The sequence below is a fragment of the Hymenobacter bucti genome (genome assembly GCF_042681145.1).
GTDB lineage: Bacteria > Bacteroidota > Bacteroidia > Cytophagales > Hymenobacteraceae > Hymenobacter > Hymenobacter bucti.
Genome location: NZ_JBHUFD010000018.1, coordinates 963218 through 1020888, shown reverse-complemented (window position 1 = coordinate 1020888; position 57671 = coordinate 963218). Strand labels below are relative to the sequence as shown.

Below are 57671 nucleotides of genomic sequence, written 5' to 3'. Positions count from 1 at the left end.
CCCTTTCCACTTAATGGTTTCGATGCGCTCGCGGTAAAAACCAGACTTAGCCGCATCAATCTCATCGTATTTAAAGGCGTACCAGCCATCGGCATCGGGGAATTCGAATTGGTGCTTACCCTCAATTATCACCGGCATATTCTTCGTCTAAAGCCGCCTCAAAATCAAACGTTTGCGCCAGCTCAGCATCCAGCGCTGTGATGTGCTGTAATTGCATCAAATCATCCTGGCGCTCAACCCGCACGTCACCTTCTTCACCCTTGTACAGCCCAAAATAGCGCACCGGCTTCTTTTTTTGCTGCGCCAGAATATGCAGCTCGCGCATTAAGAATAAGCTATGTGTAGCCAGAATAATCTGAAAGCCCGCTTGCCCTAGGTCGGTTAATATCACCGCCATTTCCTTGAGCAGCGCCGGGTTCAGGTTAGCCTCCGGCTCATCCCAAAATAGGGTTGTTTCCGGCGTGAGGGTGCCGTTGGCGAGTAGCTTATAGAGCGTGGCAAATTTGCGCATTCCCTCTGCTACGAGGTTCATTTCCAAACGTGACTGTTCGGGTGTAGCGAGGTAAAAACGCCCGCCGTCTTCTTCGACTTTGCCGCCGATAAGTTTAACTAAATTTTCTACTACGTAGGCAGGTTCAGGATGCCTTAAAGATGGTCCCAGCAATAATCGTATCACATCGGGATATGTCCTGTCGATACGTATATCACCTTTTTGATAACGGTCATAAACTGCTGGTAGCCATCCCAGTGTCAGCACTTCTTTAGCTGGAATCAAGACGAAGCGTGGACTACCCATTGCTTGAGTCAATGGTACCCCTTCGCTATTCATAACGATACTGCCAGTTTGACCAGATATTATATCTTTTGATTTGATTTGAAATGAAGCTTTATCTGCGAAAGAATCAAAAGAAACATTAATATCAGCCTTTTTAGCTCCTCGCTTAACAATCGAATCTATGCCTTCGTAAAGTAGAAAAACGTCTTGTAGTGCTTGTCTAAGGCTAAGAATCCAAGCTGTTGTGTCTCTTAATTCAAAGTCTGGCATATTCGCTGCCGCAGCTGATTCAAGAAAGCTGCTTGCATCATTTTGAGCTATTTTCGCTGCATACCCCGCCTTCAGCACATGCGTTTTCCCCGTACCATTCGTGCCCACAAGCACGTTTAGCCCGTCGCCAAACTCAAATTCGGCATCGGCGAAGACGGTAAAATTGCGGAGGTGCAGGCGCTTTAGCATGTAACGAAGCTACGTAAAAAGCCCCGCGCACCTTTTGGTACGCGGGGCTTTTTTGCTACTTATTCGCGGACTCGCAGAGTCCACGCTACGGCCTAGCGGCGCTTGCGGGGCTTCTGCTCTTCTTCGTCCTCGTCGTCATCCTCGCCGAAGGTCGGCATGGTGAACATCGACGAGAGCAGGTCCTTGAACTGCGCGCCGGCGGTGAGGCGGTTGCGCGAGATGAGCGAGTGCTCGGCCAGGCCGTGCAGCAAGAACTCCATGAGGAAGTACGTGGTGTCAGCGTCCTCCTTGGGGTGTAGCTCCTTTACTATGTCGCGCAGGCCGGGCACCTTATCCAGGGCGGTGCGGTAGTCATTCACGTGGGCATCGTGCAGGATGTCCAGCGTGTTGCCGTTGCCGAACCACTCCTGTATTGCTTTGTAGGGCGAGGGGCGGTTTTTAAGCTTCTTCGACTTGTCGGGGTCGGGGAAATAGTTCAGGAACAGCGTGCGGATGGCTTTGCCCATGAGCTTTTCGGCCACGATACCCGCGCCTTCCTGCTCGCCTTCGTACACCAACTCGACCTTGCCCGTGATGGCGGGCACGGCCGAGATGAAGTCGGCCACGCGCACGTAGGTGTTCTTCTCACCGTTGATGAGCGCTCGGCGCTCGGCGCCGGCAACCACCTGCTCGTAAGCCGAGATGGTGAGGCGAGCCGACACGCCCGACTTGGCATCCACAAACTCGGAGGCGCGGGCCTCTACGGCCACCTGCTCCACGAGGTCGTGGATGATTTCGTTGGTCGTTACCATGCCCTTCTGCACCTCTTTAATGCGGGCTTCCTGCTTGGTAATGCGCTTACCGATTTCAATCGACTTGGGGTAGTGCGTGATAATCTGGGCGTCGATACGGTCCTTGAGGGGCGTCACGATGCTGCCGCGGTTGGTGTAGTCCTCGGGGTTGGCCGTGAACACGAACTGGATATCCAGGGGCAAGCGCACTTTAAAACCACGAATCTGGATGTCGCCTTCCTGCAGGATGTTAAACAGCGACACCTGAATGCGAGCCTGCAAGTCGGGCAGCTCGTTGATAACGAAAATGCCGCGGTGCGCCCTAGGTATCAGGCCGAAGTGAATTACGCGCTCATCGCTGTAGGGCAGCTTGAGCGTGGCGGCCTTGATGGGGTCGGCGTCGCCGATAAGGTCGGCCACCGTCACGTCGGGCGTAGCCAGCTTCTCGGTGTAGCGGTCGGCGCGGGGCCACCAGGCCACGGGCGTGTCGTCGTCTTTTTCGGCGATGAGGTTGCGGGCAAATACCGACAGCGGCTGCAACGGGTCGTCGTTGAGCTCCGAGCCTTCCACCACCGGCACGTGCTCATCAAGCAGGTTGATGAGCAGGCGCGCAATGCGGGTTTTGGCCTGCCCGCGCAAGCCTAGGAGGTTGATGTGATGCCCGGCCAGAATGGCGCGCTGCAACTCGGGAATTACGGTTTCGTCGTAGCCAAAGATGCCGGGGAAAACGTCTTCTTTATTACGAAGTTTCTGGATGAGGTTGTCCCGCAGTTCCTCTTTCACGGAGCGGGGCTTGTAGCCACTGGCGCGCAGTTGGCCCAGGGTGCGGATGGCGTCGTGTGTCATTACCCCTTAAACCCGCTAAGGGGGCTTGAGGTTCAGCCTAGCCGCCGCGGAATTAGCAGCGGCCTAGGTGCCCCGCCGGCGGCTATCGGCCTGGCAGCGGGGCGCCCGCTACGGCCTGGGTGGCCGGTAGCGCCTTACTGCGGCAGCGACAGCAGATAGCCAATTGTAAAATTGGCGTCCCAGTCGAACACAAACTGCTTGCAGCCAGTAGCTTCGACCAAGGAGCGGTAAATCACCAGCCCCGCCTTGGATTTGGCTTTGTCGAACTGGTAGGCATCGGGGGCATCGAGCACGGTGTAGCGCTCCTTGCCCTGGCGCACCTGCTTGGCCATTTCGTAGGGCACGCCGCCGATAATAAAGCAGGTTTGCCGCAGCTTAGCGGGCACCTGCTGGGCCTTGGCTTTCACCTCGCTGGCCACTACCGCCGGGTCGGCGCCGTACTCGAAGTATTTCGAGCCGAACGTGTTCACGGACTGGGCTTTGCCATCGACCAGCCACGAAATTTCGGTGCCGCCCGACCCAATATCCACCACGAAAGCCCGCTCGCTGAAGGGCGCCGGCAGGGCCACGCTTAGGCCCAGGGCCGCTTCTTTTTCGGGGGTCATGCGGTTTACCACGTAGCCCATCTGGGTTAGCTCTTTGGCAATGCGGTGAGCGGCGGCCATTTTCAGCGCCCCCGAGCTTACTACGAAGTGAATATCCTTGCCCGCCACGCCATAATCCAGCATATTGGCGATGTAGGCGCGCAGCCCCCGCCGGATTTCTTCATCAGAAACCAGATTTTCCATCAGCAGGCTGTTATCAAACTCTGCCTTTTGAAGCTCCCAGTTGCGCTCGGCGTCGGTGCGCACAATAAAGGAGTTGAAGCCGCTGGCCCCTAGCTCCACCACGCCCCGCATTTTGCCGCCCACGGGCTTGGGAGCGGGGTAGTTGAAAGCGGGCCGGCCATTAAGGGCGGCGGCGGCCGCAGTTGGTTTAGCTGCTTCTGGTTTCGCTACTTCTGCCTTCGGCGGCGCGTTGCGGGGCGCGGTCTCGGCCCAGGAGCTAACTGCCGAATCTGGGTTGCTGTCAAAAGAGAGCACTATAAAGTATAGTGCGCCTATCGCGACAAGCAAGATGCCTAAACGCGCGAGTAAGGATATGTTTCGCATAGGGGCGGGAGAAAGAAAGAGATTATTGCCTAAATATAAAGTTGTTATTTCAGTATATAATTGCATTGCTAGTAGTTTTCACAGGCGCCGACTATATTCTAGCCGGCCCACATCCGGTCTAATAGACTAGCGGGCAAGGATTAACAAGCACCGCCTGTTGTCTTAACAAAAGGAGGCCGCGCCAGCTAACGCAGCCTCCTTTTGCTAAGTCAACGGGCGGTGGCTTATCTGGCACGCGAAGCGCTGAGTAGCTACTCCCGCGGCCGATGTCAGCCACACCAAACAAATGCCAGCGAGTAGGGCTTGCGGGCAAGCCATTACGCTAGGGTGACGGCGGCAAGCAGCTCCTGCTGGCACACCGGGCAGCCTAGGGCCTCGGGCACTTGCAGCATGGCGGCCTGCACTAGCTGCACCGTCTCAGGCGCCAGCGTGGGTAGCAGCCGCAGGAGCCAGCTACCCCAGCACCACGAGCAAGTAGTGCACGGTGGCGGCACGTGAGGTAGTTATATTATATAACTGGCAATCGTTATGAGAGCCGAAAAGGGCAGCTTCCTAATTCAGAAAGCTGCCCTTTTTGGCTCGGCAAAGCCTGTAGCCCGTCTATTTATTAAGCTGCATCACAGCGACTTGCGCCGATTCTTCTTGTAGTCTTCGAATACCAGGTGCCCTAGGCCCTTCAGACCCGAATAATAAGCTTTGCCCTGATTAACTTCCGTGAACTCCTCCACGAACTTCTGCAAGTACGGGTCAGAGGTAATCATGAAAGTGGTAATCGGAATCTTGATGCGGCGGGCGGCGGCGGCCAGGTTCAGGGTCTTGTTGACCACCTTGCGGTCGAGCCCGAACGAGTTTTTGTAGTAGCCACCGGCCTCCTTCAGGCAAGTGGGCTTGCCGTCCGTTATCATAAATATCTGCTTGTTAGGCGTTTTGCGCTTGCGCAGCAGGTCCATGGCCAGCTCCAGGCCGGCCACGGTGTTGGTGTGGTAGGGGCCTACCTGCAGGTAAGGCAAGTCTTTCACCTCAATCTGCCAGGCGTCGTTGCCAAACACGATAACGTCGAGCGTATCCTTGGGGTACTTCTGCTTCACCAGCTCGGCCAGGGCCATGGCCACTTTTTTGGCGGGCGTGATGCGGTCTTCGCCGTAGAGTATCATCGAGTGCGAGATATCTATCATCAGCACCGTGCTGGTCTGCGACTTATGCTCGTTTTCGCGCACTTCGAGGTCGCCCTCGGTCAGCATAAAGCCGTCGCCTTCCATGCCGTGGTTGAGTTGGGCATTGCGGATGGACTCGGTCATCTGAATCTGCTCAAGCGAGTCGCCGAAGCGGAACTCGCGCAGGTCGGTGCTTTGCTCATCGCCCTGCCCGGTTTGGGGCGTGCGGTGGTTGCCGGTGCTGCTCTTCTTGAGCTTGCCAAAAATCTCTTCCAGCGCCGACTTCCGAATTTTCTGCTCGGTCTTAGGCGTGATTTTCAGCTCACCGCGCTCCTGCTCGTTTTCATCGATGTAGCCTTTTTTCTTCAGGTCCTCGATGAAGTTGCCCATGCCGTAGTTGTCGTCGGTGACGCCGTACTGCTTGTCGAGCTCGTTGAGCCACTGCAACGCCTCCCCCACATCACCGCTGGTGATGGTAATCAATTGCATAAACAGCTTGAGCAGCTGCTCAAAGCCTTTATCGCCCGAGTTTTCATCGGGCACAAAATCACGAAAGCGAACGCCGAGAGCCATAGAAGTGGTGGTAACGTATAGGCTACGAAAACAAGCGCCGCCGCGGCAATGTTCAATATGAAGCGCCCGGCGCCCGTTTAGGCTCGGCGCCGGCCCTTCTTTTTCCTATCATTCTCCGGCAAGCTTCGGCTTGCGTTCTGCCTATGAAAGCTATTTGGAACAACACCGTCGTGGCCGAGAGCGACGACACGGTGGTGGTCGAAAACAACCACTATTTTCCGGCTGACTCACTCAAAAAGGAGTTTTTCGAGGACAGCATTGCCCACACCAGCTGCCCCTGGAAAGGCCGCGCCAGCTACTATTCGCTGCGCGTAGCCGGCGACCTTAACAAAGACGCCGCCTGGTACTACCCCGAAACCAGCCCCGCCGCGCAGCACATCAAAGGCCGGGTGGCTTTTTGGAAGGGCGTGAAGATTGAGAAGTAACCCTGGATGCCCCCATTAAAAAAAGCGCCGGCTGCTTCGAGCAACCGGCGCTTTTTTTAATGGGGCCAAAACCCGCTACGAAATCCACTTAAACTGGTACTCCAGCTTGGGCACGGCCATGCGGTCGCTCACGCGGCGCAGGCGGTTGGGCAGGGCCATGAGATAGTCGCGCTCTTTTTCGGCGGCGGCAGTCAGGCCGGTGCGCTTAGAAATCTCCCACTCGTCGATGAGCGTATCCAGAATTTCGGTGTAGTCGTTGCTGGTGTACACGCCGAGGCGTTGGGCGGCGTCGGTGAAGTGGCCGAAGGTCTTACCCATGTCCACGCCCATCTCGCGCATGTAGTGGGCGGGCATCACAATCTTGTTGCGCATCATGTGCCCAAAGGCAATCATCATCTCGCTGGGGTCGAGTTCAAAAATCTTGGAGACAAAGGTTTTGTAGGCCTTGGCGTGGCGGTTTTCGTCGCCCGCTATCATGCCGCAGATTTTGGAAAGACCATCGTCGCCGACCTGGCGGGCAAGCTGACCCACGCGGCGGTGCGACACGTTGGTGGCCATTTCCTGGTAGCTGGTGTACACAAACGACTTGTAAGGGTCGTGAGCCATACCTAGGTCAAAACCGTCGTTGATGAGGTGCTGGGTCGAAATCTCAAACTCGCGCATGTTCACGCGGCCGCAGAGGTAGAGGTAGCGGTTGAGCAGGTCGCCGTGGCGGTTTTCCTCGGCCGTCCAGCCCCGTATCCACTTGGCCCAGCCGTTGTTATCATCGCGGTTCATGTTGTCAATCTCGTGAAACCACGCCTCGTAGTTGGGCAGGGCTTCCTCCGTGATGGTGTCGCCGATGAGTACGGCCAGCAGGTCGTAGGGCAGGGCACCGGCTTTTTCGCGCAGTTCCTTTACTTCGTCGAAGAAGGTATCGCGGCGCGAATCGGGCAAAAAGTCGGCGGGCTGCCAGCTATTTTCAACGGGTTTGAGAAACTCGTAGATATTGTCTTTCAGATAACCTTCGAGTTGCTCGAGCACTTCGCCGCGCGAAATCATAACGTTGTCAGGGAGCTTCATAAGAATAGGGGCACTGCACGTGAGTAGGCAGTGAATTAACGTGCGAAGGTCCGTTTTTAGTTGTAAATAATGGGTACAACATTAGGGCATTATACGTGCGCGCGCCCGAGGGCGCTACGGTGCCGTTTTACGCCCGCGTGCTACCTTGCTTTTCGTCAGCCCTTAACGCCTTTCTTCCTACCCACCCCCATGTCTAAAAAGTACCTGGCCTTGGCCCTGGCCGCGCTGGCCAGCTGCCAATCGCCCACCGCCTCCGAGTCCGAAACCACGGCCCAGGCACCCGCCGCCGCCCGCCCCTACCACGAGCAGCACCGGCCGCAATTCCACTTTTCGCCCAAAGAAAACTGGATGAACGACCCCAACGGCCTGGTGTACGAAAACGGCACCTACCACTTGTTTTTTCAGCAAAACCCCACCGCGCCGGTGGCCGGCAACATCCACTGGGGTCACGCCACTAGCCGCGACTTGGTGCACTGGCAGCAGCAGCCCACGGCCATCGCCCCGGACAGCCTAGGGCTAATTTTTTCGGGTAGCGCCGTGCTCGACGCCCAGAACACCAGCGGCCTGGGCCAGCCCGGCCGCCCCGCGCTGGTAGCCCTCTACACCAGCCACAGCGAGAAAAAGGAGAAGCTGGGCCGCCAGGATGTAGAAAACCAGAGCCTAGCCTATAGCCTCGACTACGGCCAGACCTGGACCAAATACGCCCAAAACCCGGTGCTTAAAAACCAGGGCAGCCGCGACTTCCGCGACCCGAAAGTGAGCTGGTACGCGCCCGGTAAAAAGTGGCTGATGGCGCTATCGGCCCACGACCACATCGAGTTTTATTCGTCTAAAAATCTACGGGCCTGGACCAAGGAAAGCGACTTTGGGCGTACCCTAGGGGCGCACGGCGGCGTGTGGGAGTGCCCCGACCTCATTCAGGTAAAAGATGCGCAAGGCCAGCCGCATGACGTGCTGATTGTTAATATGAACCCCGGCGGCCCCAACGGCGGCTCGGCCACGCAGTACTTCGTGGGCGCGTTTGATGGAAAATCCTTCCGGGCCACGCAGCCCGGCACGCGCTGGCTCGACTACGGCCCTGACAACTACGCCGGCGTGACGTGGGCCAACCTGCCCGCTGGTAGCCCTACCACCCTCATCGGCTGGATGAGCAACTGGGAGTACTGCCAGCAGGCGCCCACCAGCCCCTGGCGCAGCGCCATGACCGTGCCGCGCACGCTAGCCCTGCGCGGCGCACCGGGCCAGCTGCAGTTGGCCTCGCAGCCCATCGCGGGGCTGGGCAAGCTGTTCGAAAACCCCGTGACCCTGACCAACGTGGCCGTGAGCGGCAGCTACGACCTAGGCAAAAGCCTGAAGGACACCACCGGCCGCTACCAGCTAAAATTCACCGTGCCGCAGGCCCAAACGTGGGCGCTCGTGCTCAGCAATGCGGCGAAAGAACAGGTAATTATCGGCTACGACGCGGCGAAGAAGGCGTATTATCTCGACCGCAGCAAATCGGGCAACGTCACGTTTGCGCCGGCCGAGAAGGGCTTTGCTAAAGTGGCCCGCGCCCCGCGCACCGCCACCGGCCCCACCCAGGAAATCACGCTGCTGGTCGATGCCGCCTCCGCCGAGCTATTTGCCGACGGCGGGCTCACGTGCCTGACTGGCACGTTCTTCCCCAGCCGGCCACTCACGGGCTTAGCGCTGCAAGCCAGCGGCCTCACGGTGCCCAAAGTGGAGCTGGCCAGCGTGCGGTCCATTTGGGATAAATAGGCCGGTTTTGGAGTACTGTAGCGCGGACTTTTAGCCCGCGAGTGGTGGCTTACTACTCGCGGACTGAAAGTCCGCGCTACTTGCTCGACCGCATACCAACGCCAAGACTGCTTTAGCCCATCTCCCACACAACCAGCCGGGCGCAGCCGGGCCACAGCCGCTGCTGCCGCACCCGCCGGAAACCGCTGTCTGCCAGGGCCAGCTGCAAGGCCGGCCACTGCGTGCCCGTACTGGCGTAGCGCGCCAGGGCCGCGTGGGCCGCCGCCTCGGGGCACAGGTGCCGCAGCGTGGCCGGCAGCAGCCGCAGATACGTGAGCATGGCCGCCCGCAACCAAGGCTGGGTGGGCAGGTCAAACTCCAGCAGGGCCAGTTGGCCGCCGGGGCGCAGCAGGCGGGCGGCCTCGGCAGCCAGCGCGGGGTAGGCGGCCGGGGCTAATGTCTTGAGGCCGAAGGCACAAGTGACGACGGCGGCCGTGCCCGTGGGCAGGCCGGTGGCCAGCGCATCGGCCTGTAGCAGCGTGAGGCTGGGGGCGTACTGCCGGGCGGCGCGGGCCAGCATGGGGGCCGAAAAATCGACGGCCGTCAGGGTCAGCCGCGCCCCTAGGTGCCGGTGCAGCGGCTCCCACAGCTCGGCCCCGCCAGCCATCAAGTCCACCACCGACACGGGGCCGGCGGCGGGCCAGCGCAGGGCGGCTACCAGGCTGCGCCGCCAGCGCCCCAGCTGGCCGCCCGACAGCCATTCGGCCGCGCCGTAGGTGCCGGCCAGGCCGTCGAACATGGTCCGCACGTGGGCGGGGCGGTAGCGGGCGGCTACCGGCCGCACGGGTTCGAGGAGCTCAGTCATGGCGGGGTTCGGCTTGAGCTACGGCTTGGATTGCAGCTTCCTTTTCGGCTTCGGCTTTGAGGGTGGCCAACACACGCTGGTGCATGGCATCGAGCAGATAATCAGACCACAGCTGCCAGTAGGGCCGCGGCCCAATGCGGTGGCGATACACCGTACGGGCTTCGAGCAGGGTGCGCCCGCCCGGCAGCGGCCGCAGCCGGAAGGTGCCGCTATCGACCTGGAAATACCCGTGCAGGTGCGGCGCATGAATTTGCGGGTACGGGCTGAGCTCGTGCATCGGGGCGGGCATATCGGCCGGGGGCACGGCGAAGGTGAGCTGCTGCCCCGGCTGCCAGGCCACCACCGGCAGCCGCGCCAAGCCCTGCGAGTAGCGGCACACCAGCGTGCGGCGGCCAGTGGCCGCGTCGCGGGCCAGGGCCGTGCGCGTGGGGTACACCACCCCCGCCCGAAACCAGCCCGTAGCGGCCGGGTACTGCACGGGCCGCGTGAGCGCAGCCCACACCCGGGCGGGCGGCGCATTCACTTCGAGCCGCGTGGCAACGAGCCGAGGTACCACCGGCGCGGGGTAGCTTACTTCATATTGTTGTGCGGCGGGGTAGAGCACCAGTATGGTAAGAAACATGGGCAACGGGCGCGGCCGGCCGGTAACTCGCACCACCAGCGTACCTAGGGCCGCCCCGATGGCGGCCATCGCGAAGGCAACCGGCAGGGCCATCGCGATGCAGATAAAGCCTTCGAGCTTCAGGGTCAGCAGGCAGAGCAGCGAACAAGCCACCCCCAGCACCCCTACCCCGCCCCAGTAATCGACCAGGTGCTGCCCGCCGTGCCGCGCCGCGCCCACTCGTGCAGCAGCACGGCCACAAAGGCGCTAATGCCCGGCGACAAGCAAAACAGCGTGACGCCGTAGCTGCCGTAGCCCGTAATGGACAGGGCCATCAGGCCGGCGCCCAGCAAGCCGGTGCCGATAATGGCCGCTAGGGCGCACAGCCACGGCGAATCGCGCCAGCTAGCCGGTTGGGGCAGCTTAAAATCAGGGCGCACGGGGGCGGTCGCCGGCTGCGGGCCGGCGGAGTCTGGAAGGGGCTCCATAGGGAAAGGGTTGAGAGTGAGCTATAAAAACAGCTTCAGAAACTTGTCCATGAACCAGCTGCGCTCGGCCCGCATGAGGCGGGTGAGTAGCTTATCGGAAGTATCGGCGAGCTGCTGAATGTCGGTGAGCACGGTGTGGAAGGCCTGGTAATTGGCATCGGCGGGGTCGCCGGGCAGCTGGGCCAGCTGGTCGAGGGTACGCTTCATCTGGTCGAGCTCGCGGCGCTTGCGGGCAGCAATGATGCACCGCGTGACTTGCAGCATGTCCTTCTCGGCCACGAAGTACTCGCGGCGCTCGCCGGGGCGTAGCTCTTTGTAAATTAGGCCCCAGTCGATGAGCTCGCGCACCGTCATGCTGGCGTTGCCTCGCGAAATGGTGAGCTGCTCCATGATATCCTCGGTACTCAGGGCCTGCGAGCTCACCAGCAGCAGCGCGTGTACCTGAGCCAGGGTTTTACTCACACCCCAACTCGTGCCCGACACACCCCAGAGTTGAATAAACTGGGCTTTAGCCTCGGCGAGGGTTAGCGTGGGGGCGGGTTGGTCGGGGCTCATGAGAGACATAGTTTACTGAGACAAGTACAACTGAACTGCCCAAAATATGACAAATGCCAACGGCAGCAGCCAGAACATCTTTTTATACCAGATACGATTAGAAAATACGATTAAAGCGCTGCCGATGAGCAGTAGGACCAGACCAAGCAGTTGTAAGTAGGGTACTACGAAAACTAGTAAGCCTATCACCGTCACGACGGCACCAAGTTTGTGAAAAGTCAATGAATTATTCACTTGCAACATCTTGGCTTGTAGCGACTGGCTGCTTCCCCAGCAACTCCCCTACCGCCGCCACGCACCTAGGGTATTCAAACTGAAATCCCGCCGCTAGCAGCCGCTCGGGGTACACCTTGCGGCTTTTCAGAATCAGCTCGGTTTCAGTGCGCAGCGCGAAGGCCCCGATTTCGAGCAGCCACTTAGGCTGCGGCAGGTGCAGCGGCGGGCGCAGGTGCTGGGCCAACAGCGCGTTAAAATCGCGGTTTAGCAGCGGGTGCGGGGCGCAGAGGTTCACCGGGCCGCCTAGGTCGTCGGCTTGGGCCAGAAACGCCACGGCCCGGCAAAAGTCGCGCACGTGCAGCCAGCTAATCCACTGCTGGCCATCGCTCTGCGGTGTGCAGAGGCCGTAGCGCGCCAGCCGGGCCATGACGGGAAACGCGCCGCCATCGGCCCCCAGCACGATGGCTGTGCGCAGGGCCACGCGACGCACGGCAGCGGGCGCGGGCGCCGCCCAAAACGCCTCCTCCCAGGCCCGCCCCACTTCTTCCGAAAATGGGCCGCCGGGCGTTGGGCTGGCTTCCGTGTTGGCTGGCGCATCGCCCCGCGTATCGGGGTAAATGGTGGCCGTTGAAGAGTTTAGCCACACCTTAGGCGGCTGCACGCAAGCGGCTACGGCCGCGCCCAGCACGCGGGTACTCTCGACGCGGCTGGCTAAAATGGCGCGGCGGTTGGCGGCAGTGTAACGGCAATCGACGGTGCGGCCCGCCAGATTCACCAGCAGGTCGGCGCCCTCCAGCGCCTGCGCCCAGGGGCCGAGGCTGCAGCTATCCCAACGCACGTCGCCGGAGCCAGTACGGCTGATACTTACTACTTGGTAGCCAATGGCTCTAAAGTAGCTGGCTAGGTGCCGGCCCAGAAAACCGTTTCCACCAACGAGAACTAGCTTGGGCTGCGACATAGCTGGGGCGGGGGCTGGGCAGCTGGCTGCGTGCCAGCGCTTTCTCTTAGGTATAACAAATGTATCACAACTTTCAATAATTATTGAAAGTTGTGATACATTTTGATTTCTTAGCCCTTACAAAAAGGCCGTTATCCTTGTTTATCAAGCAAATAAAATTGCTGCCGCACCCGGCGCAGGGTTTCTTCGGCCGCTTCAGCGGCTGGGGTGGCGGGCAAGACCGACGTATCAAACGCCGCTTCTACCTGCGCTACCAACTGCTCGGCCTCAGCTACCAGCTCGGCGTATTCAAACTCACCGCGCCGGATTTGGAGCAGGAACTCGCGGTTGGGCCGGCGCACCTGGAGCTGGCCGGTAAGAGCGATTTCCTCGGCCATTTGCAGCAGCCGGAAGACGTGCAGCATGTTCTTAGCGTCGTAGTTTTTGCCGTGCTGCACGGTGTTGGCGTAGCGCTCCTTGTTGCGCTTCTCGACCCACTCCCAGTACTCTCTGAACACGCGGCAGTAGGAGCTGTAGCCGTTGCGGTTGAACGATAAATACGCCACCGGCTCCTCCCCTTTCGGCACGGCCGAGAGCTGCACGTCCTGGCTGGTGTCGGGGTCGCGCACGAGGCCGCGGTACCCTAGGGGGTGGCCGGGCGTGCGGTCGATGAAAAGGGCGTAGAGGTCGGTAAGGTGCGGCACGTTGGCTAGACCGCATTGGTTGGCGCTGAGGCTCTGGCGGGCCAACCACACGTCGGCCGACTGCGCGCCCGCGCCCACCGTCACGTAGCAGAAATCCAGCACCGACTTGCGGCCGGGCGGCTCGGGGTGGTTGATTTTCTTGTTCAGGCCCTTGGCCTTGCGAATTTGGGCCACCGCATACTCGGCAAAGCTTAGCTGGCAGAGCCGGGACAGGAAATCCTGAGGCCGAAACTGGTCGAACAGCGGGTGCTGATACACGATGCAGTCGGGCGGCGTGCCGAGCAACTCCAGCACGGTGGGGTTGTTTTTGAGCAGTAATTCCACGAAGCGGCGCAGCTCGTAGAACACCTCATCGTTGGTTGCATTGGCAACCTGCGGCACGTAGTCGAGGCCCAAAAACTGCTTTTCGGGCAGCACGAATACCCCTTTCAGGTCGGTATCGGAGTGCGGCAGATTGGTGCCGTAGGCGCGGCTGCCGCTGATGGCTTCGAAGATAATTAAGTTTTGCTGGCGCAGGTCGGTGATGGTCATAGAATGTAGGGTGCGGGGCTTGCCCCCGCCCAGCGTTGAGCGGCCTATGTTGGTAACGCCGAGCAGGGCAAGCTACTAACGTCACAAAGTTTTCTGAACAACGCCGGGCGGGGACAAGCCCCGCACCTTACGCTTCAGAATTCCTCCAAAGTAATGGTCGTGCTTTGCGGGTAGAAACCTGAGCCTGAAATGCCAGGCGCTCTTTATCGTTATGCTACACCGTTTTCTACTCGCGCTGCTGCTGGTGTTACCGGCCGCCCTGCACGCCCAAAGCCTGCGCTTTATCCTACGCGACTCGACCAGCCGCCAGCCACTCATCGGGGCGAGCGTGGGGGTGCCCGGCACCGGTATCGGCGGCACCACCGACGCCAGCGGCGCGGTGCAGCTAGCGCCCGCCCCGGCCGTGGGCACCCGCCTGCGGGTAGAGGCCCTAGGGTATAAACCCCGGACCCTGGCGGCCCCAGCTCTCGGTAACGCGCCCATTACCTTACTGCTGGCCCCGAGCGCCGCCGAAATCGACGAAGTGGTCGTGACCGCCACCCGCACCAACTCGCGCATCGAAGACCAGCCTGAGCGCGTGGAAGTACTGGGCGAGGAGGAGATGCAGGAGGAAAACGGCATCAAGCCCGGCAACATCGCCAGCCTGCTCGGCGACATTGCGGGCACCCAGATTCAGCCGACCTCGCCCACTACGGGCAACGCCGACTTGCGTATTCAGGGCTTGCAGGGGCAGTACTCTCAGATTTTGCGCGACGGGCTGCCGCTGTACGGCGGCTTCGCGGGCAGCTTCGGCATCTTGTCGGTACCACCGCTCGACCTGCGGCAGATTGAGCTGCTGAAGGGCTCCAACTCGACCCTCTTTGGCGGCGGGGCCATCGCGGGGTTGGTCAATCTGGTGAGCAAAACGCCCACGCTCGGCAAGTCGCAGTTCACGGCCACCCTCAACCAGACTACGCTGAATGAAACCAACCTCAACGGCTTTGCCGCGCAGCGTGGGCAGCGGTTTGGCTACTCCGTTTTTGCCGGCCTCACGCGGCAGCAGGATGTGGATGTGGACGGCGACACCTTCGTGGACGTGCCCCGCGTGCGCAGCCTCACGGTGCACCCTAGGCTATTTTATTACCCCAATGCCCACAGCCAGCTGGCGCTGGGCTACACCGGCACCTTCGAGAGCCGGCGCGGCGGCCAGCAAACGGCCCTGCGCAACAACGTGGAAACGCTGGGCGGGCCGGCCTATTTCGTCAACAACAGCAGCCAGCGCCACACCGTCGATGCCGTATACACCAACGACAGTGTGGGCACCGGCCGCCTCACCATCAAGGGCGCCATTACCAATTTTGGGCGCGACGTGCTGACCAACACGGTATCTTTCAAGGCCAACCAAACCACCTATTATACTGAGGCCAGCTATCTACACGACCTAGGCCGGAACAATACCATCGTAGCGGGCGTGAACCTGAATGGCGAGCTGCTGCGCAACGCCGACGGCCGCCCCACGCCACTGCTCAGCATCTACACCTATAATACAATCGGCGTTTTTGCTCAGGACAACTGGACGCCCACGCCGCGCTTCAACCTGCAAGCCGGCCTGCGTTACGACCACCATAATCAGTACGGAGGCTTCGTACTGCCGCGCTTGTCGGCGCTGTATAAAATCAACGACGAGTTCACCGCCCGCCTCAACGGCGGCCTAGGCTACCGCGTGCCCGTGCCCTACGTGAATGCCCTCGATGAGCGCGACTACCCGCAGGTGCAGCCGCTGCGCGGCCTCCAGGCCGAAACCTCGCAGGGCCTCAACGGCGACTTGAACTACTCGCATCGCTTCGGGCCAGAAGTGGTATTGAATCTCAACCAGTCGTTTTTCTACACGCGCCTCCAAAACCCGCTTATTCTGCCCGACGGCGGCATCGTGGGCGGTCCCGGCTCGGGCAGCTACCAGCCCGGCAGCGGCCCACTCACCTGGCAAAACGCCAGTGCGCCCGTTACTACCAAAGGCCTCGAAACCTACGTGCGCCTGCGCGCCCACGAAACAGAACTCTACCTAGGCTACGTCTTTACCTACGCTCGCCGCCTCTACGACCCCGTGAACCCCAACGTGGAGCTGGCCGCCCGGCACAAGTTTGCGACCGTACTGGTGCAGGAGTTCAGCGAGCACTTCGGGGCCGGTATCGAGGCTAGCTACACCGGCCAGCAGTACCTGAGCGACGGCACGACCACACCCGGCTACCCCATTGTGGCGACACTGCTGCGCTACCGCACCGGCCCCTGGACGGTGGTGCTCAACGCCGAAAATATCTTCGACTACCGCCAAACGCGCCGCGAGCGCGTGGTGCTACCCGCGGGCGGCAGCTTCGCCAGCCCCATTTTTCGCGAGCTGTGGGCGCCGGTGGAAGGGCGGGTCGTGAATTTGTCACTGAATTGGCGGTTTGGGCAGTAACGCGGCGCTGCCAGGCTGCCCCGCGGGGGCTAGCGCGCAGCTTGACCTACTTCAGTTGAGCTGCAGGGACCGCCGAAACGCCAGCGGCGAAAGGGTCGTTTTGGTTTTGAAAAACCGGTTGAAGGACTGCGGATGCTCGAAGCCGAGCGCGTAGGCTACTTCGCTCACCGAGAGGCTGGTAGTAGCAAGTTGTGCTTTGGCCTGCTCGATAAGCTTGTCGTGGATGTGCTGCTGGGCGCTTTGGCCGGTGAGCGTGCGCAGCATATCGCTCAGGTAGCTGGGCGATACGTGCAGTTGCTGCGCCAGGTAGTGCACCGTTGGGATGCCCTGCTCGGGCAGCCGCTCGGGCCGGAAGCCGTCGGCCAGCGTGGCTTCCAGGCGTTGCAGCAGGTCGCTGTGGACCGCTTTGCGGGTCAGAAACTGACGCTTGTAGAAGCGGTTGGCGTAGGTCAGCAGCAGGTCGAGCTGAGCAATCACCACATCCTGGCTGAACTCGTCGAGGCGACTGGCCAGCTCCGCCTCCATCGTCCGGAACAGCGTCAGCAGCACCTCGCGCTCCGGCTCCGACACGTGCAGCGCCTCATTGGCCGAGTAGGTGAAGAAGCCGTATTCCCGGATTTTTTTGGCCAGGGGGTAGCTCGCCAAAAAATCGGGATGAATAAGTAGGGTCATGTGGGCGCACGCGTCCTCCTCCTCGGGCTGCGGCGTGCCACCCAGCAGCTGGCCGGGAGCGGCAAACAGCAGGCCGCCGGCCTCAAAATCGTAATATCCCTGCCCGTACTTGAGCTTGCGGCTCAGCTTAGGCCAAAATGACACCTTATAAAAGCCCAGCACGTGGGGCTGGGCTGAGCCGCTACCCTGCCCGGGCGGGCGGGCATTACGCATCAGGCTGATGAGCGGGTGCAGGGGCCCCGGCAGGCCCAGGGCCCGGTGCGCCTCCGCTAGGGAGGCAAACCGCAGCGGCGCATTTTCGTGCTTTCTCATGTCTGCTTATATCATATAGCTTATACCATATCACGGGCAGCGGGCAGCCCTAGGGCGCCACCAGCTGCCCGCAGTGAGTTAGCTGACGGCGCCCTGGGCGGCGTTGGAAACGGTCTCCCAGGCCTCCCAGGTGGCTAGCCGCTCGGCATAAACCGCGCGCACCTGAGCCAGGTTGTGGCTGCCCAGAAACAATCGCAGCGGCGGCTGCGCGGCATCCACGACGGCGAAGAGGGCGGCGGGCGTGGCGGCGGGGTCGCCCCTTTCCATACTTCGCAGGTCCGCGAAGAAGTGATTCTTAAAATCGGTGTACACCTCCTGGCTGGCCGCGAAGCGCAACGACTCGGGGCTGCCAAACTCGGTGGCGTAGGCCCCTGGCTCAATGATGGTTACCTTGATGCCAAAGGGCGCTACTTCGGGGGCCAGGCTTTCGTGAATAGCCTCAAAAGCCCACTTGGAAGAGGCGTAGTACCCAAGCACCGGCGGGGCCACCAGGCCCAGCCCGCTCGAAACGCCCAGTACGTGGCCGTGGCCCTGCGCCCGCAGCAGCGGCAGCGCGGCTTGCAGCACCGCCACGGTGCCGACTACATTGGTTTCGTACAGCGCCCGCAGCTCGTCCAGGCTGGCTTCCTCGATGGTGCCGACCAGGGAGTAGCCGGCGTTGTTGAGCACGATGTCGAGCCGGCCAAAGTGCGCGTGGGCATGCGCTACGGCCGCTTTCACTTGCTCGGGCTTGGTTACGTCCAGCGCCAGGGGCAGCACGCTGGCTCCGTATTTTTCGGTTAAATAGCTGATGCTGGCCAGCTGGCGCGCCGTGGCGGCCACCTTGTCACCGCGCTGCAAGGCGGCCTCGGTCCAGACGCGGCCAAAGCCCCGGGAAGCGCCCGTAATAAACCAGATTTTAGGGCCGGTATTTCCGGCGGTGAGCGATTGCGATGTCATACAGGGTGAATGCGTTAAAGAACACTGCAAAGGTCCCGCCAGGCAACCGCCCCCTCCGTAGCCTGATTGCGGAAGTTTGTAGCTGAATCGCGGCCTTCCCAGCAAGTAGCTTGGACTTTGTAGTCCGAGCGCGAGCGCAACTCGCATCCGCGTTAGCAGATGTTAAGTCATGTAACCTGACGTAGATGCGAGCTGCGCTCGTGCTCGGACTACAAAGTCCAAGCTACTTGCTGGCGCAGTACCGCGTCCAGCGCCTCGGCTACCCCGGCAGCCTTCGCCACCGGCAGCCCCACCCGCGCCGCCTGCCCGGCCGCGTACTCCGCCGCCAAGAAGGCGACCAGCGCCACCGGCCGCGCCACCAGCGTCTTTTCGTTGGAAAAGGCCTTTTGCGCCAGCAGCTCATCCACAAATTCTTGCAAGTCAGTCGGCAGCAGTGCCCGCAAGGGCGCAAACTCCATCGGCGGCAGCGCGTGGCGCTCGCGTATCCAGCGGGCGGCGAGGGCCGAGCGCAGGGCGTAGAAGAGGCGTTTCAAGCGCACTTCCTCGCCCACTAAATCTTCTTCTACTCCGCGCCGCAGCTGCCCTAGGTAGTGATGCAGGCCGGCTTTGAGGTTGAACGCCGGGGGCAGCAGCGGGGCCAGCTGCGCCCGAAACCCCGGCGCCTCGCGATACACGATGGGCGATTGCAGCCACTCGAACAGCGCCGCGTTGGAGCCGCGCAGCAGGCGCAGGGTTTTGCGCAGCTCCCAGCCGGCCAGGTCCAGCTCGGCATCGACGGGGAAGTTGAGGGTGTCGGGGCCTTCATCGAGCCCTAGGTACCAATCGAGGGCGTGGACATAGATGAAGCGCACGTCGTAGTCGGAGTCGGGCGAGGGGAAGCCCCAGGCGCGGCTGCCCGATTCGCAGGCGTAGAGGATACGGATGCCGTGCTCGGCTTCGAGGGCGGCCAGCGCGGCGCTAATGCGGGTCGTCATGGAATAAAAATCGGCGGGCGGCCGTTTGGCTAGAGCTCAGCTTGGGAAAAGTGCGCTGCTAGCTAGAGTTAAACAGAAGTAGGCAAAAAAACGCCAGACGTGCGGTTTGTTGATAAAAAATACTACTTTTGTTAAACAAAGAGTGGCTCAGCTTTCTTAATTACCAGCTTGCCAAGTTCATCAAACCGGCCTTACAAAGTAAACTGGCCACGCTCTCGCGGAAATGCCAAAATATTTTACTGCGCAGTTCTCAAACCTAAGCAGTAGTTGCCGGTAATTTGCCCAGCTTTTATTTTTTAACGAGCGGCCCCGACGGCGGGCCGCATCTAGGTATCGCATTTCATTTCCTTTAGACTTTATCCAAACACAACCTTAACAATGGCTGAAGAGCATAACCAACACCCGCCCGCCTCCAACACCACGGAGCATTTCATGAATGACGAGTCGGCGGCAAAATGCCCGTTCTTGGCCGGGCAGGCGCAGCAAACGGCCGGTGGCGGCACTCGCAACCGCGATTGGTGGCCCAACCAATTGCGCCTCAACATCCTGCGCCAGCATTCGACCCTGTCGAACCCGATGGACCCGGGCTTCAACTACGTGGAGGAGTTCAAGAAACTGGACCTCAACGCGGTAAAGCAGGACCTGTTTGAGCTGATGACCACCTCGCAGGACTGGTGGCCGGCCGACTACGGCCACTACGGGCCGTTCTTCATTCGCATGGCCTGGCACAGCGCCGGCACCTACCGCATCGCCGATGGCCGCGGCGGCGCCGGCTCAGGGATGCAGCGCTTCGCGCCGCTCAACAGCTGGCCCGACAACGCCAACCTCGACAAAGCGCGCCTCCTCCTCTGGCCGCTGAAGCAGAAGTATGGCGAGCAAATTTCGTGGGCTGACCTCATGATTTTGGCCGGCACCTGCGCCATCGAGTCGATGGGCCTGAAGCCGTTTGGCTACTCGGGTGGCCGCGCCGACGTGTGGGAACCGATGGACGAAATCTACTGGGGCTCGGAGCGCGAGTGGCTCGGCGACAAGCGCTACACCGGCGACCGCCAGCTCGAAAACCCGCTGGCCGCCGTGCAGATGGGCCTCATCTACGTGAACCCGGAAGGCCCCAACGGCAACCCGAACCCGCTGGGCTCGGCCCGCGACATCCGCGAAACCTTCGGCCGCATGGCCATGAACGACGAAGAAACGGTAGCCCTGATTGCGGGCGGCCACACCTTCGGCAAAACCCACGGCGCGGCTGACCCCGCCCAGTATATCTCGCATGAGCCCGCCGCAGCGGGCATCGAGCAGCAGGGCAAGGGCTGGCTGAACACGTATGGCACCGGCAACGCCGGCGATACCATCACGAGCGGCCTCGAAGGCGCCTGGACCGCCACCCCCGCCAAGTGGGGCAACGGCTACTTCAACAACCTGTTCGGCTTCGAGTGGGAGCTGACCAAGAGCCCCGCCGGGGCGCACCAGTGGAAGCCCAAGGGCGACGCCGGCGCGGGTATGATTCCCGATGCCCACGACCCCAACAAGTTCCACCAGCCGTTCATGCTGACGTCGGACATCGCCCTGCGCGAAGACCCGATTTACGAAAAAATTTCGCGTCGCTTCCACGAGAATCCCGAGGAGTTTGCCGATGCTTTCGCCCGCGCTTGGTTCAAGCTGACGCACCGCGACATGGGCCCCAAGGTCCGTTACGTAGGGGCCGACGTGCCCGCCGAAGTACTTATCTGGCAAGACCCGGTGCCCGCCGCTGACTACGCGCAGATTGACGAGCAGGACATCAACACCCTGAAAGACCGGCTATTGGCCTGCGGCCTTACCGGCTCGCAGCTCATCCGCACGGCCTGGGCTTCGGCCTCCACGTTCCGCGGCTCCGACAAGCGCGGCGGTGCCAATGGCGCCCGCATCCGGCTGGCCCCCCAGAAATACTGGGATGCCAACAACCCGGCCGAGCTGTCGAAAGTACTCGACGTGCTGGAAGGCATCAAAAACGAGTTTAACGCCGCGCAAACCGGTGGCAAGCAAGTTTCGCTGGCCGACCTGATTGCGCTGGGCGGCGCCGCTGGCATCGAGCAAGCGGCCAAAGAAGGCGGCTACGACGTGCAGGTGCCCTTCCACCCCGGCCGCACCGACGCCACGCACGAGCAGACCGACGTGCAGTCGTTTGCCGCGCTGGAGCCGCACGCCGATGGTTTCCGCAACTACCTCAACGCCAATCACGAAGCTGCTCCCGAGGCGATGCTCATCGACCGGGCGCAGCTCCTGACCCTCACCGCCCCCGAAATGACGGTGCTGGTGGGTGGCCTACGGGTGCTGAACACCAACTACGACGGCTCGAACTACGGCGTGTTCACCGACCGCCCCGGCACGCTCAGCAACGACTACTTCCTGAACCTGCTCGACATGGGCACGACCTGGAAAGCAACTTCCGATACCGACCAGGTATTCGAAGGCCGCGACCGCAAGACCAACCTGGTGAAGTGGACCGGTACCCGCGTCGACCTCATCTTCGGCTCGAACTCGGAGCTGCGCGCTATCTCCGAAGTATACGGCACCAATAACGCCGGCCCGAAATTCGTGCGCGACTTCGTAGCCGCCTGGGCTAAAGTAATGGACGCCGACCGGTTTGAATTGGCGAAAGAGTATAAAGTGGGCTAGCAAGCGGTTGCCTGTTAGTTAAGTAAAAAAACGCCGCCCTGGCAACGGGGCGGCGTTTTTTTTACAAGTTTTTTTCGACCTATTTATTCGGTTGGTCGAGGCCCAGGCACCGGCTGAAATAAGCGCCGGGCGAAGCGAATTGCTCGGCCCAACTACCCGGTTAGCGGGCGCAACAAGCTCGGCTATCGCCCCAGGCTTCGAACCTGGCCGAGTCGCTGGCAATAAGACTGGCGCTTAAACAAGAAGGTGCCCATAAGCGTCCAGTTAAGTCCTTTTGCTGGGAAAAGCATACTGCTGGTTAAACAAAAAACAACCTCAACCATAGAAGCTACCCGACTCGAAGTAACTAGCCCGGGACAACGAGCCGAGCCGGCAGCCTTCCGGTAGGAATACCAAATTTTTGCGGGGGTCCGGCGCAAAACCATACGTGCGCGTTGCGGGTAGTTGCCTGGATTCCCTTCCTTATCACTAACCTATAGCAATGGCAACCCAGGAAAATTCTTCGGACCAGAACGGACACGATACGTCCGCCAACGGGACCGGCACCGCCGTCAACGGCGTGGGCTCGGCGCAGGACCAGCGCACGGCCAGCGGCGAAAACATGCATACCCTGACTACCCGCCAGGGCCACCCCGTTTCGGACAACCAGAACCTGCGTACCGTGGGTAGCCGTGGCCCGGCCACGCTGGAGAACTACCAGTTCATCGAAAAAATCAGCCATTTCGACCGCGAGCGCATCCCCGAGCGCGTGGTGCACGCCCGCGGCGCGGGGGCCCACGGCGTATTTGAGGCCTACGGTACGGTGGGCGGCGAGCCGATTGAGAAATACACCCGCGCTAAGCTATTCAACACCAAGGGTAAGCAAACTCCGACGTTTGCGCGCTTCTCCACGGTGGGCCACGGCGGCCACTCACCCGAAACCCTGCGCGACCCGCGCGGCTTCGCGGTGAAATTCTACACCGAAGACGGCAACTGGGACCTGGTGGGCAATAACCTGAAGGTGTTCTTTATCCGCGACGCCGTCAAGTTTCCCGACCTGATTCACTCGCAGAAGCCCGACCCGGTGTTTAACCGCCAGACGGGTGAGCGCATCTTCGACTTCATCGCCAATACGCCGGAAGCCATGCACATGGTGAGCTTCCTATTCTCGCCCTGGGGCATTCCGGCCAACTACCGCCAGATGCAGGGCTCGGGCGTGAACACCTATAAGTGGGTGAACGCGCAGGGCGAAGCCGTATTGGTAAAATACCATTGGGAGCCGCAGCAGGGCATTAAAAACCTGACCGCTAGCGAAGCCGAAGCCATTCAGGCCAAGAACTTCAACCACGCGACCCAGGACCTGTTCGAGAACATCAAGAAGGGCAACTTCCCCAAGTGGGAGCTGGCGGTGCAGATTATGTCGGACGACGAGCACCCCGAACTGGACTTCGACCCGCTCGATGACACCAAAATCTGGCCCGAGGACCAGTTCCCCTTCCTGCCCATCGGCATGATGACGCTGAACCGCAACCCCGAAAACTACTTCGCCGAGGTAGAGCAAGTGGCGTTCGGTACCGGCGTACTGGTGGATGGCCTCGATTTCTCGGATGACAAGATGCTGCAAGGCCGCACCTTCTCGTACTCGGATACGCAGCGCTACCGCGTGGGCCCCAACTACTTGCAGCTGCCCATCAACGCGCCCAAGAAGCACGTGGCCACCAACCAGCGCGACGGCCAAATGACGTTCCACGTCGATGCCGCCCCCGGCCAGAACCTGCACACCAACTACGAGCCCAGCAGCCTCAATGGCTTGAAAGAGTCGGCCTCGCAGGGCCCCGACCACACGCCGAACTACAGCGCCCGCCTGGTGCGCCAGACCATCGACCGTACCAACAATTTCGGGCAGGCCGGCGACCGCTACCGCCTGCACGAAGACTGGGAGCGCGACGACCTTGTCAACAACATGATTGGCGCCCTCGCCGCCGCCGCCAAAGTGGTGCAGGACAAAATGATTGAGCTCTGCACCAACTGCGACGCCGATTGGGGCCAGCGCCTGGCCGACGGCCTGCGGGCCGCCAACGCCCACGCCGAGACCGACGGTGGCAACCAGTACAACGAGCGCCAAGCTGCCGAAGCCGTGGGCCAAGCCGAGGAAATGGCGCACGACGCCAAGACTTACTAACCAGATACATACCTAGGGTTGCCAACGGCAGCTCTGGTACCAAGAACGCCGCCCTGGCAACGGGGCGGCGTTTTTTGTGTGCTTACTTTGGCTTCCCTGCCAATCTTGACCTAGGTTTGATTATGCAAAAAGGCCGCCTCGAAGCATTCAGCGACGGTGTACTCGCAATCATCCTCACCATCATGGTGCTGGAGCTGAAGGTGCCGCACGGGGCCGACTTTGCGGCTTTGAAGCCGCTGCTGCCCGTGTTTCTGAGCTACGTACTGAGTTTTGTGTACGTGGGCATTTACTGGAATAACCACCATCACCTGCTCAGCAGCGCCCGGCAGATTAACGGCAGCGTGCTCTGGCCCAATCTGCACCTGCTGTTCTGGCTCTCGCTGGTGCCCGTTTCCACGGGCTGGATGGGCGAAAACCACTTTGCTTCGGCTACGCTGGCCGTGTACGGCGGTATTTTATTGGCCTCGGCCGTGGCGTATTCCATCCTGCAAAACCGCCTGATTGCCCTCAACGGCGGCCCCGATTCGCCCCTAGCCCACGCCGTGGGGCGCGACTGGAAGGGCAAGCTTTCGCCGGTGCTCTACCTGGTGGGCATCGTCAGCAGCTTCGGGCTGCCCTGGCTAGCCGGCGCGGTATACGTAGGCGTGGCCCTGATGTGGCTGGTGCCCGACCGCCGTATCGAGCGCACCCTGCAAGCATCTTCCGAGTCCTAAGCCCTACCTTTCAGACTACTTATGACCTATCCTAGATTAGCTTTCGCCGCCGCTGGCTTACTCCTGCTGGCCGCCTGCCGCGAACAGACCGCCCCCACCACTACCGCGCCGGCCGCCCCCCAGGCCGCGGCACCAGCCGGGCCGCAGTGCTACGCCTACACCTCGGCCAGAGACACGGTGCGCCTCACGCTGGCCACCACCCAGCCCACAGTCACGGGCCAGCTCTCGTACCGCTATTTCGAGAAGGACCGCAACGAGGGCACCATCCGGGGCGCGATGCACGGCGACACGCTGCGGGCCGAGTACACGTTTCAGTCAGAAGGCGTGGCCTCGGTACGTGAAGTGGCTTTTTTGCGGCGGGGCACGGGCTTCGTAGAGGGCTACGGCGACGTGGCCGAACGCGCTGGGGCCATGGTATTTAAGCAGCCCGGCGCGCTGAAGTTTACCTCAACCCAACCGCTCTCGCCGGTAACCTGCCCCAAGTAAGGACCTAGGCGCCCGCGCCCAGCCAACGCGGGCCAACCTAGGCGCGCAGGATTTTCTCTAGTATGGCCTTGGTCTTGCGGATGCCTTCTTCCTCGCTGGTGGTTTCGCCCTCGTACTCGATGCCCACGATGCCGCGAAAGCCGGAGGCTTTGATGATATTGAACATCTTGGGGTAGTCCGTTTCCACGCAGTTGCCGGCCGCGTCGAAGTCAAACGTCTTGGCACTGACGCCCTTGGCCACGGGCATCCACTCCTTCACAGCCAGGTATTTATCGTACTCCTCGAGGCACTTGCCGCGGTACAGCTCGCCGGAGTCGCGGCGGATGCAAAAGTTACCAAAGTCGGGCAGGATACCGACGTTGGGCTTGCCTACTTTTTGGATGGTACCCAGCAGCCACTTGCCATCGGAGGTGTAGCTGCCGTGGTTTTCGACTATCACGTTGAGGCCCGCTTTTTGGGCGTAGGCGCTCAGGCGGCTCAGGCCATCGACGGCCGCCTGCTGCACCTCCTGGGCCGAGCCCTTGCCAAAGGCATTGACCCGCACCGTGGTGCAGCCTAGGTAGTGCGCGGCATCGACCCATTTGTAATGGTTCTCGATGGCTTTCTGGCGCTCGGCCGCGTCGGGCGAACCTAGGTCGCCCTCGCCGTCTATCATAATGAGGTGGTTGCGCACGCCATTATCCTTGCAGCGCTGCAGCAGCTCACCTAGGTACTTTTTGTCCTCAGCTTTGTCTTTAAAGAACTGATTGACATACTCCACTACGCTGATGCCAAACTCCTTTTTGGCCATCACCGGGAAGTCGAGGTTGGTCATTTTATTGGCAAACAAGGCCTTGTGCAACGACCACTCGGCCAGCGAAATCTCGAAGAAAGGCTTGGCGCTGAAGGCCTCGGCGGCCAGCTGCGGCGCCAGGGCGGCGGTGGCGGTCAAAGCCGCGGTATGCTTCAAAAACTGACGACGAGAAACGGACATGGGGGTGGGGCTAGAAGTGAGCGAAGCGAAAGCTGCCGAGCGCAGCCTGCCAAATGTAGTACCGGCCACGCCAGCAAAGACTTAGCGCCGGGTAGCCGGCGCCGCGATTACGCGTAGCTTTGGGGCACTTCCCACTCCCATTTTTGACCGCATGCGCAAGCTTCTCTCCTACTGCTCGGTAGCTCTTTTACTTACCCTAGGGCCCGGCCGGGCGGCCTGGGCGCAGGGCCCAGTCGCCCTCAACCACATTGCGTTGTACGTGGTGGACTTGCAGAAAAGCGCCGATTTTTACAAAAACGTGCTGCTGCTGCCCGAGCTGCCCGAGCCCTTCAAAGACGGCAAGCACGTGTGGCTGCGCATTGGGCCGCACAGCCAGCTGCACATCATCCAGGGCAATAAGGTGCAAGACCATGACATCAATACCCACCTGGCCTTCAGCGTCAAGGACCTGCCCAAGTTCATGGCGCACCTCGACAAGCTGCACGTGCGCTATGGCAGCTGGAAGGGCGAGGCCGGCCAAACCACGCCCCGCCCCGACGGCATAAAACAGATTTACTTGCAGGACCCCGACAGCTTTTGGCTGGAAGTCAACGATGACAAGTTTTAGTGAGTAGTGGTTAGTTATTAGTGGTTAGTTGAGTAGATACAAACAACTAACCACTAATAACTAACCGCTAACCACTAATAACCACCCTTACAAATCCGAATAGTTAGCGGGCTGCAGGAAGGTGATGTCGATGTGCGACACGTTGTTTTGGTACTCGGGCAGGGTCGAGAGACGCTTCCACTCGGGGTCGTCGCCGAAGGCTTTCCAGTGGGCGTCGCGGTCGGCTTTGTTGGCGAAGGAGGTCATGTACATGAGGTTCGGCATTTTGGCGCCGAACAGGACTTCGCCGTAGAAAATGCCGTTGAAGCCCAGCCGGTCGAAGAGCTTGATTTCGCCGCCCGCGTTGAACATCTGCATTTTGTTGCGGAAAATTTTCTCGCTCGCGCCCTCGTAGCTGCGCAGCTCATACACGCGCTCAGCCTTGGGCGTGGCGAGCTTGGGGACTAGCAGGGCTGTCATGGTGTCGAAAGGCTTGAGGAAGATGGTTTCCAGGCGGCCGTAGGCGGGGCTGGTGTAAGCCGCGTTTTCATAGGCGCCGCCAGCGGCCAGCAGCTTGGGAGCGGTAGTTTGGCGCAGCTTCTCCCACTGGCCCAAGGAGGCGTAGGGCGTGCAGACGTAGATGCGCTTGTCGGTGGCGGTGTCATTGCCGATGGCCCGGAACACGCCCACCGTGGCGATGCCCGCCGCGTGCAGCTGCGGCAGGTACTGGTGCTGCAAGAAGCTATCGACCAGCGCCACTTGCCGGGCCGTTTTGAGGTGGTATACCTTCAGCTCGAAGTAGGCGGGGCGGGCGGCCAGTGGGCCAGCGGCGGCGCGCTGGCCGCTACCTAGGCAGCAAGCAATAAACAGTAAAAAGAGACTATTTTTCATGAGTGAACTGGGTGGTAGTTGGGCGTACGCAAGCTAGCGGCGCGCAGCCAAACCCGGCCCCCCACGCAGCACAGGCAGCTAAGCAAGCAGCCGTTTGCGAGCCACTGGCCCAGCAGTAGCCTCAGCGCTTGCTTGCCAATACTGGCTAGTTTCCATTGTCTTCTCTCACCCAGCACCTTACTACTATGTCAACTTTTGCGCAAAGAATATTTTTCCTGGTCTGTGGGCTGGTTGCTTTTGGGCCCGTCTCGGCGCAGCAGCTAGGCATTTTCGACGGCCAGCAGGACATTGGCACGGTGGCTAGGCCGGGCGCGGGCACCTACGCGGCCGCCACACAGCAGTACACCGTGGCGGGCGGGGGCACCAACGTGTGGGCCGACCACGACGATTTTCACTTCGTGTACAAGAAGCTCACCGGCGATTTTATCCTCTACGCCCGGGCCGAGCTGGTGGGCCGCGGCGCCGAGCCGCACCGAAAAATGGGCTGGATGGTGCGCCAGAGCCTGGCTAGCAACTCGCCCCAGGTGTGCGTGGCCGTGCACGGCGATGGCCTGACCTCATTGCAATACCGCCGCACCGCCGGGGCCGCCACCGCCGAAACCCGCGCCGCTATCACCCACGCCGACGTGGTGCAGCTAGAGCGCGTGGGTCAGACGTTTACGATGCGCGTAGCCCAGTTTGGGCAGCCCTTTGTGACGGCGGAAGTGGCGAACCTGGACCTAGGCGCGGAGGTGTACATGGGCTTGTTTGTGTGCGCGCACCAGGCGGCCGCGACCGAACAAGCGACCTTCCGAGATGTGCGCCTGGCCGTGCCCGCACCCGCCGACCTGGTGCCCTATCGGCAGTACCTAGGCAGCCACCTCGAGGTGCTGGAGCCCGCCACCGGCCGGCGCGAAATCATCTACAGCGCGCCCGTCTCCCTCCAGGCGCCCAACTGGCGGCCCGATGGCAAGAGCTTGATTTACAACAGCGACGGGCTCATGTACAACTTCGACCTGGCGACGCGGCAGCCGGCCGTGCTGCCCACCGGCGAGGTCAAGAATAACAACAACGACCACGTACTGTCCTTCGATGGCAAGCAACTGGGCCTGAGCAGCGGCGTGGAGGCGCTGGGCGGCTCCATCGGCTACACGGTGGCCGCCACCGGCGGCCAGCCCCGCCAGCTCACGCCCCGCGGCCCCTCCTACCTGCACGGCTGGTCGCCCGATGCCAAGCAGCTGCTCTTTACGGGCGGGCGCAACCAAAACTTTGACATCTACCGCGTACCGGCCGCCGGCGGCCCCGAGGTGCGCCTCACAACGTCCCCTGGCCTCGACGATGGCCCCGAGTACACGCCCGATGGCCAGTACATCTACTTCAACTCGAACCGCACGGGCACCATGCAAATCTGGCGCATGCGCGCCGACGGCAGCCAGCAGCAGCCCATCACCAGCGGCGACTACCAAGACTGGTTTCCGCACGTGTCGCCCGATGGTAAGTGGCTCGTATTCGTTTCCTTTCTCAAGGAAGAAGTCGTGTCCAGCGACCACCCCTTCTACAAGCACGTGTACCTGCGCCTGCTGCCTATTAGGAGCACGGGCCAACCTAGGGTAATTGCGTACCTCTACGGCGGCCAAGGCACCATGAATACGCCCTCGTGGTCGCCGGACAGCAAGCGCCTGGCCTTTATCAGCAACAGTGCCGAGGTGCGCTAGCAACTGCGCAGGTAGCGCGGACTTTCAGTCCGCGTGTATCGTCGGGCACTCGCGGCCTAAAAGGCCGCGCTACGGTACCTTAGGGTACTTTAATGGTGAGCACGCGGCGCGAGTGGGCGCTGAAATAGCCTAGCGCGCCGCCCGAAAAATTTGACTTGGGGTTGGCGGGCGTGGTGCTGGGGGCGCCGCCGGCCGTCAGAATCAGGGTGAGGGTGCGGAAGTATTCGTACACGCCGGGGTCGATGTTCTGCATTTCCACCCGCAGGCTGTCGCCGCGCACCAGCTTATCGAGCTCGTTGGGGTCGGTACTGCTGCTGCTGCGCGTGCGCAGCGCCTGGCTGATGCGGTTGCCGTCGGTAAACTCGTCGTTCTGCACGAAGATGGCGTCGTTGAGCTTGCCATTGCGGTACTGCCGAAACAGGTAGCTGTTGCCTTTGCCGGCCGGGTCAGTGTAGTCCACCACCGCCTGAATATTATCGGTGCCAAACGCGCTGAGCTGGGTGCTCAGCTTGTTAAACGGCACCACCGGCGCCGGCAGCCTAGACGTAGCCACGTAGGCCGCGCCGCCGGTTTCGACGCGCAGCGTGTAGATGCGGCCCGGCACGCCCCGCAGTGTGGCCCCTAGGTACTGGCCCGGCGTGGCGGTTTCGCGCAGCGTTTCGAGGCCGCCCGCGTTATCGGCCAGCGTAATGGTAGCGCCGCGCACCGCCTCGAAGCTGTTGGTAGCGGTGTAGTTGGCCGAGCGGTTGAGCGTGACCTGGCAGGGCCGGTTGTCATCGACCAGGTTACCCTCGATGACGAGCTGCGCGGTCGAGGTTTGCAAGTCCAGATTCACTATTTTTTCGCAGCCGGTGCTGGCGAGCAGCAGGGCGCCGGCGGCCAGTGCCCGCAGCTTAGTAAGAGGCGTATAAACAGACTGCCGCATGGCTTAGAAGCTAAAATTGTACGTGGCCGAGGGCACCGCCCGGAACAGGGCCGTTTGCACGGCCTGGGTTTTGGTGGCGTCGTTGGGGTCGGCCCGGAAGCTGATGCTGTAGGGATTTTCGCGCCCCAGGGCGTTATAAACCGAGAACGACCAGCTGCTGCGGAAGCGGTGGCCCTCCTGGTTGGGCTTCTCGTAGGTGGCGCCCAGGTCGAGGCGCTGGTAGTAGGGCAGGCGGTCGGCGTTGCGCAGGCCGTAGAGGCTCACCACCTGGCCGGCCACTGCGTACTTGCCCACCGGGTAGGTTACGGCGTTACCGGTACTGGCTAGGAAGGTGGCCGAGAACGTCCACTTGTTATTGAGCTGGTAGATACCGACCACCGACAAGTCGTGCGGCCGGTCCTGGCGGGCATTAAACCAGCTGCCGCCGTTGATGTCGGTGAATTGGCGCTCCGATTTGCTGAGCGTGTAGCCCACCCAGCCGGTGAGGCGGCCCACGTCTTTGCGCACCAAAAACTCGATGCCGTAGGCCCGGCCGGTGCCGTAGAGCAGGCTGGCCTCCACGTCGAAGTTGCCGCGCAGCTGGGTGCCGTCGCGGTAGTCAATCTGGTTGCCCAGGGCTTTGTAGTAGGTTTCCACGGTGAAGGAATAGCCCTTTTGGGCTCCTAGGGTGCGGTAGTAGCCCAGGCTCACCTGGTCGGCGGTTTCGGGCTTCACGTTGAAGGTGGTGGGCACGTAGAGGTCGGTGGGCAGCGAGGTGCTGGAGTTGCTGAGCAGGTGCAGGTTTTGCACGTTGCGGGCGTAGCTGGCCTTGAGGGTGCTGCCCTCGGTGAGCTGGAAGCTGGCCGCGAAGCGCGGCTCCAGGCGCACGTAGGTTTTCAGAAATTCACCCTTGGTGGGGTAGTTCGGGGCGGTGAGCACGTTGCCGGCCGCGTCGTAGGTCGAGTAGGTGCCGGGCCCCAGGAGGCTAAAGCCCGAGAGCCGCAGGCCGGTGGTGAAGTTGAGCCGCGGCGCGGCCTGCCATTCGTGCGAGGCGTAGGCCGCCGTTTCGAGCGAGTAGTTGGTGCGGTCGGCGGTGCCGTTCACCGCCGAGCCCGCGTCGGCTGTCACGTAGCCCGGCGTGATGGTATGGTAAATGGCCTGCGCCCCGAAGCGCAGCGTCTGGGTGGCGCTGGGCGTAAACTCCACGTCCTGCTTCAGGTTCAGGTCCTGAATTTTGGACTTGATAACGAAGTTGCTGGCGTTGGAGGTAATGTCAATCTCGTAGTCGTACTTGCTGTAAATGAGCGAGGTATTGGAAAACACCCGGTCGCTGAACAAGTGATTGAGCCGCAGCGTGGCCGTCTGGTTGCCGTAGTACTGGCCGAAGGTATTGGCCAGCCCTAGGGCATCGCGGCCGAGGTAGGCGCTGAAATAGACCCGGTTGCGGTCGTTGAGCGCGTAGTTGGCCTTGGCGTTTACGTCGTAGAAATAGAGGCTGGAATTCTTGGTGGTTTCGTTCTTCGAGAGCTTCAGAAACACGTCGGCATACGTGCGCCGCGCCGCCACCAAAAACGAGCCTTTACCCTTCACCAGCGGCCCTTCCAGGGCCAGCCGTGAGGCAATGAGCCCGATGCCGCCGCTACCGTGCAGCGTCTGGTTGTTGCCGTCCTTCATCTTGATGTCCACCACCGACGACAGCCGGCCGCCGTACTGCGCCGGCATGCCACCCTTGAACACGGTGAGGTCCTTGAGGGCGTCGGAGTTGAAGGTCGAGAAAAAGCCCAGCAGGTGCGAGGCGTTGTAGACGGGCGCCTCGTCGAGCAAAATCAGGTTTTGGTCCACGGCCCCGCCGCGCACCGAAAAGCCGCTGCTGCCCTCGCCCGCCGTCTTGATGCCCGGCAGCAGGGTCAGCGTCTTTATCACGTCCTTCTCGCCGAAGAGCACCGGCACCTTGGCCACCTGCTTGAGGTCGAGGGTTTCCACGCCCATCTGGGCCTTGCTGATGTTGGCCTCGGCGCTGCGGCCGGTCACCACCACCTCGTTGAGCTCGCTGCCGCCCGGCTTCAGCTTGAAATCGAGGCGCTGGCTGGCACCTAGGGTCAATTGGCGCGTCTGGGTAGCGTAGCCCACGAAGCTGGCTTCCAGGGTGTAGGCGCCGGCCGGCACGGTGAGGGTGTAGAAGCCGTAGGCGTTGGCGCCGGTACCCACGCCGGGCAGCTCGCGCACCCGCACGGTGGCGCCGGTCAGGTTCTCGCCCGAGCTGGCATCCTGCACGGTGCCGCTGAGCGTAACGCGGATTTGGGCGCTGGCCGGCCCTAGGGTTAACCAGAGCAGTGCCAGCAGACTAAGCCCAAGAGGACATCCTTTTTTTTGCATAAGAATAGAGAGGCGGCAAAGCCGCTGGCCGATAAAACGGACAGGCAAAGGTACTGCCCCCCTACGCTGCGCTAGTACTGGACGCGCCCCGGCACCCGGGCCCGCCCCACTCGCCAGCTACCGCTGGCAAGGCTGCCGGAACTACCCGCAACCGCAAATAATTAAGGCAGTATTTTCTATAAATAATTATGTTTACTATTCCAACATAAACTATAACAAATAACATAGCCCACTATTGCACATTCTATTTTTGGGCCTAAAAACGCTTTTATTAGCCTATAAACGGGGTCAAAAGGTATATTTGTCCAATAATTGGAAATTCGTCCAATAAATGTAAAGTGCAAGTTCTTATACTATTTTATTAATTTCATGCAGTTATTTAGTACGCTATTTTTGGCGGCAGGTGCTACGTTGCTAGCAACCAGTGCCAATGCCCAGTACGCTTTCACCGATGCGGCGCTGATGCCCTACAAGCAGGATTTTAACAGCCTGAGCGGGGCCGTGGGGCTCACGAGCAACCAGCTGACGGCCCTGCCCGAGGTATACGCCCAGGCCGAGTTTGGCACGCTGCCCCTCACCTCGCCCTACAGCCCCACCAGCATCGGGGCCAACGATGGCTCGAACACCCTGGCCAACTACTACCACTTTGGCTACGCGGGCACTACGGGCACCGACCGGTCGCTGGGGGGCATTGCGGCCACGACCACCGCCGATGGCATCGGCTACGTGGGCGTGCGGTTTAAGAACAACTCCACCGTCGTCATCAAAAACCTGGAGGTGCAGTACGCCATGGAGCAGTGGTACAACTCGGGGCGGCAGGATGCGGCCAGCGTTTCGGTGTCGTACCTCACGCTGCCGGTGGGCACCGCCATCACGAGCCTGCTGGAACGCACCGGCGCCTGGCAAACCATTGCGCCCCTGCGCGTGGATGCCCCTTCAACGGCCACGGTGATTGCCAGCCGCGACGGCAACGCGGCGGCCAACCGCCGGGTGCGCCAAACCACCCTGACGGGCATCAACCTGGCGCCGGGCCAGGAAATAATGCTGCGCTGGGGCTACACGCTCAACAACCAAACCAACGGCAACGGCCTGAGCGTGGACGACATCGTGGTGACGCCCGAAACCAACGTGTACTACGCCAAGAGCGCGGGCAAGCTGGACGAACTGGCCAGCTGGGGCCAGAATATGGACGGCTCGGGCACCGCGCCCACCAGCTTCGCGGCCGACAACCAGACCTTTTACGTGCTCGGCAACTCGGCCACCGACCGCATTTCTACCGCAACGCCGGGCGCCGCGGGCATCACGGGCACCTGGACGGTGAGCGGGGCCAACTCTAAAATAGTGGTGGGCGTGCCCGCCACCGCCACCACCGGCGTTGCGGCCGCCCCCGGCCAGCTGTTCCTGGAGTATAATAAGAACATCACGGGCACCATCGACGTGTCGGATGGCTCCGCGCTTACCATTCGCAACACCAACCCAACCCGCACCTACGCGCTGGGCTCGCTGGGCATAACCAGCACCGTGGAGTACAGCGGCGGCACATCGACCTCGCTCATCACGCAGAGCTATGGTAACCTCGTGGTTTCGGGCAATGTGGGGGCCACCGCGCCCAGCACGAAAACCCTGGCCGGCAACATCATTGTCAACGGCAGCGTGCGGCTCAAAAACATGGCTAGCCTGACCCTAGGCGCCTACGACCTGACCCTGGTGCGCCGCGACAGCCTGAGCAACGGCGTGAAGTACAACGCCAACATCGTGCGGGGCGCCTCGCCCACCAGCTACATCGTGGCCGGGGGCGCTGGCCGGCTGCGCATTTCGGTGCCCGGCAACGGCGTGGGCATTGTATTTCCGGTGGGGGCCAGCGCCCCTACCACCACGGCTACGGCCTACACGCCGGCCACCCTGCGGCAAACGGCCGCCAACTCGGAAGACATTTTTGGGGTGCGCCTGCTCAATAACCTGTACAACAGCTACAGCAGCGCGACCGAAGCCGGCAGCGGCGCGCCCAAAAACGAGCTGAGCGTGAACAAGACCTGGCTGGTGAGCGAGGAAGTGCCCGGCGGCTCGGACCTCTCCCTCACTCTGCAATACAACAGCCCCGACGCCACGGCCGACTTTGTGGCGGCCCAGGCGCACCTCATTCACTACCTCTACGCCACTGGCGCCTGGGACGAGCACTCCGCTGCCGGCGAGTGGGGCGCCACGGCGGGCACTACCGCGGGTAGCCGGGCCATTACGCGCACGCACATCACCTCGTTCTCGCCGTTTGGCATCGTGTCGGTGGCTCCGGCGCCGCTGCCGGTTAGCCTCACGGCTTTTGCGGCGCAGGCCGCCGGCACCACCGCCACCTGCACCTGGGCCACCGCCTCCGAAACCAACAACGACCACTTCGTGGTGGAGCGCTCGCTCGATGGCGCCACCTTCGCGGCCGTGGGCACGGTGCAGGGCCAGGGCACCCGCGCCACCGCCACCGGCTACCGCTTCGAGGATGCCGCCGCCGGCCACCTAGGGGCCGCCGTGGTGTACTACCGCCTGCGGCAGGTCGACACCAACGGCCGGGCCACCTACAGCACCGTGCGCGCCGTGCCGTTCGCCGCGGCCGCGCTGGCCCTCTACCCCACCCCTACGCCGGGCAACGCGGCCACCCTCGACCTCACCGGCCTGGCGCCGCAGGTGTACCAGGCCCAGGTGCTCGACCTGACGGGCCGGGTGCTGCTCACGCGCACCTTCGTGGGCGGTGAGGCGCACCCCTTCGACGTGCAAGTCCTGCCCGCCGGGGCCTACGTGGTCGTCATCACGGGCGCCAACACGCGCCAGTCGCTGCGCTTGCTCCGTAATTAAGCGGCGTGGCCTACCTAGGGCACTTAGTATAGGATGGTAAAAGCGGCCCCCGGAAGCACTTGCTTCAGGGGGCCGCTTTTGTTGGACATGGCTGGTAGCGCGGCGGCGGCCAACTTTTGCCGAGCTTTGCGCGCTTATTCCGTTTTGCGCTTTTGCCATGTCTGCCAGCTCTTCTACCCCCAACCCCACGGCGCTGCCCTCGCTCACCGACTTTGCCTGCTTCTACCTCTACGGGCTCACCAACAACCCCTACCAGCAGTCAGCTGACCTCGAGCGCTTTGGGCAGCTCTACCGCCTCGTTATTGGGGAGCACGGCGGGGTGGGGCTCGCCAGCTCGTTTCACCCCTACCAACTCGTGAACCCGGCGGGCGTCACGGTGTGGTACGCGGCCTACGCGCAGCTCTACGCCCAGCCCAACCGCGCCGCGCTGTTTGAGGCCATGACCGACGAGCAGGCGCGCTTTGTAGTGGCGCCGCCCGCCTCGTTCAGCGAGTTTCACGTGTGGCCCGATACGCGGCTCACCAGCCCCGAAAACCCGGTTTTTAGCCACTACATCCCGTTTGTGCTGCCCTTTTTGGTACGCAAAGGTCCGGCGCCGCTGCGCTGGGATGCCGAGCTAACCCAGGCCGGCGCGGATACCGCCCGCCTCCAGCCCTACCTCGACGCCGTGAATGAGGCCATCCGCTTCGTGCAGCCCAGCCCGGCCTTTGTGCTGGGCTTCGGCGAGTTCGACGAGCAGCAGCCCACGCGGCTCATCGAGCGGTTTATGGACTGCCGCGCCATGCTGCTGAGCCGGTAGGCACCTTGTTTTTAGACGCTATATTATATAATACTGACAAAAAACGGTTGTCATGCTGACGAAGGAAGCATCTTATCAGGTCAGAAAAACAGACCTAGTAAGATGCTTCCTTCGTCAGCATGACAACCGTTTTTTGTCAGCTTGTTATTTAGCAAGGAAAACCCTACCCCGCCGCCACGCCCACGGCCTCCTTGTTCACGTAAAATTTGCGCTCCGTGATGCAATACACGTTGCCCTTGGCGAGCACGTGCATGCGCACGTTTTCGATGGAGAGCGTGGTGCCCTTCTTGGCCGCGGCCGCGTTGTTGTGCACGATGTCGTGGCCATCCAAAATGATGACCAGGTTCGAGCCGATGGTTTCGACCAGGTGGCCCTCAGTAATGAGCACGCCGGTGTCCTCGCCCAGACCGATGCCAATGAGCTTGGGGTGCAGGGCCACGGCCTCGATGAGGCGGCCGAAGCGCCCGCGCTTCACGAAGTGCGAGTCGATGATGGCTGTGGACAGCAGCCCGAGGCCCACGCCCATCTTCACGGCGCCCTTGAGCAGGGCGTCGGGCACCGAGCCGCCGCGTATCATGTGCTGCGACATGGCCATGGCCCCGGCGCTGGTGCCCGCAATCACGAAGTCGGGCTCGGCGTAGTAGCGCCGTAGCAGGGCATCATGAAAATCGGTTTCGGCAAACATTTCGCGCAGGCGCGACTGGTTGCCGCCCGACATCATAATGGCGTCGGCCGCGAGCAGGCGCTCGAGGTACTCGGGCTGGCGGGCGTCTTCGGGCGTGCGAATGTCCATGATGCCCACGTTGTGGCAATTGAGCATGGCAAACGACGACGTATAAATCGGGCCCACCTCCTGCGGAATCATCGAAGCCGTGGTGATGACTTCGATGCGCGGGTCGGCCTTACCCGACTCCGACACCACACGCTTGAGGATGCCTAATTCAAAAAAATTGAGGTAATACTTGCGCTTGCTGCGCGAGGTCGGATAAGTACCCTTGTCTTCGTTGCCGCCGACGGCGATGAGCTTGCCGCGAGGAATCAGATTTTTCAACGTGTATAGCTAGCTGGTTAAGCCTGCAAAATTAGGCCCTATAGAATAGGAACTCGTCATTAATTGCAAAACCTGGGCTAGAAAGCCCCACCAAGCCCGGCCCTAGGGTGCGCCTCGCGGCAGTTTTAGGGTACAGCGTAGGGTAAGCAGTAGCGCGAACTACAAAGTTCGCGCTACTGCTTACCCTACGCGGCCTGCCCCCACAGCTACCCTAGGCCAGCAGCGCATCGAGGGTGCTCGTGGCCACCGAGTGGTAGTTGGGCCGCGCCTGCCGGTATATTTCCTGGGCCCGCGCCCGGCCGCCCGGCGTGGCCAGCAGCGCCCGGTAGAGCGGCACCAAAAACTTGCGCCGCCCCACGTGCAGCAAAAATTGGGTGAGCGCCGCGTCGGCCGGCGTGTACCCGGCCCGCAGCGCCAGCGGCAGCCACGCCGCCAGCAGCTCGGCGTTGCCGGAGGCCGTAAACCCGAAGGCCGCGTCGAGCGCCGCCAGCTCGGCGGCGGGCAGCGTCGGCGACAAGCCCTGCAAGAAGTGCACCCACTCGTGGCTGCTCCACCCGGCCGTGGCGGGCGCGAGCACGGCGGCCGGCGTGCCCGCGCCGAACTGCGCCCGCACCGCCGCCACCGCCTCAAACCGCGCCGAACGCGCCACCGGAGCATTGGCTGGCAGGCCGGGGCCATCGACCCAGGCGCCCAAGCTCAGGCGCTCGGCCAGGCCGGGCGCGGGGTCGAGCAGCTGCTGCCGGAGGTAGCCGATGAACGTGGCCGTGTCCATGCTCTGAAAACTGAACCGGGCGAAGTACTCCTTAATAAAGGCATCGAGGCGCGGGCGGCCCACCAGCCGCTCCAAAGTCAGCAGCAGCAGGCAGCCCTTCTCGTAGGCAATGTCGTTGAGGCCATCGTCGGGGTCGCGGCCGGCCAGGTGCAGGCGCAGGTGCGTGGCCGGGCTGCTGGCGCCCAGCTCCGCAATGGTGTGGTGCAGGTCGGCCTCACCCAGCACTTGCAGCATGTCGGCGTAAGTGCTTCCGTATAAGCGCTCCATAATGCGGCGCTCAAAGTACACGGTAAAGCCCTCGTTGAGCCAGAAATCATTCCAGGTTGCATTTGTAACCAGGTTACCGCTCCACGAGTGGGCCAGCTCGTGCGCCACCAAGCTGGTCAGGCTGCGGTCACCCGACAGAATTGTTGGTGTAACAAATGTTAGGCGCGGGTTTTCCATTCCGCCAAATGGAAAACTAGGTGGTAACACAAGTAAATCGTAGCGCTCCCAGCGGTAAGCGCCATACAATTGTTCGGCGGTGGCTACCATCTGCTCTAGGTCGGCAAACTCGTAGGTGGCGCGGGCCAGCGTGGCCGGCTCGGCGTAGATACCGGTGCGTTCGCTGAGCGGCGCAAAGTCAAGCCGGCCCACGGCCAGCGCCATGAGGTAGGCCGGGATGGGCTGCACCATCCGAAACTGGTAGCGGCCATTGGCGGCCGTCTGCTGCGGGTTCTCGGCGCTCATCAGCGCCAGCAGCTGGCCGCGCTCCGAGCCGAGCACCTCCACGGTGGCTTCGTAGGTGAAGCGGATGCCCGGCGAGTCTTGGCACGGCAGCCAGGTGCGCGCCAGAATGGCCTGCGACTGCGTGAACAGGAACGGGAACTCGCCCGCCGTTTGGGCCGGCGCCAGCCACTGCAAGGCCGCTGCCCCCGGCGCTGTGCGGTAGCGAATGCTCACCGCCGCGGTGCCCGCCGGCAGCTGAATGTGCAGGGCCTGCCCGAGCACGGCATCGGCCGGAGCCAGCGCGTACGCAGCGGCCGGGCCGGCGGCGGCCTCGCCCAGGCTCACGCTGTCGAGCCGTAGCTCGCGGGTGTCGAGCACGAGCGTGCCCCCCGCCGAGTCGCTAGCGGAGGCCGCGCCCACTGGCTCCGTGAGCAGCCAGGTGGCGGTGCCGGCCAGCGTGCGCTGGGCGAAATCAACGGCCAAGTGCAGGCGCAGGTGGCGGACTAGCTGCGTGCCTTGGCCGGCGTAGCTGTGGGGGTCGGGGGCGGGCGGCGCGGCCGGGCGCACCGCCGAAGAAAGAGGAGCCATGCAGGAGAAAAATGGAGACGACTAAAAGAGCTTGGCTTTACCAACGCCGGGCCAGCAGGGAGGTTGCCAGGTTGCTACTGCTAGCCCCTGGCTTGGGCCGCCCGGCAGCCCGTGCCCTGGGGCCGCCAACCGGGCCAGCCAACTGCCCGCTGCCGTCGCTACCCACCTCCCGCCAGCGGCGTGGCGCCCATCCGCTCCTTCGCGCATTGCGGTCGGTTTGCTAGCAATCGTGCAATCTGGCGCGTACTTTGCACCTAGGCTTGTCTATTTTTTTGGCAACCCACCCGCCAGCCGCTCAGTAAACGCTGCCATATGCGTTCACTTTTGCTGAGTCCCTGGCTAGTTTTCCCCCTCGTCTTAATGTATTTCGAACTCCGACTTAATTTTTTAGTACTCGCCTTTTGGCTGGGCTTGCTCAGCCTGCCGGGGCTGCTGACTTCGTGCGGCGGCAGCGGCGACCAGACCGGTACGCCCACCACCGGGGGCATCAAACAGAGCATTGCCACGGCCGGGCCCGCGCCGCGCCTCGACAGCCTGTACGTTATCCGGGCCATGCAAACCAACGCCCGCTTCAAGGCGCAGGAGCGCTGGGCCCGCAAGTTTTACCGCGAGCGGCAGTTCCGCCTCGGGTGGTTTAAAGACCACGAGCTCGTGCCACAGGCCCAGACGTTTCTCAACGTCGTGGCTAAAGCAAAAGATGATGGCCTAGACCCTAAAAGGTATCAAGACAACGAGTTAACCAAGCTACTGGCGGAATTCAAAACCGTCCAGGACTCGACGCGTCGTAACCAATTGGAACGCCAAATCGACGTTAATCTCTCGGGCACTTACTTCAGCTGGGCGTCGGACTACTACCGGGGCGTGGCCAATCCGCGCGACACTAAGAACGAAGCGTGGAAGGTGAAGCGCAATAAAATCAAGCTCGACCGGGCACTACTCACCATCCTGCGCGAGCGCGAGAGCACTTATCCGTACTACGATTTTGCTCCCCTGCACCCCGAGTACGACCAGCTCAAAAAAGCGCTGGCCCTGCTGCGCGCCCGCCAGCAAGCGGGCGGCTGGCCCACGCTGCCCGCCACCACCAACCTACGCCCCGGCCAAAGCTCGCCGGTAGTGAGCCTGCTCCGCCAGCGCCTGCTCGGCAGTGAAACCGAGGGCACCGTGGCCCCAGCCGCCGGACCCGGCCAGGCCCTACCCGTCGTAAATAAAGAGCCCGCGCCCACGGCCGCCGAAGCCTACGGCCCCGAATTGGTGAACGCCGTCAAAGGCTTTCAGCGCGATGCCGGCCTACCCACGACGGGCCTCGTCAACGGCGAAACGTTGCGCCAACTAAACGTGCCGCTGACCACCCGCATCGACCAAGTTATCCTAAACATGGAGCGCTGGCGCTGGCTACCCAAGAAGTTCGAGCCCGACTATCTGCTAGTCAATATTCCGGAATATAAGCTGCACGTTTACGAGCAAAACAAGGAGGTCATCACCATGCGCGTTATCGTGGGCAAGACCCTAAATGCAACGCCCGTGTTCTCCGATAAGATGGAATACGTGGTGCTGTCGCCCTACTGGAACGTGCCCTTCAGCATCATCGATAAAGAGATGCGCCCCCGCCTGGTTGCTAACCCGCAGGCCACCCTCGACCGGCTCGATATGGAAGTGGTGAAAGGCTACGGCCGCCGCGCTACGGTTGTTGACCCCAGCACCATCGACTGGGCCAACGTGACGCAGGCTACTTTTAAGTACACCCTGCGCCGCCGGCCCGGCCCCAAGAATGACCTAGGCGAGGTGAAATTCATCTTCCCAAATTCCAACGACATCTACCTGCACGATACGCCGCACGACGAACTGTTCTCCCAAACGGCGCGCAATTTTAGCCACGGCTGCGTACGCGTCGAAGAGCCCGTGAAGCTGGCTACTTACCTGCTGCGCGACTATCCGCAGTGGGACCAGACGGCCATTCAGGATACCATTGCGCAGCGCCGCGAGAAGTACATCACGCTCAAAGAAAAGCTGCCGGTGTACTTGGTGTACCTCACCGCCTGGGCCGATGCCGATGGCCACGTTCATTTCCGCAACGACATTTACGGTCACGACAAAGCGCTGGCTAAGGAGTATTTCGACTAGCCTAAATTACAGCCACGGCCTTTAAAAGGCTGCACCAAAAAAAGCATAGGTCCACCCCAACTGAATAGCTCAGTTGAGGTGGACCTATGCTTTTCTAGCCTTTGCCAAAACGGCTTCGCTATCATTAATAAAGCCCAAACGCACAGATTACAAAAGTATAATGACTTATAAAGCAAGAATGAATCATGGTGTAACATCTGTGAAATACAGAGCAATAGCTATTACATACATTTGTGTCCATACGCAATATCCTACCTTAGTTACATATGTGTCAGATGTTATCAAGTATGTAAACTACTATGAATACAAATGGCAATACATGTAAACACGCTTCATATGTTTACTTATGTGCATCTTTGCAGCGCAATAGCCTACTCCCATGATTACGCGTATCCGTGAGCTGCTGGAAGCTCGTCAGCTTAGCCCTACCCAGTTTGCTGACCTTATTGGGGTTGGTCGCCCGGTCATTAGCCACATTCTGAGCGAGCGTAATAAGCCCAGCCTAGAGGTGGTGCAGAAGATTATCAGCGCATTCCCAGACATCTCGCTCCCCTGGCTGCTGGCCGGCACTGGCCCGATGCTGGCCGCAGCAGCAGCGGCGCCCGCTCCTACCGCTCCTATCAGGCCTGCGGAGGTAGTCCAGCAGCCTATTGCGGTAGCGCCGCCAGTTCCAGCCCCAATTCCGACGACGCCGACTGCTACGCCACGTAGCCCTCGCCCGGCAGCGTTTGAACGCCCAGCCCCCACTGTATCTCCTCAAGCCAGCAGCTACCCGCAGCCCCCGAAGTTTCGACCCGGAGTGGCTGCTTCCGCTACTTCAGCCAGCTTCGGGGCCGCTAGCCCACCAGAAGTAAGCGCTCCGGTTTCAGTTCCGGACCCTATTCCTACGGCAGCTATGCCCACGGCAGCGGCCCTACCTGGTCAGCCCCCGCTTTCTGCCCCCACGGCCACGCTCTCAGCAGTCAGCCTCTTGTCACCGCCGCTACCTACTGAAAGCCTGAGCACTGCTGGTAGCCCTGCCCCACCTGCCGCCGAGGTTCCTACTTTAGCCACACCGACCAGCCCGGAGCTAGCCGCCCCGGACCCGCACCCAGCCGCGGCTCTATCGTTTTTAGGGGAGCCCGGCAAGGCCATCCGCCGCATTGTCATTTTTTATCGCGATGGCTCATTCAGCGATTATCTGCCCGACGGCAACTAACGGGCTTCAGATTTTTCCTCGGGCCGCTTCGCAAGTGGACGGGTCACTTAGTTTACAAATATATCAATCCAGAGCCCATCCTTATCCGTATTAATACCGGCTCTCATTTATCTTAATTCTATTAGCAACGGGCCTCGGGAGCGGTAGCATACGGTGCTATCGTTCCCGAGGCCCGTTGCTTTCCCACTCGTAACCAAGCTAAAGCTATTGACTATCAAGCAGCCTTGCTAAGTACTATTCCAAGGCTACTATCAACCTACCCTTTTTAACTGAGTTTTGAGCTATAAAACACCCTACTGTACTCCAGCAAGACAACCTAAGTATCTTAAAATAGCACAACACGAATCCAGCCGTTATTCATCATTTGCTTCAATAGATTTATTTTTTATAACCTACTATTTATCAGTATGCAAAGTCTACTCATCCGGAATTGGGTTCAAGTCAAAACTGCCCTTTCTTAGTTAGGTCTCTATATTTTTTTCTTACAAGAATAGTCCTCTCTTATTTCGCAAAGCCAGCTTCTTTCTCCTAACGACAGTTACTAATATTAAAATCATACTGTATTACGGATAAAAGTCAATTTTACGCTAGCCAATGCCATTCGCAGCCAGGCGGCTACTGATGCCTCTGAAGAGCAATAAAAACACCTTAAACAAACCGTTTTACGAGATTAGCAAGGTCGTTGACATGACTCTACCGTATCCAGCTTCCTCTATCCGTCGGCGGGGTAGCTGCCAGCTAGTAACCGGGCCACGCGCTACTTATAAAGGCATGGGAGTAAGCCTTCCGCGAGGCGGTTCTCCCCTTCATTGACCCTCCTTCTTCACGGCTGAAATTGACAAATTGCTTCTGCCGGGTAGGCGTGTTTTGGCGCTTGCGGCTTACCTTCGCGGTATGAAACGTCTGCGCACTTACTCCCTGCTGCTGGCCGCCAGCGCGGCCCTGTTCCTTACCGCTGCCTGCTCGGTTGCTCCCGATGCGGAGAAAGACCCTAGCGCCGATGCGGCCTACAAGCGGGAACACCGCGCCGAAGGCTACCGCGAAGCGCAGCGCAGCAACGTCAACTACTAACTTCCATCAGCTGGTGCTGGGCCGTTTGGCTAGCCCCCGGCTGCACACGCAAAAGCCCCGACTACTTGTGGAGTAGTCGGGGCTTTTGCGTGTGCAGCCGGGGGTCAAAAACTATCATTTACCCGTGCAAAGCAGCGGTCTCCACTTCAGCTAGCTCAGGCAATGGCAAGCTATCGAGTAGGCGCTGCTCGAGCTGGTCGGCCCAGGTGCGCAGGTACAGTACTACGTCATCGCGCTGATTATGACGCAGGGCGTTGCGGCGTTCAAACGGGATGGCTGCCCGCACGGTGGGGTCAGATATCTTCTCTAAGTGGGTCAGGTCCTGGCGGGAAAAACCCATTGCCAGCATCTCATCGATAGTCTGGTCGAAGGGCAGGCCGCTGGTGGGGCAGTAGTCGATAAGCTGGCGCTCCCAGTCACCGTATCGCTCCAGCGCCTGGGTGTGAATTTCGGTTTTGGTCAGCGAGGTGACCGTTTGGGCCAAGTGGCCGCAATTACAGCTGCCCATGTGGCCCCACTGGTAGGGGGCTTCAGAAGCGAGGCGCCGGGCAGTGTCGCGCAAGGCCTGAATCAGCGGAAGAGAAACGCGAGAAGTCATGGGCTGAAGGACTACTATTTTGAACAGATAGCTCTCAGTAGAAGCGATTCTGGCCGATTTTTGTTTCCGGGCAGCTCCTAAAAAAAGCGTTCCGGCTTCCCAGCCCTGGGTGGGCTACGAAACCGGAACGAAATATAGCTACGGCGCCTCATTACGCCTACCTAGGTACCTAGGACGAGCGGCGGCTACCGCCGTCGGCCCCACCACCGCGGCCAGCCTGCCAGGGGCGGCTGCTCCGACGCTCGCCACCGGCGCTGCCCGCCGCAGCCGGGCGGCCACCGCCACGCTGTTCGCCGCGGTTACCAGTGCCCTGGCTGCTGCTTGCTGCGCGGGGAGCCCCGCCGCGGCCTTGGCCACTGCCACTACCGCCGCCCGAGCGACCGTCGCGGGCTGGGCGGCCAGCGGGGCCTTTGGGCCGGATGATGCGCTCGTTGCCAGTCAGCGATACCGGCGCCACGCTGTTGGTGGAATAAGGATGGTCCTTGTCCACGTCCAGCTGCTTACGAATAAGCTTCTGAATATCTTGCAGATACGCACGCTCCTCATCTTCTACAAATGTAAACGCCGTACCAAATGCGCCGGCCCGGCCCGTGCGGCCGATGCGGTGCACGTAGGTTTCGGGCTCGTTGGGCACTTCGTAGTTGATGACGTGGGTCAGCTCGTCCACGTCAATGCCGCGGGCGGCAATGTCAGTGGCCACCAGTACGCGGGTGGTGCCGGCCTTGAAGTTGCTGAGGGCGCGCTGGCGGTGGTTCTGGCTTTTGTTGCCGTGGATGGCCTCGGCCGTAATCTGAGCTTTCTCCAGGGTCTCGGTCACCTTGTTGGCGCCGTGCTTGGTGCGGGTGAAGACGAGCACGCGCTTGATGGCGGGGTCTTTCAGGACGTGGCGCAGCAGGGCGGGCTTGTCATTTTTATCCACCAGGAACACCGACTGGGTTACCGTGTCGGCGGTGCTCGAGACGGGCGTCACGGCCACCTGCACCGGATTGGGGCGCAGGATGGTGGCCGAAAGCTCCTTAATCACGTTCGGCATGGTGGCCGAGAAGAATAGGCTTTGGCGGCCAGCGGGCAGCTTGGGTAAGATGCGCTTGATGTCGTGGATGAAGCCCATGTCGAGCATGCGGTCGGCCTCGTCGAGCACAAACACCTCGAGGTGCTGCAAATTGACGTAGCCCTGGTTCATCAAGTCGAGCAGGCGGCCGGGCGTGGCCACCAATATTTCAACGCCGCGCTGCAACGCCTGCACCTGCGGGTTTTGCCCTACCCCACCAAAAATGACCGACGAGCGCAAGTGCGGCAGGTGGCGGCCGTAGGCCTTAAAGCTCTCGCCAATTTGGATGGCGAGCTCGCGGGTGGGCGTAAGTACCAGGCAGCGTACGCGGCCGCGCGGGCCCTGGCCCTTCTGGGCTTCGGCGGTGCGGTGCAGAATCTGGAGGATGGGCACCGAGAAGGCGGCCGTTTTGCCGGTACCCGTCTGGGCGACGCCCAGCAGGTCGTGGCCTTCGAGCACCTGCGGGATGGCTTGCTGCTGAATGGGCGTGGGGGTGGTGTAGCCTTCCTCGCCTAGGGCGCGCAGGATGGGCTCAATCAGGTTGAGTTCGTTAAACGTCATGGGGGTGTGGCGGGCCGCCCGCCAAATGCGGCGGCGGCCCAGGGCGGGGCAAGCGGAGCACCCCGGTCAGAAAAAAATCAGAAGAAAACAGCCCGAACCTTACGCGCCAACTACGACGCGGCGGGCCGGATGGCCGTATGTACGGCCGGCAGTTGGTCCGCAACCAAACTGCCCGTGGCGGCAAAGATACCGCTTAATTTTGCAAGCTATGGAAATCACGCAACGCCGCCGCGTATTCGACGGGCACTTTAAAGTAATCGAACTCACCGCCACCACGCCGCAGGGCGAGGCAATCACGCGTGAGCGTTTCGAGCCCGGCCAGGCCGTGGCCGCCCTGGTCTTCGACACAAGCAAGCAACAGTATATAGTCACGAAGCAGTTCCGCATCGGGCCCGAGATTAACCTGCTGGAGATTGCCGCCGGCATGATAGATAAGGACGAAAGCCCCGAAACCGCCGTGCGCCGCGAGCTGCACGAGGAGCTGGGCTGCGAGGTAGACGCGCTCACCGAAATCGTGAAAATGTGGCCCTCGCCCGGCACCAGCGGCGAAACCATCACCGTGTACTACGCCGAAGTGAGCCGCCAAACCGGCGCGGGCGGCGGCCTAGCCGCCGAGCACGAGCACATCGAGATAATACTGCTCACCCGCGCGCAACTCATCGCGGAGCCCTGGCAAGATGCCAAAAGCCTGCTGGCCGTGCAGTGGGTGCAACTACACAAGTAAACGACGCTTGCTCAGTAAAAGGGGCGTTGGATGAACCTAGGAAAAATTACTCCCCTAGGTCCATCCAACGCCTCTTTTATTACCCTATGGCATAGTCAGCTGGTATTCAAATACCTGCCGCAGCCGGCTATCCGTAATTGATAGCAGATAGGGCCCCGGCGCGGCGGGCTTCACGAAGGGCACGGCCTGCTGCGCCTGATACAGGTCGCGGCCGAAGAAGCGGCCCGTGCTGGGCTTGGGCGTAGCCGCGTAGACCTCGGCGCCCTCTTTGGTGCGGGCCACGAGGGCTAGGTTGGCAAAATCGGTGTTTTTGGCGCCCTGGCGGTGAATGGTGAGCAGCAGCGCGCCGCCGGGCGGCAGCGCGGCCAGCCGCCGCTGGTAGGTGCTATCGGCCCAGGTATGAATGCGGCGCAACTCATCGATTTCGGCCAGCATCTCGGCCGGCGAGCGGTAGCACACGCGGGTGTAGGAGCCCGTGACGTCGGCGTCCTCGTCAGTATTCTTCGTGATGTTGGCCACCACCGGGCACTCGGGGTCTTTTTGGGCAAACATGTATTTTTTGCGGGGCGGGCCCGCGGGCGTCGGGTATTTGCTGGTAGTCTGGGCCGAGGCCACTGGGGCGGCGCTCACCAGAACACCCCCAAGCACCGCTAGCTTTAGCAAGTCATTAATTTGCATTATAATTATATAAAATAGACAATTATGCCCAATAGATTGAACCCTGCAAAGAACGGCAGCAATCGCCGAATAGTAATGCCTACCGCTGCGTTACGCCGCGCCATTCTTTCAACCCAGCCGCTGCGCGGCGAGGCAGAAAGGCCGTAGCTGAAGCAGCCTGCATCAGCCCCACCTCCCAAAATTTATCGCTGTAAGTCAGTGCTTTGCGATGCTGGGAGTTCGCGCCCAGCTCCCCCTTACGCGTTAGGTAGCCGCAGGGCACCCTAGGGTGGAGGCTGTTCGAATCAAAAATGTAGCGATTAAACTTCGTTACCTAATAGGAGCCATCGACAACTTCCCGCCGAACTGCTTGCTGAAACCGGGCGGGCGGGTAGCGCAAATAGTACAGCGCGTAGACGTAGTTGAGGGAAATCTGCGAGGTGATGAGCATCTGCGGTACCCCTTGCAGCCGGCCCACGGCAGCGAAGGCACCGGCCAAGCCATCGTTAAACTGCACCCTGATTGCTCCCTGCGGATGCCTAAAGAGGTAGTGGTCGGCACTTACTAGGCTACTCCTCCCGAACCAACTCGGCAGCAACCCCAGCAAGAGCGGCACTAGCCGGACCAACCATAGATTCAGACCTAGGGCCTTAACTACGGGCACCGTCAAATACGCCAGCAGCACGTTTTGGCCGCTGCCCCAAACTGGGAAATAAGCCGGCAGGTAGTTGCCCCAGCGGTTGGCCCCGGTTTCGGCCAGCGAGTAGGCATTGGCCGCCTCGTCGGGGTTGAGGCCGGGCGGCACGCTGGGAAAGTGCCCCACGCGCATGGCCACGCCCAGCCCCAGCACCGCCAGCACCAGCGACAGCGCCTGGGCGTGGCCGAGGCGGTGCCACCCGTTTTTCATCGCCCTAGGCTAGTAAATCTCGACCTGCTCCTCCCCCGCCGCGTTGCGGCTGGCCCGGTACATGCCCTCCGAGTTGAAGGGCAGCGCCAGGTTGCCGGCCGCATCTACCGCGATGAGGCCGCCCTCGCCGCCCGCCGGGGCCAGCTTGTCGTGCACCACCACGCGGCAGGCCTCAGCCAAGGACAGCCCCTTGTACTCCATCAGGCAGGCCACGTCGTAGCTGGCCACGGCCCGAATAAAGTATTCGCCGTGCCCGGTGCAGCTGATGGCGCAGCGCGCATCGGCCCAGGTGCCGGCCCCGATGAGCGGCGTGTCGCCGATGCGGGCGTAGCGCTTGTTGGTCATGCCGCCGGTGCTGGTGGCGGCGGCCAGGTGGCCGCGCTGGTCGCGGGCTACGGCCCCTACCGTGCCTTTTTTCCAGTTGGGGTCGGCGGCCGAGCCAGGGCTGGCGGCGTGGTCGAGCTGCATGCGACCGGCCGCGATGGCCTCCTGCAGCTGGTCGTAACGCTGCTGGGTGAAAAAATACGCGGGCGGCTGCAGCGGCAGGCCGTGCTCGCGGGCCAGCTCATCGGCGCCGGGGTAGGCCAGCAGCACGTGCTCGGTCTGCTCCATCACCAGGCGCGCGGCCCGAATGGGGTTTTGCACCTCGCGCACGCCGGCCACGGCGCCGGCCCGGCGGGTGGCGCCGTCCATGAGGGCGGCATCCATTTCGTGGTGGCCCTCGTGGGTGAACACCGCCCCGCGCCCGGCATTAAAGAGCGGGCAGTCTTCGAGCGAGCGCACGGTAGCCTCCACGGCATCAAGGGCCGGGGCGCCCTGGGCCAGTAAATCGGTACCTAGGGTGAGGGCGGCGCGCAGAGCGGCACGGTAGTCGGCTTCGAGGGCGGGCGTGAGGGAGGCGCGGGCAATAGTGCCGGCGCCACCGTGCAGAGCAAGGGCGAACATAAAGTGCTTTCGGTAGTAGCGCAAACTGTGTAGTTCGCGTTCGTTTATGAGCGTCTTATATAGACGCGAGCTACAAAGTTGGCTTACGCCGGCCGTTGACTCGCGCTCCTGCGCCGCTGCTTGCGGTTTTAGTGGCTGGCAAAACGCTGGGTTTGCTCACCAGTTTAGTGCGAGTCAAGCGCTTAGGCTTCTAAAAAAGCTTATTTATTTCTAAAAAAAATCGTACTACTCAATAAATCAGTTAGATATAAAATACTAAAAATCTGGTTTTTTAGCCATAAAACCAACTCATCTGAAACCAAAACCTAGTCGTCTTCGGTTTTTATTCGTAGGTTTGACCTCCAAATTACTCTTTTCCCTTAACCATACAATACGATGGCATACGACGTAACCGGCCGCCTGCACGAAATCTTTGACGAACAGCAGGTTAGCGAAAAATTTCGCAAGCGCGAGTTCGTCCTGGAAGTTCAAGACGGCCAGTATCCCCAGCAAATCAAGTTTCAGCTGACTCAGGACAAAAGCAACCTTATCGACCCCTACAAAATGGGTGACGAAGTGAAGGTAACTTTTGACCTGCGCGGCCGCGGCTTCAACAAAAACGGCCAGATGCTGTACTTCACCAACCTCGAAGCGTGGCGCATTGAGCCGGCTTCGGCTGGTGGCGCTCCGGCCGCTGGCGGTGGTGGCGGCTATGCCCAGCCCCAGGCCGCAGCCCGTCCGGCTGCTCAAAACCAGAACCCGAACCTGCGCGCCCAGCCTTCGGCGGCGCCTATCGCCAGCGACGACGACAACGACCTACCCTTCTAAATCGCAGATTTAACTGATTTAACGGATTGCACAGATACGCCCGCCTGCGGCGGGCTGACTGCTGTTGGTCGTTAGCTTTTGGTGTGCCGCTTTCCTGCTGGGGAAGCGGCACATTTGCGTTTCGGCTTGCGTTGCTACTGCTTACGGGTACTGGTTGTTAAGGAAGTTGACAGCTAATAGCTTATTTAAGATGGATTTACGCGCACTTATTAGCCGGGGCGAGGGCGAGGAGTTGGAATTTAAGAAGAAGACGACGCACCCCACGCGCATTTCGCGCACGCTGGCCTCGCTGGCCAACACGCGGGGCGGGCAGGTGCTGGTGGGCGTTGATGATGATGGGCGGGTGGTGGGCGTGCGCGACGCGGAAGAGGAAATGTTTGTGCTGCGCGAGGCCGCCGCCCACTACGTAGAGCCGCCGCTCACGCTGAGTTTTAGCGAGGTAGAAACGGAGGACGACCGCATCGTACTTATCGTGAGCGTAGCGGAGAGCCCGCACAAACCGCACCGCGCACAAATAGCGCCCGGCGAATGGCGCAGCTACATCCGGGTGCGCGACGAGAGCGTGCAAACTAGCTCCCTCGCCGAGAAATTACTCGAGCGCCAGCCGCCCGAACCCGGCCTCGAAAAAATCCCGCTCAACCGCGACGAGCTGCGCGTGCTGGACTACCTGCGCACCACCCCACGCATCACGGTGGCCCAGTACACCAAGCTGGTGAATATGAGCCGCCGCCGCGCCTACCGCACCCTCATCAAGCTCACGCTGCACGGTTACCTGCGCTACCACGACAAGGAAAAAGAGCCGTATTACACCCTATAATCGCAGATTTAACGGATTTAACGGATGGCGCAGATACGCCCGCCTGCGGCGGGCTGACGATGCGAACGCAGGAGCGGCTGCGCCGGCTCTCTCTACAAGCTAGCCGAAGGCTGCTCTGCGCTAGCCTAGTCAGCCCGCCGCAGGCGGGCGTATCTGCGCAATCCGTTAAATCCGTTAAATCTGCGATTTATTCTTGTTTGCGGGCGCGGGCGACCTTCTTCTCGTCCTTCTCGGCTTTTTTCTCCTTCAGAGACTTGGTCGGTTCTTTCTTCTTTTCCTTGCGGGAATCTTGGGCTTTTGCCATGAGTGAAAAGTGGGTGGTAAAGTGAGGGGAGGGAACAGAAAATCGCGTTTCTAACGCAGTGCGGCGGCCGGATGTTGTGCCCCGCCGGGTTCGGCCGCAGGCAGCACGGGCCAGTAGCGCTCACGCAAGATACCTAGGTGGTGCCGCTCGTGCCCCGCCGTAATGAACACCAGCGCCCGCACGCTGGTGGCCCCGCCGTTGGCCAGGCCCACGCGGTCGAACTGCGCCTCGGTAAAGCTGCCAAACAGGGCCAGCGTGGCAGCCCGCACGGCGTGGTATTCCGTCAGCAGCTGGCTCATTGGGCGGTCGTTGGCCTCGCTATTGGCGGCAAAGTCGTTCTCGTCGAAGCCGGGCAGCGACTGCGCATCGCCGCGGGCGAAGCGCAGGGCCCGGTACGTGAAAATGCGCTCGGTATCAATCATATGCTGCAGCATTTCCTTGGGCGTCCACTTGCCGGGCGCGTAGCGCATCAGCGCCTGCGCCTCGGTGAGGCGGACCAGGTCGCGGTGCAGCTCGGCGGGCTGCTGGCGCAGCAAGGTCAGCGGGTCAGCACCCTCCGCAATCAGGTCGAGGTAGCCCTGGGCGTAGGGCTGGTAGGTACCAGCGGCGGGCCGGGCTAGGGTGGCGGGGGCGGGCATGGCGGCAAATGTAGTCGCCGCGCGGCCGTTGGCTAAGTACCGAAAACCCAATCGCTCGGCCCCGCGGGGCCGGCGGCGCAGGTGGCGCTTACCGGCCACCAAGTGCGGGCTAATGCGGTGCCGGCGCACATAATCCTGCGTATCGACGCCGGGTCGGCCGAAGGCCCAGCGCAGAAAATCGGGCATCACGGCCCCCCAGGTATCCTGGTGGTGGCGGCCGCCGGGCACCTCCACGTAGCGCACGGCCGCCTGAGGCAGGCCCTGGCGCTCAAGGGCCGCCATGAGGTCCAGCGTGTCTTCAATGGCATCGATAATGCCGTTGTTGTTGCGGTCGCTGGTTTCGTCTTCGGTGCCAGTTTGCAGCCAAAACTGCTGGCTGCGCCACGGGCTGCGGGCTCGCACGAGACTGTGCATGAGGCGGTCGGCGTCGGTGTAGCCGTCGTTCAGACCCCGGGCACGCCACCAAAAAGAGCCACTAAAGGAGCCCGCCCGCGCAAACGCCTCGGGGTGGTGCCAGGCTAGGTCGAAGGCCGTGAGGCCACCCAGCGACATGCCCGCCACCACGGCCTCGGCGGGGTCGGTGCTGGCGTGGTAGTGCGCCTGTACGTAGGGCAATAACTCACTGAGCACGAACTCGGTGTAGCGGCCGGCACGGCTACCCCGCCCCAGGTAGTCGGGGCGGGCGGCCACGCCGTACTCCTGCAGGCGGTCGGCGGCGTGCACGGCCACCAGCACGAAGGGCCGCACGGCCTGGCGCCGATACAAATAGTTGAGCGTGACGGGCAGCTGCAAGCGTTGAAGGTCCTGGCCGTCATTGAGGTACAGCACCGGGTAGGGCTGGGCCGCGGCGGGGTTAAAGCCGGGCGGTAGCACCACGTCGAGGCGCACCACGCGGCCTAGGCGGATGGAAAACAAAGATTCGTCGCGCCGCACGGCCACGGTGGTGCCGCGCGGCGACTGAAAGCGGAATACTGCCATTATCTGCGCAAAGAAACGTGTGCCATCCAAGTTTCCCAGAATTTTATCCAAAGTTGGCTGTTCAGATTTTCTGCTTAGTTTGCGGCCGGTTCCGGCGCGGGCTCCTTTCCCGCCGGCACCTGCCTCTTGCACGAAGAATACCGCCGCTTCTACTCCCACCACCTTGGCCTCGACATGGAAATGCTGGTCATTGGCGACTACGGCTACCCCATCCTCATCTTCCCGACTTCCAACGGCCGCTACTTCGAAGCCAAGGACTTTAAGCTGGTCGAATCAGTCCAGTGGTTTATTGATAATAAGCTCATTAAGCTCTATTGCATCGACAGCGGCGACAAGTGGAGCTGGTACGCCAAGCACCTGCACCCCGGCACCCGCCTGCACAACCACAACCTCTACGACCGCATGATAAGCGAGGAGCTGGTGCCCGCCATGCAGCGCGAGTGTCAGGTCGACAAAGTAGGCGTAGCCGGCTGCTCCCTAGGTGGTTACCAGGCGCTCAATTTCGCCTTTAAGCACCCCGAGCAAGTAGCGCACCTCTTCTCGATGGGCGCTTCGTTCGACGTGCGTATGTTTCTGAATGGCTACTACGACGAGCAGGTGTATTTCAACAACCCGCCTGACTTTATGCCTAATGCTCAGAACGATAACTTCTACAAGATGAACATTGTGCTGGGCACGGCCCAGGACGATTTCTGCAAAGATTCTAACTACCAGATGTCGGGTATTTTGGCCGCCAAAGGCATTTCGCACCGCCTCGATGTACGCTCCGGCACCCACGACTGGCCGGTGTGGCGCGGCATGTTCCCGGAATATGTCTCTTCTATCTTTTAATAAGCCAGTTGCGTACAACCGCCCAGCTTTTCTCTCCCAACACCCTTAATTGCCCTCACCCATGAAAAAAATCGGCATCCTTTTCGGCCAGGAAAACACCTTTCCGCAGGCCTTCGTCGACCGCGTCAATCAGAAAGCCGTCGATGGCATCACGGCCGAATTTGTAACTATCACCGAAGTCGAGCAGGCCGTGCCCACCGACTACGCTGTGATTATCGACCGCATTTCGCAGGACGTGCCCTTCTACCGGGCCTACCTAAAAAACGCTGCCCTCACGGGTACTGACGTGATTAACAACCCCTTCTGGTGGAGCGCGGACGAGAAATTCTTCAACAACGCCCTGGCCGTGCAGCTCGGCGTGCCGGTGCCCAAGACCCTGCTGCTGCCCAGCAAGCACCGCCCCGACGACACCAGCGAGAACTCGTTTCGCAACCTAGGCTTGTTCGATTGGGAGAAAGCCTTTGAGAAAATCGGCTTCCCGGCCTTCATGAAGCCCCACTCGGGCGGCGGCTGGAAGAGCGTGTACAAGGTCGATAACCCGTACGAAGCCATGCAGGCCTATGAGGAAACCGGCCAGCTCGTGATGCTGTATCAGGAAGCCGTTGATTTCACCGACTATTTCCGGTGCTACTGCCTGGGTGGCAAAGACGTGCTCATCATGCCCTATGAGCCCCGCAACGCCCCCCACCAGCGCTACCAGACCGAGATGAAGACCCAGGGCGAGGAGGGCGAAAAGCTGCTCGCGACCATCAAGGACTACGTACTGCGCCTGTGCCAGGGCTTGGGCTATGACTTTAATACCGTGGAGTTTGCAGTACGCGACGGTATTCCAATCGCCATCGACTTTGGCAACCCCGCCCCCGACGCCGACCTCAATTCGGTAGGTCCCGAGAACTTTGAGTGGGTGGTAGAGCACGCCGCCAACCTGGCTATCGAGCGCGCCCAGGCCCAGCAGCCCGGCCGCGACAACCTCACCTGGGGCTCGTTTGTGCAGAAATCAGCTAACAAAACGGCTATTTCTTCGGCTGATGGCTCGGTAGAGGTAGGCAGCCCGGTACACGAAACCAACGACCTAGGCGCCACTGGCGTTGAGCCGGCCGCAAAGAAGGCGGCCGCGCCCAAAAAATCGGCCGGCGCTACGCCCGAGGCGCCCGAAGGCAGCGTGCCCAAGCCCGCTTCCAAGCCGAAGGCGGCCCCCAAGCCCGCTGGCGAGGCCCCGGCCGCTAAGTCTAAGAAGCCGGCGCCCAAAAAATAAGTAGTTGCCAGTAGCTTGCCGACTTTAAAAAGGGCTGCCGCTGCTCCGTGGGGCAGCCCTTTTTCGGGTTTACTATATCTCTTTCCCAGGGTTCTCCCCATCCATTTTTAGCCGCCCTAGCTATGTCCCGGCCCGTATTTACCCTCGGAATCGAAGAAGAATTTCAAACCATCGACCCCGTCACGCGCGACCTACGCTCGCACATGTCGAAGATTGTGGAGGACGGCCGCATCACGCTGCACGAGCAGGTGAAGGCCGAAATGCACGAGTCAGTGGTGGAAGTAGGCACTAATATTTGCAAGAATATTGACGAAGCCCGCACCGAAGTCGTGCACCTGCGCCGCCAGGTAATCGAGCTGGCCGACCGCGTGGGCCTTAAAATAGCCGCCGCCGGCACCCACCCGTTTTCGCGCTGGCAAGACCAACCCATCACGCCCGACGCCCGCTACGACAAAATCGTGGAGGAACTGCAGGAGGCCGCCCGCTCAAACCTCGTTTTTGGGATGCACGTGCACGTCGGCATCGAAAACCGCGACCTAGGCGTGTACATGATGAACGCGCTGCGCTATTTTTTGCCGCACTTGTTCGCGCTCAGCACTAACTCGCCGTTTTGGGAAGGCCGCGAAACGGGTTACAAGTCTTTCAGAACCAAAGTATTCGAGCGATTTCCGCGCACGGGCATTCCGGGCTTTTTTCACAGCGCCAGCGACTACGACGAGTTTTTGGCGCTGCTGATAAAGACCGGCTGTATCGACAACGGCAAGAAAATATGGTGGGATATTCGCCTCCACCCTTTCTTCGACACCATCGAGTACCGCATCTGCGACATGATGATGCGCGCCGACGAAACCATCGCGGTGGCGGCCGTGATGCAAGCGCTCGTGGCCAAAATCTACAAGCTCAAGGAGCAAAACCTGAACTTCCGGGTTTATCGCAGCGCCCTCATCAAGGAAAATAAGTGGCGCGCCGCCCGCTACGGCATCAGTGGCACGCTCATCGACTTTGGCACCCAGGAAGAGAAGCCCGCGCGCCAGCTCATCCTGGAGCTGCTTGACTTCGTGGACGATGTACTCGACGACCTAGGCAGCCGCCACGAGGTAGAGTATGTGCTGAAAATGCTGGAAATGGGCACCGGCGCCGACCGTCAGCTCGCCGTTTTTCACCAGACCGGCGACCTTACTAAGGTGGTTGATTATATTCTGAGCGAGACCACGCACGGCTTGTAAAAATCCTTTTTTTACCGCCTTTGGCCAACTGGTTTTAGCTTATCCGGCTAAACCTATTCTCACGCACAGGAGTTTAACGCAATTATTCTTCTTGCTATGCCCACTTTCCGAATTGCCGTCCTCGACTTATATAATAACTTCCCCGGCGAGGGAATGCGTTGTATTCGCCAACTTTTACGCCGCGCCGAAACTGATAACCAGGTTTCTTTCGTGGTTGACACCTTTAATGTGCGCGCCGAAAACCAGGTGCCGGGCCTCGACTACGACATCTATATTTCGAGTGGCGGCCCCGGCAGCCCCCTCCCCTCCGATGAGCCCTGGGAGCCGCGGTATTTTGAGTTTATCGACGCGCTCCTAGCTCATAACCAGACCGCTGACCGCAAAAAGCACTTGCTGGCCATTTGCCATTCGTTTCAGCTCATTGGGCGACACCTAGGCGTGGGCACCATCAGCAAGCGCAAGTCTACGTCGTTTGGCGTGTTGCCGATTCACCTCACCAGCGCCGGCGAGGCCGAGCCGGTTTTCGAGCGCTTGCCCGAGCCGTTCTACGCCGTCGATTCGCGTGATTATCAGCTTACTGATATTGACGAGGAGCGACTAGCCGAACTGGGCGCGACGGTGCTGTGCATGGAAAAAGAACGGCCGCACATCCCGCTGGCCCGAGCCGTAATGGCTATTCGCTTCTCGCCTGAGGTATTAGCTACTCAGTTTCACCCCGAGGCCGATGGCGAAGGCATGTTGCGCTACATGCTCACCGACGAGCGTAAGCAGCAGGTTATCACCACCTACGGCGAAGACAAATACCACGAAATGGTGGAATTGCTTTCCGACCCGAGCACCATCGAGTACACCGAGTCCGTGATTGTGCCCAATTTTTTGCAGCAGGCCATCGAGCGCATTACGGCGCTAGAAACAGTAAGCCGATAGAGTAGCTTATCCGGTATTTACCATCCGGTAATATCCCTAAACAGTCTAGTCATGTAGAACGAAGTGAAGCATCTCGCGCGGCGCAGTATCCCATAACGATTGGGTTTACTGCACCACGCGAGATGCTTCACTTCGTTCTGCATGACGGAACGCAGCTTCATACACCATCACCCAAGAACTAGCTCAACACTAATGATTCCCGCCCTTCGCCAAGCTTACAATGCGGCCTTCACGCCGGAAAAGTACCAGGCCATGCTGGCTGATGTGGAAGCAAAGCTGCCCGGCCAGCTAGAGTTTCGTTTGGCGGAAACACCTATTTTCGTGCCGGCCCAGCTGCGTGACAAATTGGTGCGGGCCGGCCAGGACATCATCGACGTTATCCAGCGGCCTGATTTTAAGCAGCTGACCGATGCCGCGATACCGCCGCACCAGCGGGTGCCGAATGAGGACGCGCACGCCACTTTCCTAACATTTGACTTTGCCGTGTGCCGCGATGCGCAGGGCGAGCTGGAGCCGCAGCTCATTGAGATGCAGGGCTTTCCGTCGCTCTACGCATTTCAGACCTGGCAGCCGGGCTCCTACGCCCGGCAGTTCGACATTCCCGACTCGGTGACACCCTATTTTGAGGTGACCGATGACGTTGAGTACCAGGCCGAAATGCGGCGCCTGCTGCT

50 protein-coding genes (2 of these 50 running past the window's edge) are annotated in these 57671 nt (G+C 61.1%); 22 read left to right on the top strand and 28 right to left on the bottom strand.

The features are described from left to right. From ACFSDX_RS23320 to ACFSDX_RS23295, 6 genes are all read right to left on the bottom strand, one after another. On the bottom strand, positions 1-138 hold the beginning of the coding sequence (locus tag ACFSDX_RS23320) for a hypothetical protein (protein ID WP_382318014.1). It extends 516 nt beyond the left edge of the window; 138 of the gene's 654 nt are visible here — the first part of the coding sequence; it begins with the start codon at positions 136-138; its stop codon lies off the left edge, out of view. Beyond that, a complete protein-coding gene (locus ACFSDX_RS23315) occupies positions 122-1234 on the bottom strand; it encodes an AAA family ATPase (RefSeq protein WP_382318012.1) in 1113 nt (370 codons plus the stop codon). The genes ACFSDX_RS23320 and ACFSDX_RS23315 overlap by 17 nt, the downstream gene beginning before the upstream one ends. Before the next feature lie 92 nt (positions 1235-1326). Continuing rightward, positions 1327-2850 (bottom strand): sigma 54-interacting transcriptional regulator, encoded by a 1524-nt coding sequence (locus tag ACFSDX_RS23310; protein WP_382318010.1) that lies wholly within the window; start codon positions 2848-2850, stop codon positions 1327-1329. A 134-nt stretch (positions 2851-2984) separates the two neighbouring features. Then, complete coding sequence (locus ACFSDX_RS23305; protein ID WP_382318008.1) at positions 2985-3932, bottom strand: hypothetical protein; 948 nt, start codon at positions 3930-3932, stop codon at positions 2985-2987. Positions 3933-4318: 386 nt separating this feature from the next. Beyond that, on the bottom strand, positions 4319-4495 hold the full coding sequence (locus ACFSDX_RS23300; protein WP_382318006.1) for a hypothetical protein: 177 nt from the start codon (positions 4493-4495) through the stop codon (positions 4319-4321). A 123-nt stretch (positions 4496-4618) separates the two neighbouring features. Then, on the bottom strand, positions 4619-5728 hold the full coding sequence (locus tag ACFSDX_RS23295) for a vWA domain-containing protein (protein WP_382318004.1): 1110 nt from the start codon (positions 5726-5728) through the stop codon (positions 4619-4621). Between the two features lie 143 nt (positions 5729-5871). On the opposite strand from ACFSDX_RS23295, the gene ACFSDX_RS23290 reads away from it, so the two are divergent. After that, a complete protein-coding gene (locus ACFSDX_RS23290) occupies positions 5872-6153 on the top strand; it encodes a DUF427 domain-containing protein (protein ID WP_382318002.1) in 282 nt (93 codons plus the stop codon). A gap of 75 nt (positions 6154-6228) precedes the next feature. Here ACFSDX_RS23290 and ACFSDX_RS23285 read toward each other — a convergent pair whose 3' ends face one another. After that, positions 6229-7215, bottom strand: coding sequence for an acyl-ACP desaturase (locus tag ACFSDX_RS23285; RefSeq protein WP_382318000.1), 987 nt, complete (start codon positions 7213-7215; stop codon positions 6229-6231). 189 nt (positions 7216-7404) lie between these two features. Between ACFSDX_RS23285 and ACFSDX_RS23280 the strand changes: the two genes are divergently transcribed. Beyond that, positions 7405-8973: a glycoside hydrolase family 32 protein gene (locus tag ACFSDX_RS23280; RefSeq protein ID WP_382317998.1), complete on the top strand. Its 1569-nt coding sequence runs from the start codon at positions 7405-7407 to the stop codon at positions 8971-8973. 112 nt (positions 8974-9085) lie between these two features. Here the strand turns inward: ACFSDX_RS23280 and ACFSDX_RS23275 are convergent, their stop codons facing one another. From ACFSDX_RS23275 to ACFSDX_RS23250, 6 genes are all read right to left on the bottom strand, one after another. After that, positions 9086-9817, bottom strand: coding sequence for a class I SAM-dependent methyltransferase (locus tag ACFSDX_RS23275; protein ID WP_382317996.1), 732 nt, complete (start codon positions 9815-9817; stop codon positions 9086-9088). Next, positions 9810-10658 carry a hypothetical protein gene (locus ACFSDX_RS23270; protein WP_382317994.1) on the bottom strand — a complete coding sequence of 283 codons (849 nt, stop codon included), beginning with the start codon at positions 10656-10658 and terminating at the stop codon, positions 9810-9812. The genes ACFSDX_RS23275 and ACFSDX_RS23270 overlap by 8 nt, the downstream gene beginning before the upstream one ends. Beyond that, positions 10604-10906 carry a hypothetical protein gene (locus ACFSDX_RS23265; RefSeq protein WP_382317992.1) on the bottom strand — a complete coding sequence of 101 codons (303 nt, stop codon included), beginning with the start codon at positions 10904-10906 and terminating at the stop codon, positions 10604-10606. Before ACFSDX_RS23265 ends, ACFSDX_RS23270 begins: the two co-directional genes overlap by 55 nt. A gap of 21 nt (positions 10907-10927) precedes the next feature. Then, a complete protein-coding gene (locus ACFSDX_RS23260; protein ID WP_382317990.1) occupies positions 10928-11461 on the bottom strand; it encodes a GbsR/MarR family transcriptional regulator in 534 nt (177 codons plus the stop codon). 226 nt (positions 11462-11687) lie between these two features. Beyond that, positions 11688-12635, bottom strand: coding sequence for a TIGR01777 family oxidoreductase (locus ACFSDX_RS23255; RefSeq protein WP_382317988.1), 948 nt, complete (start codon positions 12633-12635; stop codon positions 11688-11690). Between the two features lie 131 nt (positions 12636-12766). Then, entirely contained in the window at positions 12767-13849 is a 1083-nt protein-coding gene (locus ACFSDX_RS23250; RefSeq protein WP_382317986.1) for a DNA polymerase beta superfamily protein, read from the bottom strand. Positions 13850-14060: 211 nt separating this feature from the next. Between ACFSDX_RS23250 and ACFSDX_RS23245 the strand changes: the two genes are divergently transcribed. Next, positions 14061-16286 carry a TonB-dependent receptor gene (locus ACFSDX_RS23245; protein WP_382317984.1) on the top strand — a complete coding sequence of 742 codons (2226 nt, stop codon included), beginning with the start codon at positions 14061-14063 and terminating at the stop codon, positions 16284-16286. A 51-nt stretch (positions 16287-16337) separates the two neighbouring features. Here ACFSDX_RS23245 and ACFSDX_RS23240 read toward each other — a convergent pair whose 3' ends face one another. The 3 genes from ACFSDX_RS23240 to ACFSDX_RS23230 all read right to left on the bottom strand — a co-directional run bounded on the left by ACFSDX_RS23240 (position 16338) and on the right by ACFSDX_RS23230 (position 19183). After that, positions 16338-17270 (bottom strand): helix-turn-helix domain-containing protein, encoded by a 933-nt coding sequence (locus tag ACFSDX_RS23240; RefSeq protein WP_382317982.1) that lies wholly within the window; start codon positions 17268-17270, stop codon positions 16338-16340. A 78-nt stretch (positions 17271-17348) separates the two neighbouring features. Next, positions 17349-18209: an SDR family NAD(P)-dependent oxidoreductase gene (locus ACFSDX_RS23235; protein WP_382317980.1), complete on the bottom strand. Its 861-nt coding sequence runs from the start codon at positions 18207-18209 to the stop codon at positions 17349-17351. Between the two features lie 209 nt (positions 18210-18418). Then, positions 18419-19183, bottom strand: a complete 765-nt coding sequence (locus ACFSDX_RS23230; RefSeq protein WP_382317978.1) for a nucleotidyltransferase domain-containing protein — start codon at positions 19181-19183, stop codon at positions 18419-18421. Positions 19184-19615: 432 nt separating this feature from the next. Between ACFSDX_RS23230 and katG the strand changes: the two genes are divergently transcribed. From katG to ACFSDX_RS23210, 4 genes are all read left to right on the top strand, one after another. Next, on the top strand, positions 19616-21838 hold the full coding sequence (gene katG / locus ACFSDX_RS23225) for a catalase/peroxidase HPI (protein ID WP_382318228.1): 2223 nt from the start codon (positions 19616-19618) through the stop codon (positions 21836-21838). A gap of 481 nt (positions 21839-22319) precedes the next feature. Then, the gene (locus ACFSDX_RS23220) at positions 22320-23999 is read left to right on the top strand and encodes a catalase (protein ID WP_382317976.1); all 1680 of its coding nucleotides are present in this window, start codon (positions 22320-22322) and stop codon (positions 23997-23999) included. 122 nt (positions 24000-24121) lie between these two features. Next, the gene (locus tag ACFSDX_RS23215) at positions 24122-24712 is read left to right on the top strand and encodes a TMEM175 family protein (RefSeq protein WP_382317974.1); all 591 of its coding nucleotides are present in this window, start codon (positions 24122-24124) and stop codon (positions 24710-24712) included. A 21-nt stretch (positions 24713-24733) separates the two neighbouring features. Then, positions 24734-25198, top strand: coding sequence for a hypothetical protein (locus ACFSDX_RS23210; RefSeq protein ID WP_382317973.1), 465 nt, complete (start codon positions 24734-24736; stop codon positions 25196-25198). A 37-nt stretch (positions 25199-25235) separates the two neighbouring features. Here ACFSDX_RS23210 and ACFSDX_RS23205 read toward each other — a convergent pair whose 3' ends face one another. Further along, the gene (locus ACFSDX_RS23205) at positions 25236-26171 is read right to left on the bottom strand and encodes a sugar phosphate isomerase/epimerase family protein (RefSeq protein ID WP_382317972.1); all 936 of its coding nucleotides are present in this window, start codon (positions 26169-26171) and stop codon (positions 25236-25238) included. 151 nt (positions 26172-26322) lie between these two features. Here ACFSDX_RS23205 and ACFSDX_RS23200 point away from each other — a divergent pair, with 151 nt between their 5' ends. Then, on the top strand, positions 26323-26778 hold the full coding sequence (locus tag ACFSDX_RS23200) for a VOC family protein (protein ID WP_382317970.1): 456 nt from the start codon (positions 26323-26325) through the stop codon (positions 26776-26778). 87 nt (positions 26779-26865) lie between these two features. On the opposite strand, the gene ACFSDX_RS23195 is transcribed toward ACFSDX_RS23200, so the two are convergent. Continuing rightward, entirely contained in the window at positions 26866-27648 is a 783-nt protein-coding gene (locus ACFSDX_RS23195; RefSeq protein WP_382317968.1) for an NIPSNAP family protein, read from the bottom strand. A gap of 185 nt (positions 27649-27833) precedes the next feature. Here ACFSDX_RS23195 and ACFSDX_RS23190 point away from each other — a divergent pair, with 185 nt between their 5' ends. After that, positions 27834-29342, top strand: a complete 1509-nt coding sequence (locus tag ACFSDX_RS23190; RefSeq protein WP_382317966.1) for a biopolymer transporter TolR — start codon at positions 27834-27836, stop codon at positions 29340-29342. 79 nt (positions 29343-29421) lie between these two features. On the opposite strand, the gene ACFSDX_RS23185 is transcribed toward ACFSDX_RS23190, so the two are convergent. Then, entirely contained in the window at positions 29422-30267 is an 846-nt protein-coding gene (locus ACFSDX_RS23185) for a DUF4249 family protein (RefSeq protein ID WP_382317964.1), read from the bottom strand. A 3-nt stretch (positions 30268-30270) separates the two neighbouring features. Next, positions 30271-32622 (bottom strand): TonB-dependent receptor, encoded by a 2352-nt coding sequence (locus ACFSDX_RS23180; protein ID WP_382317962.1) that lies wholly within the window; start codon positions 32620-32622, stop codon positions 30271-30273. A gap of 369 nt (positions 32623-32991) precedes the next feature. Between ACFSDX_RS23180 and ACFSDX_RS23175 the strand changes: the two genes are divergently transcribed. Then, entirely contained in the window at positions 32992-35463 is a 2472-nt protein-coding gene (locus ACFSDX_RS23175) for a T9SS type A sorting domain-containing protein (RefSeq protein WP_382317960.1), read from the top strand. Positions 35464-35620: 157 nt separating this feature from the next. Continuing rightward, on the top strand, positions 35621-36262 hold the full coding sequence (locus ACFSDX_RS23170; RefSeq protein ID WP_382317958.1) for a hypothetical protein: 642 nt from the start codon (positions 35621-35623) through the stop codon (positions 36260-36262). Between the two features lie 163 nt (positions 36263-36425). Here ACFSDX_RS23170 and ACFSDX_RS23165 read toward each other — a convergent pair whose 3' ends face one another. Then, the gene (locus ACFSDX_RS23165) at positions 36426-37313 is read right to left on the bottom strand and encodes a cyanophycinase (protein ID WP_382317956.1); all 888 of its coding nucleotides are present in this window, start codon (positions 37311-37313) and stop codon (positions 36426-36428) included. 211 nt (positions 37314-37524) lie between these two features. Further along, entirely contained in the window at positions 37525-39381 is a 1857-nt protein-coding gene (locus ACFSDX_RS23160) for a hydrolase/aminopeptidase (RefSeq protein WP_382317954.1), read from the bottom strand. Between the two features lie 360 nt (positions 39382-39741). On the opposite strand from ACFSDX_RS23160, the gene ACFSDX_RS23155 reads away from it, so the two are divergent. From ACFSDX_RS23155 to ACFSDX_RS23145, 3 genes are all read left to right on the top strand, one after another. Next, the gene (locus ACFSDX_RS23155; RefSeq protein ID WP_382317952.1) at positions 39742-41502 is read left to right on the top strand and encodes a L,D-transpeptidase family protein; all 1761 of its coding nucleotides are present in this window, start codon (positions 39742-39744) and stop codon (positions 41500-41502) included. Positions 41503-41881: 379 nt separating this feature from the next. Then, entirely contained in the window at positions 41882-42700 is an 819-nt protein-coding gene (locus tag ACFSDX_RS23150) for a helix-turn-helix domain-containing protein (protein WP_382317950.1), read from the top strand. An 894-nt stretch (positions 42701-43594) separates the two neighbouring features. Next, on the top strand, positions 43595-43771 hold the full coding sequence (locus ACFSDX_RS23145; RefSeq protein WP_198991274.1) for a hypothetical protein: 177 nt from the start codon (positions 43595-43597) through the stop codon (positions 43769-43771). Positions 43772-43889: 118 nt separating this feature from the next. Here ACFSDX_RS23145 and ACFSDX_RS23140 read toward each other — a convergent pair whose 3' ends face one another. Both ACFSDX_RS23140 and ACFSDX_RS23135 read right to left on the bottom strand, forming a co-directional pair. Next, on the bottom strand, positions 43890-44369 hold the full coding sequence (locus tag ACFSDX_RS23140; RefSeq protein ID WP_382317948.1) for a hypothetical protein: 480 nt from the start codon (positions 44367-44369) through the stop codon (positions 43890-43892). 169 nt (positions 44370-44538) lie between these two features. Beyond that, the gene (locus tag ACFSDX_RS23135) at positions 44539-45981 is read right to left on the bottom strand and encodes a DEAD/DEAH box helicase (RefSeq protein WP_382317946.1); all 1443 of its coding nucleotides are present in this window, start codon (positions 45979-45981) and stop codon (positions 44539-44541) included. 208 nt (positions 45982-46189) lie between these two features. Here ACFSDX_RS23135 and ACFSDX_RS23130 point away from each other — a divergent pair, with 208 nt between their 5' ends. Beyond that, a complete protein-coding gene (locus ACFSDX_RS23130; RefSeq protein WP_382317944.1) occupies positions 46190-46705 on the top strand; it encodes an NUDIX domain-containing protein in 516 nt (171 codons plus the stop codon). Between the two features lie 84 nt (positions 46706-46789). Here ACFSDX_RS23130 and ACFSDX_RS23125 read toward each other — a convergent pair whose 3' ends face one another. From ACFSDX_RS23125 to ACFSDX_RS23115, 3 genes are all read right to left on the bottom strand, one after another. Continuing rightward, on the bottom strand, positions 46790-47383 hold the full coding sequence (locus ACFSDX_RS23125) for a hypothetical protein (RefSeq protein WP_382317942.1): 594 nt from the start codon (positions 47381-47383) through the stop codon (positions 46790-46792). A gap of 313 nt (positions 47384-47696) precedes the next feature. After that, complete coding sequence (locus ACFSDX_RS23120; RefSeq protein WP_382317940.1) at positions 47697-48269, bottom strand: hypothetical protein; 573 nt, start codon at positions 48267-48269, stop codon at positions 47697-47699. Between the two features lie 9 nt (positions 48270-48278). Next, a complete protein-coding gene (locus ACFSDX_RS23115; protein WP_382317938.1) occupies positions 48279-49214 on the bottom strand; it encodes an isoaspartyl peptidase/L-asparaginase family protein in 936 nt (311 codons plus the stop codon). A gap of 375 nt (positions 49215-49589) precedes the next feature. On the opposite strand from ACFSDX_RS23115, the gene ACFSDX_RS23110 reads away from it, so the two are divergent. Continuing rightward, the gene (locus ACFSDX_RS23110; RefSeq protein ID WP_382317936.1) at positions 49590-50021 is read left to right on the top strand and encodes a DUF3127 domain-containing protein; all 432 of its coding nucleotides are present in this window, start codon (positions 49590-49592) and stop codon (positions 50019-50021) included. 190 nt (positions 50022-50211) lie between these two features. Continuing rightward, the gene (locus ACFSDX_RS23105; RefSeq protein ID WP_382317934.1) at positions 50212-50838 is read left to right on the top strand and encodes an AlbA family DNA-binding domain-containing protein; all 627 of its coding nucleotides are present in this window, start codon (positions 50212-50214) and stop codon (positions 50836-50838) included. A 354-nt stretch (positions 50839-51192) separates the two neighbouring features. Here ACFSDX_RS23105 and ACFSDX_RS23100 read toward each other — a convergent pair whose 3' ends face one another. After that, complete coding sequence (locus ACFSDX_RS23100; RefSeq protein WP_382317932.1) at positions 51193-52758, bottom strand: alpha/beta hydrolase-fold protein; 1566 nt, start codon at positions 52756-52758, stop codon at positions 51193-51195. A 126-nt stretch (positions 52759-52884) separates the two neighbouring features. Here ACFSDX_RS23100 and ACFSDX_RS23095 point away from each other — a divergent pair, with 126 nt between their 5' ends. The 5 genes from ACFSDX_RS23095 to ACFSDX_RS23075 form a co-directional block, all read left to right on the top strand. Next, positions 52885-53589 (top strand): esterase family protein, encoded by a 705-nt coding sequence (locus ACFSDX_RS23095; protein WP_382317930.1) that lies wholly within the window; start codon positions 52885-52887, stop codon positions 53587-53589. Between the two features lie 61 nt (positions 53590-53650). Next, on the top strand, positions 53651-54844 hold the full coding sequence (locus tag ACFSDX_RS23090) for an ATP-grasp domain-containing protein (RefSeq protein WP_382317928.1): 1194 nt from the start codon (positions 53651-53653) through the stop codon (positions 54842-54844). Between the two features lie 122 nt (positions 54845-54966). Then, positions 54967-56070 (top strand): carboxylate-amine ligase, encoded by a 1104-nt coding sequence (locus ACFSDX_RS23085; RefSeq protein WP_382317926.1) that lies wholly within the window; start codon positions 54967-54969, stop codon positions 56068-56070. Between the two features lie 96 nt (positions 56071-56166). Then, entirely contained in the window at positions 56167-56997 is an 831-nt protein-coding gene (locus ACFSDX_RS23080; protein ID WP_382317924.1) for a type 1 glutamine amidotransferase, read from the top strand. A 192-nt stretch (positions 56998-57189) separates the two neighbouring features. Beyond that, positions 57190-57671, top strand: the start of a protein-coding gene (locus ACFSDX_RS23075; RefSeq protein WP_382317922.1) for a hypothetical protein. It continues 709 nt past the right edge of the window; 482 of the gene's 1191 nt are visible here — the first part of the coding sequence; its start codon is at positions 57190-57192; its stop codon lies beyond the right edge, outside the window.

Coding starts and splice junctions, on each gene's coding strand:
- ACFSDX_RS23240 (WP_382317982.1), bottom strand. CDS start 17,270: ATGAGAAAGCACGAAAATGCGCCGCTGCGGTTTGCCTCCCTAGCGGAG.
- ACFSDX_RS23280 (WP_382317998.1), top strand. CDS start 7,405: ATGTCTAAAAAGTACCTGGCCTTGGCCCTGGCCGCGCTGGCCAGCTGC.
- ACFSDX_RS23215 (WP_382317974.1), top strand. CDS start 24,122: ATGCAAAAAGGCCGCCTCGAAGCATTCAGCGACGGTGTACTCGCAATC.
- ACFSDX_RS23175 (WP_382317960.1), top strand. CDS start 32,992: ATGCAGTTATTTAGTACGCTATTTTTGGCGGCAGGTGCTACGTTGCTA.
- ACFSDX_RS23260 (WP_382317990.1), bottom strand. CDS start 11,461: ATGAGCCCCGACCAACCCGCCCCCACGCTAACCCTCGCCGAGGCTAAA.
- ACFSDX_RS23140 (WP_382317948.1), bottom strand. CDS start 44,369: ATGACTTCTCGCGTTTCTCTTCCGCTGATTCAGGCCTTGCGCGACACT.
- ACFSDX_RS23220 (WP_382317976.1), top strand. CDS start 22,320: ATGGCAACCCAGGAAAATTCTTCGGACCAGAACGGACACGATACGTCC.
- ACFSDX_RS23250 (WP_382317986.1), bottom strand. CDS start 13,849: ATGACCATCACCGACCTGCGCCAGCAAAACTTAATTATCTTCGAAGCC.
- ACFSDX_RS23195 (WP_382317968.1), bottom strand. CDS start 27,648: ATGAAAAATAGTCTCTTTTTACTGTTTATTGCTTGCTGCCTAGGTAGC.
- ACFSDX_RS23125 (WP_382317942.1), bottom strand. CDS start 47,383: ATGCAAATTAATGACTTGCTAAAGCTAGCGGTGCTTGGGGGTGTTCTG.
- ACFSDX_RS23190 (WP_382317966.1), top strand. CDS start 27,834: ATGTCAACTTTTGCGCAAAGAATATTTTTCCTGGTCTGTGGGCTGGTT.
- ACFSDX_RS23145 (WP_198991274.1), top strand. CDS start 43,595: ATGAAACGTCTGCGCACTTACTCCCTGCTGCTGGCCGCCAGCGCGGCC.
- ACFSDX_RS23155 (WP_382317952.1), top strand. CDS start 39,742: ATGTATTTCGAACTCCGACTTAATTTTTTAGTACTCGCCTTTTGGCTG.
- ACFSDX_RS23160 (WP_382317954.1), bottom strand. CDS start 39,381: ATGGCTCCTCTTTCTTCGGCGGTGCGCCCGGCCGCGCCGCCCGCCCCC.
- ACFSDX_RS23180 (WP_382317962.1), bottom strand. CDS start 32,622: ATGCAAAAAAAAGGATGTCCTCTTGGGCTTAGTCTGCTGGCACTGCTC.
- ACFSDX_RS23130 (WP_382317944.1), top strand. CDS start 46,190: ATGGAAATCACGCAACGCCGCCGCGTATTCGACGGGCACTTTAAAGTA.
- ACFSDX_RS23100 (WP_382317932.1), bottom strand. CDS start 52,758: ATGGCAGTATTCCGCTTTCAGTCGCCGCGCGGCACCACCGTGGCCGTG.
- ACFSDX_RS23115 (WP_382317938.1), bottom strand. CDS start 49,214: ATGTTCGCCCTTGCTCTGCACGGTGGCGCCGGCACTATTGCCCGCGCC.
- ACFSDX_RS23310 (WP_382318010.1), bottom strand. CDS start 2,850: ATGACACACGACGCCATCCGCACCCTGGGCCAACTGCGCGCCAGTGGC.
- ACFSDX_RS23275 (WP_382317996.1), bottom strand. CDS start 9,817: ATGACTGAGCTCCTCGAACCCGTGCGGCCGGTAGCCGCCCGCTACCGC.
- ACFSDX_RS23315 (WP_382318012.1), bottom strand. CDS start 1,234: ATGCTAAAGCGCCTGCACCTCCGCAATTTTACCGTCTTCGCCGATGCC.
- ACFSDX_RS23080 (WP_382317924.1), top strand. CDS start 56,167: ATGCCCACTTTCCGAATTGCCGTCCTCGACTTATATAATAACTTCCCC.
- ACFSDX_RS23150 (WP_382317950.1), top strand. CDS start 41,882: ATGATTACGCGTATCCGTGAGCTGCTGGAAGCTCGTCAGCTTAGCCCT.
- katG (WP_382318228.1), top strand. CDS start 19,616: ATGAATGACGAGTCGGCGGCAAAATGCCCGTTCTTGGCCGGGCAGGCG.
- ACFSDX_RS23085 (WP_382317926.1), top strand. CDS start 54,967: ATGTCCCGGCCCGTATTTACCCTCGGAATCGAAGAAGAATTTCAAACC.
- ACFSDX_RS23185 (WP_382317964.1), bottom strand. CDS start 30,267: ATGCGGCAGTCTGTTTATACGCCTCTTACTAAGCTGCGGGCACTGGCC.
- ACFSDX_RS23090 (WP_382317928.1), top strand. CDS start 53,651: ATGAAAAAAATCGGCATCCTTTTCGGCCAGGAAAACACCTTTCCGCAG.
- ACFSDX_RS23285 (WP_382318000.1), bottom strand. CDS start 7,215: ATGAAGCTCCCTGACAACGTTATGATTTCGCGCGGCGAAGTGCTCGAG.
- ACFSDX_RS23290 (WP_382318002.1), top strand. CDS start 5,872: ATGAAAGCTATTTGGAACAACACCGTCGTGGCCGAGAGCGACGACACG.
- ACFSDX_RS23120 (WP_382317940.1), bottom strand. CDS start 48,269: ATGAAAAACGGGTGGCACCGCCTCGGCCACGCCCAGGCGCTGTCGCTG.
- ACFSDX_RS23295 (WP_382318004.1), bottom strand. CDS start 5,728: ATGGCTCTCGGCGTTCGCTTTCGTGATTTTGTGCCCGATGAAAACTCG.
- ACFSDX_RS23105 (WP_382317934.1), top strand. CDS start 50,212: ATGGATTTACGCGCACTTATTAGCCGGGGCGAGGGCGAGGAGTTGGAA.
- ACFSDX_RS23110 (WP_382317936.1), top strand. CDS start 49,590: ATGGCATACGACGTAACCGGCCGCCTGCACGAAATCTTTGACGAACAG.
- ACFSDX_RS23200 (WP_382317970.1), top strand. CDS start 26,323: ATGCGCAAGCTTCTCTCCTACTGCTCGGTAGCTCTTTTACTTACCCTA.
- ACFSDX_RS23210 (WP_382317973.1), top strand. CDS start 24,734: ATGACCTATCCTAGATTAGCTTTCGCCGCCGCTGGCTTACTCCTGCTG.
- ACFSDX_RS23170 (WP_382317958.1), top strand. CDS start 35,621: ATGTCTGCCAGCTCTTCTACCCCCAACCCCACGGCGCTGCCCTCGCTC.
- ACFSDX_RS23265 (WP_382317992.1), bottom strand. CDS start 10,906: ATGGAGCCCCTTCCAGACTCCGCCGGCCCGCAGCCGGCGACCGCCCCC.
- ACFSDX_RS23230 (WP_382317978.1), bottom strand. CDS start 19,183: ATGACGACCCGCATTAGCGCCGCGCTGGCCGCCCTCGAAGCCGAGCAC.
- ACFSDX_RS23255 (WP_382317988.1), bottom strand. CDS start 12,635: ATGTCGCAGCCCAAGCTAGTTCTCGTTGGTGGAAACGGTTTTCTGGGC.
- ACFSDX_RS23135 (WP_382317946.1), bottom strand. CDS start 45,981: ATGACGTTTAACGAACTCAACCTGATTGAGCCCATCCTGCGCGCCCTA.
- ACFSDX_RS23245 (WP_382317984.1), top strand. CDS start 14,061: ATGCTACACCGTTTTCTACTCGCGCTGCTGCTGGTGTTACCGGCCGCC.
- ACFSDX_RS23205 (WP_382317972.1), bottom strand. CDS start 26,171: ATGTCCGTTTCTCGTCGTCAGTTTTTGAAGCATACCGCGGCTTTGACC.
- ACFSDX_RS23235 (WP_382317980.1), bottom strand. CDS start 18,209: ATGACATCGCAATCGCTCACCGCCGGAAATACCGGCCCTAAAATCTGG.